The sequence below is a fragment of the Nocardia sp. NPDC003482 genome (assembly GCF_053588115.1).
This window is the reverse complement of sequence record NZ_JBSFPI010000020.1, coordinates 1-56,311: the sequence shown is the minus strand read 5'-3', so window position 1 is coordinate 56,311 and position 56,311 is coordinate 1. Positions and strand designations below refer to the sequence as shown.

Below are 56,311 nucleotides of genomic sequence, written 5' to 3'. Positions count from 1 at the left end.
GGCGCGCTCCGGTCCCGGCTGCGGGCGAGCAGCATCGACCGCAACGTCCGAACCGTGCGCGACTACGTCGACCGCGTCATCGCTGCCCGCACCGCCAACCCCGACACCGAGGCCCACGACCTGCTCAGCGTCATGCTCACCACCACCGACCCCGAGACCGGCCAGCCCCTGTCCGCCGACAACATCGCCAGCCAGGTCCTCACCTTCCTCATCGCCGGGCACGAAACCACCGCCGCCCTGCTCGAGGTCGCGCTGCACTACCTCGCCGCCGACCCCGACCTGCAAGACGAACTGCGCGACGAACACCGCGGCCGCGGCGGATTCGACTACGACGCCGTCACCGGCATGCGCCTGACCCGCGGCCTGCTCAACGAATGCTTGCGCCTGTGGCCGCCGCTGCCCGGATTCTTCCGCGTCGCCCGTTCCGACCAAATCCTCGGCGGCTACCGCGTTCCCGCCGGACGCGCCGTGCTCGTGCTCGCCCTCGCCGCCCACCGCGACCCCGACGTCTGGGGAGCCGACGCCGCCGAATTCGATCCCCACCGCTTCGACACCGACCGTCTCCGGCAACATCCCGACCGCTTCTTCCAGCCCTGGGGCACCGGCCCCCGCAGCTGCATCGGCCGCCAATTCGCGCTCCACGAGGCCAGCCTGCTGCTCGCCCGCATCCTCGACGCCTACACCCTCACCGGCGCCGGTGCCCCCCTCACGATGCAAGAGCGGGGCACCCTGCGGCCCGAACCCTACGACCTGAAAGTCCTAGCCAGGACATAACCCCCGAACGATGGAGGTGCTCCAATGACGTGGTTCCTCATCGAGGCACTCGCTGCCCAGCCCCACCCGATGACCATCGTCGCCAAGGACGGCGAGCCCCGCGACTGGACCTCGCTGCGGCGGCTCGACCGCGACGAAGGCGTCGACCTCGTAGACCTCCTCGAATGGGTTCGCCGCACCGGCTCCCGCATCCAGCAGCCCGCCCACGGCCGCGCCGGACAGCGCTACGTCGAAGCCATCCCCATCATCGGCCCCGAAGGCGACGTCTACGGCATCCACCTCTGGATCGGGCTCGCCCACGACACCCCCACCCCACCCCGCCCCGTAGCCGGAATCTGCTGGCACCTGGGCGAGCTCCAGATCCGGCAGGGGCTCGACTCCTGGATGATGTCCACCGACGACGCCGACGGGTTCAAAAGGGTGCGCTCCCCCGGCGAATTCTTCCGCAAAGTCGTGCGGTTCGACACCGTCGCCGAACTCATCGAACTCGCCACCAACCCCGACCCCGACGCCACCATCACCACCACCCTCACCGTCCTGCACGACCGCGGACACCTCATGCACTGGTACGGCGTCGGACGCGGCCGCCGCGACGACCGCCACGTCGGCATGCGCGGCATCAACTACGACATCACCGACACCGCCAGCCCCACCATCGGCCCCCTCGAACAGCTCGGACTCACCACAGACCCCGGCGAAAACGCCCCCGCCGCAGCACTACTCGCCTTCCCCACCACCCACCCCGCACCTGTCATCGTCCAATGGATCGGGAAAGTACCCGCCTGGATCGACTGGCAACGCGAAGGCGACATCGCCCTCATCCACCCCGACGACTGGGAACCACTCCGCCGCACCACCATCATGCTCGAACCCGGCCTCCCCGACAGCCAGACCACCACCCCCGCCCGCATCCGCGCCCACACCGACACCGGGTGGCAACCCGCCCTCGTCACCTCCCGCCGCTACCCCGGCGAAGTTGGACAACGCCTACACATCATCCAAATCACCAAAATCGACTAGCCGCCCGACGGTTCTCCTGACCTTCACGGCCAGCAGCCGTCCCCTTCGGGGAGTTCGCCGGTGGGACTGCGGCGGGTTGAAGAGAGGGTTCCGGTAGTAATCGCGCGAAAAACAACGGATATGACGTAATCCGCTGGTAGACGCTGGTTTTCGCGCTCCTGAACCTCGTCAGGATGGCTGCCGCTGGCGGAGGCGTTCGCGGTAGATCCGGTATGCCTTGCGGTCGGCGGCCGAGGTGCTCTGTCCGATGGTTTCGGCGGCGGCCAGCAGCGCCTGGTGGACGTGCAGCGCCGCCGTGATGTGCAGGCTGTAGCCCTGGCCGCGGCGCACTTCCCGGCCGTGCTGCAGGGCGTGGCGCTCGATGTCACCGAGGTCGGCGGCACCGCCGGTGAGGTGGTGGGCGATCTTGCCGGGCACCTCGATTCGGATCGGGCGCTGCTCGCCATCCTCGTCGGGCGCGGGTTGTTCGGGTCGGCCGGGTAGCAGGTCGGCCAGGGCGGTGCGGATCGCGACCCGGCTCACGTGGTGCCGGCGGGCCAGGGCGGCGATGCTCGCTCCGTCGCGGAATTCCTGGCGCACCTGCTCGGTGGCACCGATCGCGGCGACCTGCGGTCGACGCCCGGATTTGGCGCCTTGGGCCCAGGCGGCGGCCAGGCCCTCGCGGGTGAGTTCGTTCTGCAGGTCGCGCTGGAACTGCCCGACCGAGATCAGCACGTTGACCAGCATGGTGGTGGTCGCGTCGGTGGCGGCGAGGTCGGTGATGCCCGACAGCGCCCCGGACAGCACCCGTAGCTGCACGCCGTGCTGCTGGCACCAATCGCGCACGGCCAGGATGTCGGCGAGATCGCGGCACAGCCGATACAGCTCCGACACCGTCAGCCGGTCACCGTGGCGCGCATACCGCGCGAGCTGGTGGAAGCCGTCGCGGTCGAGCGCGGGGATCTTCGACGAGGTGGCCGGGTCGGCGAACAATCGCACGCCGGGTGCGCCGTCGACGAGCCCGGCCTCGGTGAGCAGGTGGGTCTGCCGGGCGGTGCTCTGCTCGTCGGTGGACACGCGCGTGTAGACGAGTTCGGCCATGGCCGCCGTGCCCCTTTCCGCCGACCGCTTCATTCCGTTCACGGTTTTTACCTGTCGTCAAACCCTGTCGTCAATCCGGAACGGATCGCATTGGATCGGGTGCGCTGTTTCCGCACGATCCGGGCGGTCTCCGAGCTGCCCGGGACAGATGTCGTCAAAGGGTCATTTGACGACAGTACGGACGGAGTCGCGAAGCCCCCAACCGGTAATCGAGTGGACCCGCAACTCAGACAAGAAGGGCGAAGAACGCGATGCCGAGACCGGCGGCGACGCCGCAGGCGCCGAAGCCGTAAAGAACGGCGTTGGACGTGTTGGCCCCTCCACGCCACGACAGGAATCCTGCGACCAGTCCGCAGATGGCGGCGAGCGCCACCAGCAGCGCGCACGCCATCCAGAACACGGCTGACCCCGCGGACATCGCGCCTGCCTGCCCGGCACCACTGACGGAGAGGTTTACATAACCGCTGTTCAAGGCTATATAGAGCAACATGGATGCCCAGTGTAGACTAGCTATCATGGTCGACAAGGTTCGGATGACACTTCAAACACTCGCAGTGCTACGCGTGCTACTCCTCCATCCAGCCACGGAGAACTTCGGATTGCAGATCGCTAAACGCTGCGACCTGCCGACGGGGAGCGTCTATCCGATCCTTGCTCGTCTGGAAGCCGCCGGCTGGATCACCAGCGAGTGGGAAAGCATTGATGAATCCGTCGAAGGACGCCGTAAGCGCCGCCAGTACCAGCTCACCCGGGACGGCAGCGCGCACGCCCGCGCTGCTCTCGTCGAGGCTCAGCAGGCACTGAATTCCGAGCGGACGACACCGGAGGGATATGCGGGGCCGACGAGTCCGGCGTGGGGGTATTGAATTGTGACGTCTTCTCACAGCCGGGCGACCGGCCCGGAGTATCTGCTGGTAACCGTGGCCGTTCTGGCTCTGCCCTGCCGTCACCGCGATCGCTACCGGCGCGAGTGGTACAGCACCCTCGATGAGCTACACGCTGAACAGCAGCCGGTCCTGCCGTTCGCGCTCACCAGCCTGCTCAATGGTGTGCGCATGCGTGGATGTGTCCGCCGCCGCGAGCAGCACATCTGCCTGAACATGTGGTGCCTGGACAACTGGCACTACACCTCGCAGTGCCCGCAGCAGCGCCGGGAGATGGTGCTCGCCCGCCGACCGTAGACCGTGCGAGCAATGGGAACCCGTCGACAGCCTGGACGAATGCCCGGCGGACCTGCGAGAGGTGGTCGGTCACCACGCCATTGCGTCAGAACAGGGTGTCTCGGACGCGTAGCGGCCGGTACCCGGTAGGCCCGAGCTGCGCCAGTTCGGCGTCGATATCGACCTCGATGGCGCCGAAGAAGTTGATGTTGGCGCTGTGCGCCGGAGAGATGTGGGCGAGCACCTCATCGTCGATGCGCTGCCCGGCACGGCGCATCTGCTCGACCGCGAGCCCGTAATACTCTGTGGTCCAGGCGATTACGGCGTTCGTGGCCAGGGTCAGGCACCAGGCTTGCTCGGTCTGCGCCTCGAGGTGCCGCGCTCGGATCATGCCTTCATGGGCGTAGAGCAGGTCGCGGCGCAGCGCGTGCAGGGATTCGCCCTTGTTGAGCTGGCGGGCGATGCGCCGCCGGTAGTCCGGGTCCGACAGGTAACGGGAGGCGTAGATGGTGCGGCGCATCGCCCCGTACTCCTTGAGCGCGGCGGCGAGGGTGTTCTGCCGCCCGGACGCCGACAGCTTGCCGACCAGCAGTGAAGCGGTGGCGTGCCCGAACTTCAGCGACCCGGCCAGCCGCAGCAGGTCGTCCCAATGGGCCGAGATGAGGTCCAGATTCAGTTTCCGCGTGAGCAGCGGGCCCGCGTGTGGGAACCGGGCCTCGGTGTCGGCGCGCGACCCCGGCCGGTACAGGGTGATCCGTCCCAGATCCCGGATCCGCGGTGAGAGCTGCAGTCCGAGCAGGTCGAACAGCCCGAAGTTCACGAGCGTGACTCCGTGGGTGTCGGTGGCGTGCTCGGTGATAGGCAGATCCGTTGCGTTGCCGAGGATTTCGTCGAGCACGTAGTGCGCTTCCCGTTTCGTGGCGACGATGACTTTGGTGCCGTAGGTGGCGTGCTGATCGGTGACGTGGGTGTAGGTCGACAGCCCTTCCTCCGCGAAATAGCGGCTCAGCGCCCGGGCGGTGGTGGACTTGCCGCGCGTGGGGAACCGCTGCCCGTCACTGGAGGACAGGGTGCCAGCGCCGAATACCGCGGTGAGCGGCAGCCGTTGGTGGTAGTCGATGAGCGCCAGGTTCGCCGCCCGCAGCGTCTCCTCCCGCACATACCACTCGCTGGTCCAGGCGAGGATGTCGTAGGAGATCCCGGAGGCCTCCGCCATCAGGGTCAAGCCCAGGTTGGTGGAGTAGGCCAGCAGCACGGCGATGAGGTTGCGTTTCAGCTCCGGTGTGCGGGTCTGCTTGCCGGTGGCGTGGGTGAAGCAGTCCAGGTAGCCGGTGCGTTTGTCCAGCTCGATCAGCAACGACACGATCGGCGCGAACGGCAGCATCTCCGTCAGCTCCGCTTTCAGCGCCGTCGCCTCGGCGGGCACGTCCTCCGCGGTCAGCGGGGAGATCACCAGCTCGCCCTCGTCATCGAGGCGGACCGGGCCCTCACCGTCACCGAGCACCGCCTCCAGCTCGCCGACCGCCGTGTGCAGCTCGTCGACCACCGCGGCCAGGGTCTCGCCCGGGTCCGCGGACTTGCCGACCAAGCGGCAGAACTCGGCGCGCTGGGGCGCCCACTGCTCCTCGGTGAGCAGGTAGGCGGCCGGGTCGGCGTAGCGGCGCGACCCCGGCACATACACGTCGCCGCTGCGCAGCCCGTCCCGCAGGCCGAGCAGCACACACAACTCCCAGTAATGGCGGAAACCGGTGGCGCTACCGGACTTTCGGGCCTCCTCGAGGTAGCCGCGCCACTTCGTCGGCACGAACCCGGTCGGTGCCTCCGGGGGCACTTTGCGGGTGCCGGTGGCGTTCAGCTCCCGCAGCATGTGCACCGCGATCAGCAGCTCCGTCGCGGCAGTGCCGCCGGCGAACCGCACCGTCGACAGCACCGCCGGGGTGAACTGCCGCAGATACGAATACGACGCATCCAAGGCAGCCAGGTGCCCGTGATCGCGCGGTAGCCGGGGCTTGGCCTGCGCGACCGCCGCCCGCAGCCGCTCCCACCCGATCCTCTCGCCGCGGACCAGGCCGCCGACCTCCTCATCGGCGATCTGCGGATCGTTGATGATCGCCAACAGTTCATCGAGCAGCGCCTGGCGGTGCTCTCCCGTTTTGCCGCGCTCGGCCAGCTCGTCACGCATCCGTTTCTCGGCGGCGCTGAACTTCGCCGAGACCGCCTGATCGAACAGCTGCACCACCTCGTCGAGCACATCAGTGGCCGACTGCGCCAACACCGTCAGCAGAATCGGATACCGGCGCTGCGGATCCCGCCGTTCCAGGGCCTGCGGCGTCAACCGGCGGCCCATCGTGGCCAGGAACCGGCGCCGCTCCGCGGGCAGCACCGACATATCCAGGCCGTCGGCACCCAGACGCCGCAGGAACCCCAGCTTCTCCACCTCGGCCTTCACCGCGCTCGCCGACGCCTCCACCGGGCCGGTCGACAACCACCGCAACCGCGACATCCCCAGCGACGCATCGACAGTCAGCAACGCATCCAGCTCGGCGCGCCGCTGCTCGGTGAACTCATGGGCCAGCCGATCGTAGGTTTCGCGCTGCGCCTGCTCACGGGCGTGGGCGACACGGCGCACGAGGGTGTCAGGGCTGGGCCGGATCACCCGCGCCGAAATCAGATACTCGCACGCCAGCCGGAACAGCAGCGTCGGCGAATCATGCTCCATCGCCCGCGCCAGCAAGAACTCGCCGAGCTCCTTGAACTCCAACGTCCCCGCCGGGCGCCAGCCCAGATACCGCGCCGCCAGCCGCACATGCTCGGTGCGGGTCTGCGCCCGGCGGCCGTACGAGCCGATATGCGTCGCATCCACCCGCAACTGCTCAGCCAGCCGCGCCACCGCCACCGGCGGCGCCGTCACCACCCGGTCCGGCACAAACCCCAGCCACGGCAACGCGCACAACGCGATCGCCAGCCCCAACCGGTCCGCCGGGCCCCGGCCACGGCCCGGATCCACGAACGCCAGATCCGCCGGAGTCAGCGTGAAATACCGGAACAACTCCTCCCGGCTGATCTCCGGGAACCCCCCGCAGATGCTCCAACTCCTCGTCCGCGAACACCCGCGTCGCCACGAACCCCAACCTCCAGCACGCCGACCAACCTCATCGGCAGCCAAGCCAAGCACCAACCACCCCAACACGCAGCACGAACACCAAAACCAGCGTCTACCAGCGGATTACGTCATATCCGTTGTTTTTCGCGCGATTACTACCGGAACCCCAAGAGCGTGGACCGCATTCCCATCGGCCGCCCGGCCCGGCCAGCCCGTTTCTGGGTACAAAAAACTCCGCGTTCTTCGGCGTGTCACTTCGCCAGCTACGCCGCGACCGCCAATAATCACCTTTGCTGTCCCCAGAAAATCCGCCTGGGACCGGCTGAAGTGAAGGAGACGCAGATGGCAGGCGCAAGTCGTGGTCGGAGAGCACACACGACAGGGGCCAAGCTGGGCCGACCGAGCTTAGGGCCGCGCAACGAGCACAAGATCCGAGTGCCCGAGGTGATCGACCTCCAGCAGCAGGCAATGCGTCGTGGCTTCAAGAACATGAACGACTACGTCTGTGCGCTGCTTCTCGAAGATGCAGAGCGTACCGACGTACCACTGCAAGAGGTGCTCGAACAAGCATCATGAGCGCCCGACCAGGGCCAACCGATGACCCTACGAGCTGAACTCCACCGAGCAGGAGGTGGGCCGAAGGCCCCGATGGGACCGCCCTAACAAGTACTGCGGAGACTCGCCGCCAACGAGTCCCCGCAGATGACCGCCAAAACTGAACGGATAGCGAAGAACCTCTCCAAAAGGAGAACCCCGGCATGCCGCGCCGGGGGTGGAGTTCTCCAAAATTTGCGGGTCTGCCAGAACCCGGTTTTTTGCTGTCCACCGACGCCCCAGGAAGGACTGTCATTGGACAGCTCCAACGATAGCGCACGCCCACACACGGGTCCATCAACTCCGGCCCGTGTCGCGAAGAATCGCCGCGACGACCGTTCGATCGCCGCCGTCCTCGATCGAGCCCTGTTCGTCGCACCCTACGTCCTCATCTCGGCCGACAACCGCTCCCCCGAACGCGTCGCTCACCTCGACGAAGCACGGCAGGCACTGGCACGTGGACAAGCCGCCTCGATCGGCGGCCGCCTTCGACCAGGAGTGCTCGGCGCCGACATCGACCCCGCAGAAGCAGACGCCATTCTCGGGGACGTCTGTGCGGAAATACAGGTGGCCTGGTGCGTCCAACGCGGGTTGCCGTACATGGTCCGGCGCTCTGGCCGCCCTGGCGGAATGCACGTGATCGCAGTCGCTCGCCGCCGCACCGATCTCGACGACTGGGCGAAACTGTGCACCCGCCTCACGCGGCAGCTCGGCGTCCGCATCGATGACCGAACCGGCAAGGTGCTTCGTCTGCTCAGTGCCCCCCACCGCTGCGGCCACACAGCACCTGTTCTCGGCGGCACGCTCACCCCGCGCGCAGCCCTGGAAGCCAGGCCGTTCACCGCTCACCGCCCGCGCCCCACCTCCACCCGCACCGCCAGCTGGGCGACGCCAGGAGAACGCGACCTGTCGCGATCCGGACAGGAATACGGCGCGGCCTGCGCCATGGCTCGAGCAGGCTACCGCGCCGAGCGGGCATGGCTGCACGACGTGTTCCTCGACGGAAAATCTGGCGAGCAGGGCGAGCTCTGGTGGCGCCGCTACATCTGGATGCCCGCAGTCACCACCGTGGCGGCCGAACAAGGCATCGACGAGGAGGCCGCGTGGAAACTCGCACAGCGTGCTGCTCCAATCGGAAGCCGCACTCTCGGCCGCGACGGCTGGCAAGGACTGTGGGATCGAGCTATCAAGGAAGCCGCCACCGATCGACCGCGGCGGTGGCGCATCCACAACACCGTCGACTCCACCGAGACCCTCACCCGCATCGGCGCATTCCGTCGCGGATTCGAACGGGCCGTAGCCTCGACGCCCCAACTCCAACGATGCCGTCCCCGTCGCCGCCATAGCATCGCGGCCATTCTGCACGCCCTCGCCCCGGTGCTGATCAAGAGAAATGGATCCATAAGCTGCCGAGAACTTTCAGAGAAGACTCACCTCGACACGAAAACGGTTCGGGCAGGACTGGCGGCTCTGCTCGAGGCTGAAATCGTGGTCCGCACGCACACCTACAGCGGCGGTGCCAACGACTGCGACGCATACGGCATCGGATCGGCGGCACAAGCGTTCATCGACGCGGCGTCGAAGGAAAACTCCCCCACTAGCTGTAGCACCCCCCCTCCCCTCGGCCGCTGCAACCCCCGCCTCCTCCGCCAACGCCACCACCTCGACCGCTCACGCTGGCGTCAACGCTGCTCCCTGCTCGCCCGTCTGCCCGCGTACTCGAAACTGGCCTTCAGTGACCACCCTGCTGCCCGGACTCTCCGCTCGCTGTGGGCCCAGCGGCAATGGTGGAAATCCCTGACGGATACCGAGAAAGCGTCTCACCGCGAGAAAAGGAGGAAAATACTGCGCAATCTCGACTTCGCGGATTTTTCCTCCTGGATGGTATGGCTGGCACACCGAGAACGCCTATGCGAAGCAGCGGATCGGATTACCGACGGGGCGGCATTGGCGGGAGATTATGCGCTGGTTGCGCACGCGCCCGTCACACTGCACCGAGGGATGAAGGATCAACACTGGCGCACCGGCGGTCGACGTCCAGCAGGGCCTGATCGGCAGGGCGAACTGTACGTTCTCAGAGAGACCCAGATTGACAGAGGACTTGCAAGCGCCGGTGTGTAAGGCCAGCCACTCCGGCGGGTCTCGACGCGCGTGTGGACAAATTAGGGGCTCCGCAGCGGTTTTCGCCGCGGTCTGGTCAGGGTGCGGTCATGCGGAGCAGGTGTTGGCGGGTGGTGAGGGTGTCGGCGAGGGCGCGGTGGCCGCCGCCGTTGGGCAGCCACCGGTGGGTGTGGGTGTGGTCGCTGCGGGGGACCATGACGTCGTCCCACAGTGCCCGGTCGGTGAGTCGGGTTCGGGTGATGCCGTGGCGGGCGCAGTCCTGGGCGATGACGGTGTGGTCGTAGTCGGCGTTGTAGGCCAGGATCCGGCGGCCTCGGGTGACTCGGAGCAGGCGGCGGTAGACCTGCGGCCAGGTCGGCACCCCGGCCGCGGTGACCTCGGTGTCGGTGAGTCCGTGGATCGCGGCCGCGCCCGCGGTGATCGGGGCCTGCGGGTTGACCAGGGTGTCGAGCAGAACCCGGCCGGTGGCGGCGTCGATGACCGCGATCTCGCAGATCGCCCCGTACAGGTCGGTGGTCTCGGTGTCGAGGATGACCGCCGCGCCGGGCTCGAGCCGTGATCGCGCGAACCGGATCGCCGCCCCGGCCACCGCGCCCAGCTGGATCGCGTCCCGGTGCGCGCGCAGCGCGGGCTGGGCGTCGATGGCGGCCGCGACATCGGTTTTGGTGGGGCCATCGTCGCGGCGTTCCCAGTCGATCTCCCACACGTCCGGGCCCGGCACCCACCACGCCCACATCTCGATCCCGTGGTCGGCGCCGAAGCCTTCCAGGAACGCCCGAATCAGCTGGGCGCGTGAGGCTTTGCGGCCGCCGACCAATTCGAGAAGCGGCGACGGGCGGCCTTTCGGGCAGGCCCGCACCTGTTCCCAGTCGATCCCCGGCCGGTCGAGCAGCGCCTCGACGTCGCCGGTGCGGTACAGCGGCACCGCCACCGTCCGGTAGCGGCCGACCTCCTTGTGGTGCACCCGCGCGGGGGTGATCCAGCCGTGCTCGGCGGCGATGTCGAAGTGCCGTCGCGCGCAGTCGAGGAGTTGCGCGGCCGCGTCGGCGGTGACGAGCCGATCGGCGCGCAGCCGCTCACGGAACTCCTCGTCGGCGGCGAGCGCCTCGACCTCGCGGCGTGGCCACCGCCCGAACCGGCCCGACTCGACCCCGCGGCCGCGGGCGGCGCGCACGAATTCGCCGCGCCCGCAGTCGAATCGGTGGGCGACGGTGTCGAGCGGCAGCGACGCCGCCAGCCACGCGGTGCGGGCGGCGACCACGGCCACAACCTCATCCGGGTCGAGGGCGTCGATCGCGGCGAGGTCGTAGAGGGGGTAGACCCGCCCGCCCGTGCGGAACTGGTCGACCGCGGTGAGCGCGCCGGAGCTGTCCAACTCGCGGATGTCGTCGGCGTCGACGTCCACACCGAGGCGTTCGGCCAGCCGGGCGGCGCAGCGCACCGCCCCCAACGGCCGCGGCGCGGGGTCCTCGGCGGCCGCCTCGGATCCGGTGGGAAGCGCGGGTGTGGTCATCGCGGAAGGGTCCTCTCAGGCAAGGGGGACAAGGCCGGAAACGGGTGTCGCTCCCCGTACGGTAAACCACACCACCGACAGAAAGAAAGCAGCATCTACCTGCCTATTTGATGTAAAGTATCCATATGGATACCTCTTCTGAGGAGTCGCCGGACGGTGTGGTCGACGCCGACCCGGACGACGTGGTGGAGCCGGTGGCGGTGCACATGTCGACGGGCAAGCTGACCGCGCGGCAGGCCCGCGTCGTGGCCGCGTGGCGTCAAGCGCTGCTGGTGCCGAACCGCAAGCGGTGGCGTACCCGCGATCATCGCCCGCCCGCGAGCAGTTCCGACTGCCTCGCCGCCGCGGTCGTCGACCTGCTCGACCACGCCGCACCCACTCCCCTCGACTTGGTGCGCGCGCACCAGCGGATTCGCGAGAGCCTCGCCGACGAACGCGGCCGCCGCGCGTTCCCGGCGGTGTCGACGGCGAGTGTGTACGTGCCCGGCGACTACGCCGACCGCATCGACGCCCTGCGCGACGCCGCCCACGACGCCCACCACCAGGCGCTCGCCCAGGCCCGCGACCAAGCCGCGGCCGAACTCCCCCACGCCGCCCCCCGCGCGCGCGGCCTGCGCTACGCCAGCCTCGCCGCGCAGCGCGGGGTGCCGCCGCGGGTGTACCGGCTCCCCGCCGCCACCGTGATCCGCCTCGCCATCGAACGCTGGACGCGCAAGGCACCCGACACGGTGGTCGGCTACGCCGTCACCCACGCCGAACGCTGGCACACCCAACTCCACCGCGCCCGCAAAGACATGGGCGTCGACCAGGGGAAACGATGAATCTATCGTCTCTATACATATGGATAGTGACGGAAATCATCAGAACATCCGCTCCCAAGCCGGTCCGAACCGGGGGCCTTTGTTCAGCTTTTGGAACGTCTTGGCCGACCAGGTGACAGGCGTGCACGGCGCTCGGCCAGTTCCTTCTCTCCCTTGGCCAGATCAGCGCGGTCGGTGTCGTCTCCGTGCTCGATAATGTCCGCTCGCAGGGTGTCGAGAATCCGCTCAGTACGGGTGACGCCTTGCCTGGTGGTGATTCGGCCCCACGCCTCCCACATCGGCCGCGGCACGCGCACCTGATGACCAGGCGTTTGGCCGTGACCTGATTCGCCACTCATGAGAACCTCTCACCAGTCGTGTCCCGCGTATTGCGTATGTGCAAGATTACCATTATCTTGTGTATACGAATTAAGTACGCCTGTGGGTTGGTCTGGGTCAGGAGCCCAAGCACACTACCGCTCAGCGGGGATACCTGACTTTGCGTAGCGCTGTGCCACACTAGGCCACAATCTCACTACATCACACTCACCTCTGATGTATCTGGAGGATTCTGTTGTCTTCACCTTCGTCTTACGAAACAGCCGAGGAACCTGCCGTCGACTCGGACGACTATGACTATTCCGGCGAGGAGGCGGACACCGATCAGTCGATCGACGTTCTCGGCTCGATCCGCTCCTTAAGGGAATGGGGGCGCGAGCACTTGGCGGGCCGCGTCATCACCTTCACCGGCGATAAGGGTGGCGTTGGCAAAACCCGGAACGCCATCGAAACGGCATACTGCCTCGACGCCGTCTACTGCGACACGGACTGGAACAAGGGCAATGGATCCCGGGCGCTGAACTGGCGAGACGAGGAGCGGCTCGCTTCTCCCATGCTGACGGGTCTTACCACCGGCCGGATGCCCCGCCCCCTGTCCGGTGCGCGGTACGGCCGCCCGGACTTCATTCCCTGTGGCGAAGACTTCGAGGCCGGGCAGCCACCGCAGCAGCACATCACGGACACGGTAGTCAAGTGGGCACAGGAGTCCGGTCGATGCCTCATCTTCGACACTCACCCCGGCACCGGCTCTGCCGCATATGGCGTCATCGCTGCCTCCCATCTTGTGGTGTGCGTCATGAAGTTCGAGAACGAGACTATCGAAGCCCTCGAAGGGTTTGCCGAGAAGATGCGTGGCCATGAGATTGCCGTGCTGCTCAACGAGGTCAGGATGCCTACCGACCGCCACATGAGGCTCCTTGAGCGAATTGTTCAGACATACGAGCTGCCAGTGCTCACCCCGATCCCCTACGAAAAATCGCTGAAGGAGCGAGCCGCGAAGACTGCGGCCACGAGCGCAAAGAAGTTGGCCAAATCGAAGGTCGATTGGATGACGGCGATGTTGTCCGTCGCGACGGAAGTGGGTGAACGCGTTGTCTGACGGGATGAACATTCTGAAGCAGAAGAAGGAGGCGAGCCGCCGCGGGGCACGCGAAGTGCCCGGCCCAGCGGCGGCGCCCATTCAGCGCACAGGTGCCCCTCCCCCACCCCCGAAGGTTGTCTCGGCTGCCGCACCTCGCCCTAACCGCGCCGACAGAAGTAGCGCGCCAGCGGGTTCCCCAGCGGCCGTCGCAGACGGCAAGACCGGCGAAGCGCCGGTCTATCGCTTCGCCCCCCGTCCCGCAAACCCCAGGTTGCCCGCTGAATACGACCCGGAGAAGGACGAGGAGCTCGCGGCCTTCGGGGTGACCCTGAAGGAATTCGGGGTGCTCCAACCGCTCACTGTGTGCCCTATCGATGTTTGGGTGAAGCATCATCCGAACGACCGTGAGAAGTTCGGGCCTGACGTGTGGTGGGTAATCGTCATCGGAAACCGGCGCTTTGCGATCGCGAAGGCGAAGGGCATCGAAACGCTCTCCTTCGTCCGAAACGACCGGGTGGGCGACGCGATCCAAGTAAAGAAAACCGGCCTGATTGAGAACCATCACCGCAAGGGCCTCAACCCCGTGCTGGAGGCGATGGAGATCCAGGACATCCTTGAAGAGGAGCCCGGGACCAGTTACCGCACCCTCGCGGACGAGCTCGGCTTTTCCCACGGTCTCGTTTGGCAGCGGTTGCAGCTACTGAAACTCATCGACGGGCTACAGTCCCTGGTGGCGAGCAAACAACTGAGCGCGGACAAGGCATGGCGACTCGCCAAGCTCTCAGAGGAGGAACAGCAAAAGCTCATTGAACTCGGTCCCCCCTACTCCCTCGCACGACTGCGCAGCCAGGACGCCGAGTCCGCGCCCGCCGATGGTATGACCACCCAGGCCGCAGTCAAGATTCCGAAGCAGAGCCCGCCAGCGAGGGTGGTCGAGGTGCTGGTCGAGAAGCTGCCCCCTGATCTGGTCGCCGAGGTGGCGCGGCTATTGACTGCGCGACTGGAGAACCCCTCGGCGCCCTGACTCGATCTCTAAACTGCCTCGCCGTATAGGACCTATACAGCGAGGCAGTTTCATTTCGGCGATGCTGGGCTGACCCGATCGCGGTCGCCAGACTGTATAGGCCCTATACAGTCCGGCGAACCTCTCGTAAGAGGCTTCTAGCTACCAGGCACCTGTATAGGCCCTATACAACCATTGCCCTCCTGAGTACCGCGCCCTTGATCTCGCAGCAGCATCCGACTTAGATCAAGCGCCGTATCGGTCAGTTCGTCGAGCCTTTCGAACAATTCGTCCAAGTCGTCGCAGAGCTCGCGGGCGCGGGCCCGTGCGGCGATGCCGCGGTCGTAGTAGGTCGGATCGAGATCGTCCATGGTTCGCCCGGGGAGGGGGGCGGTGAGGTGGTGCGCGGTGATCGCGGCGACGGCGTCGGCCGAGAGGGGGTCGAGTTCGCCGGGCAGGCTGGTGGGCATGCCGCGGTCGTCGAAGTCGGTAAGGACGGGCAGGTCGCCGTACTCGGGCAGCAGTGCGGGCGGCGGGTCGGCCGCGCCGGTGAGTGCCCGTTCGAGGTGGATGTGCCCGGTGGCAGGGGGCGCCACGGCCAGTAGTTGTGCCCAGCGTCGCAGGACGGCTACCGGGCAGGTGGTGGGGTCGCCCGTCGCGGGCAGCTCGGCGAGGGGTTGGTCGCCGATGATGACGGCGTGGTCGTGGAGGTGCAGGTCGCGCTGGCGCAGCCGGGCGATCTGCCGCCACGACATGCCCGTGCCCGCGAGTACCAGCAGGGCCGCGTCGCGGCGACCGGTCAGCCCCTCGGGCCAACCCGTGGTGGGCAGGTGGGGGAGCCGGGCGGCGAGGTGGGCACGATGGTGGGCGAGCCGTTCGGCGCGGCCCGGGTTCAGCGCGGCCCGGACCGCTTCGGCCTCGCCGGGCAGGGGCAGGCCCGCGAGCCGGTGGGCAGCGTTGATGGCGGTGACACGGGCCCGCTGGGTCGCGGGCCGGGCCTCGGGATCGGCGGCGAGGTAGGCCAGCACGGTCGCGGCGCGGGCGGGCAGGGCGGGCAGGTCGGCGGCCGCGCACCAGCGGGCGAACTGGCGGTACTCGCGCCGTCGTTCGCCGCCGAGCCCGTCGGGCAGGGCGATCACAGGCCGTGGGGGACGTCGCCGCTGCGCTGGGCCCGGCGCCGGTCGTAGAGCAGGGCCGTCTCGAGCCGCCGGTGCCGCGTCACGGCCATCACCTGCTCGGCGCTGGCACCGCGGTCGAACAGATCGGTGGCACGGCCGGCGCGCAGGCTGTGCCCGCGCAGTGGCCCGAACCCGGCCTTGCGAGCGCGGGCGGCGACGATCCGGGCGATCGAGCGGCCGTCGATCGGCTCGGGGGAGCGGGGGAGCCCGCCGTCGGACCGCGCCAGGGACCGGAACACCGGCAGCTCGGGGTGCGCCAGCCGCGGCCAGGTCCCGGCGCAGCGGTGGGTGTGGGGGTTGCGGTCGGCGTCGCGGCGCAGCAGCCGTTGCACGGCGATCGACGCGGCGTCGGTCACCGCGTCCTCGTCGATCTCGGCCGTGCCCGCCAGGCGCTGGCGGCCGCGCTCGGCGGCGGCCGCGGTGTCGTGGGCGTCGAGGACGGCCAGCCAGCGCAGCACCGCGCACCACGGGCAGTACAGGGCGTCGGGGCCGCCGCGGTCGACGTACTGGTCCTCGGTCGCGGTCGGGCTGGTCTTGCTGCCGCGCAGCCGGATCCGTAGCCGGTGGCCGCCGTCGTGGTGGGGGACCGGGCGCAGGTCCGCTCCGCGCAGCCCGGCCAGTTCGCCGCGCCGGTCGGCGGTGGCCCAGCCCAGCAGCAGCAGGGCGATGTCGCGCCGCGCCGCGACCTGGGCCCGCCAGGTGCGGGCCGACTCGTGGGCGAGGCGCACCATCGTCCGCAGCTGGTCCAGCTCCGCGGGCGGGGCGGCGTCGCGGATCTCCCCTGCGGCGGTGCGGCGGCGTCGGATGCCCGTCAGCACGCGGGTGACGCGGGTGTCTCGGGTCGGGTCGGGCAGGTCGGCGTCGCGGTGGGCGCGCCCGATCGCGGACCGGTACACCGCCAGTGTGGAGGTCGACAGCGGCCGGTGGGCGCGCCGGGCGGCGGCGGCGAGGTAGCGGGCCACGGTCTGCGAACTCGCGGGCAGCGGCGCGTAGCCGTGCTGCTCGCACCAGCCGACGAAGTCGCGCCAGCCCGCCCGGTAGGCGTGCGTGGTGCCCGCCCCGTCGGCGACGGCCAGGAACTCCGCCACCGCGTCGTCGTCGGCCCGCGCCGCCGTCCCCGCGGGGGCGGCCGGGACCACCCGGAGTCCGGCCGCCGCGGCCGGGGACGCCCCGCCCCCGGCATCATCACGTGACGATTCGGCCGGTCGGTCCGGATCCGGGGACGCCAGGACGTGCGGCGCGGAGGGCGAGGTCATCGCGGATTCACCGTTCCTCTCGGAGCGCGGGGAAAGGGGTGGGGGAGTCCGACCCGGTTTTCCGAGCTTAGAACGCCGCCCCGACAGCGGGCACCATCATGGCCCCTTGAGCTGGCCTGATTGTGCATCAATTATAGCGCCTCAGCTGGGAAAACAAGTCTTATGCGTCCGTTAATCCGCATTAACGGACGTATCCCCGAAGCAGTTCGACGCAGATGGGACCCAATATTGCGACTCGTCATTGAAATGTCAGTCTGCGAGTCGTCATCGGAACGTCAGCAGGTGACCTGCACATTCGTCATCCGATGTCAGTAGGTCTCGTCATCTCGATGTCAGCGACCCAAGCTGGGCTTCGTCGCTGGTGCTGGGTTGTTGCGCCGCCGCGCCAGAATTGTGCGAGGTGCTCGCATGTGCGGTCGGGGGTGGTACCGGCCGGGGGGCAGGGAGAAGCTCGGACGGCGCGCGTCAGTCCAGTTTCGGCATCTGGTGCCAGCGTCCCCACAACTGCCAGTCTCCGTCGCTTCTTCGTTCCCACCCATCGGGTTCGGGACCGTGCTCAGCGAACCGTTGTAGGCGGGACTCGGCCCACCGGGCGAAGCCGTCTCAAGATTGACCGGCCAGGCCAGGTCGGACGGCGATCTGCATCATCATGCCGTGGTCGAGCTGTCGCACAAGGATGCACCCGCTGACGTCGGGCTCATCCTCGCGGCCGAAGTCGGTTTCTTCAAAGGGGATACCAGCGGCGATCAACCGTTCCTCTGCGTTCATGCCTGCTCAGCCTACGGGTGATCGTGACCTAGCCTTGCTGACTTCGCCGTTCGGAAATCGACCGTTTTCCGAACGCTGGTCGTCGCCGCCGGTGAGCGCGGTGTTCGGGCAGGAGGAGGTGTTCGGAAACTCGTTCGTTTACGGGTACGCTCGCGAGTGGTTGCCGAACACGTTTGCCGAACGCGCGGGAGAATCGGGATGGCGCTGGTGGGGCTGGTGCGGGTGAGCACGAGCAGGCAGGAGACCCAGCGTCAGCACGACGATCTCGATCCGATCTGCGTGCGGGTGTTCGAGGAGAGGATCAGCGGCTCGTTGACCGTCGCCGACCGGCCCGGGTTGCGGGCCGCGCTGGTTTATATGCGGCCCGAGGACATGTTGACCGTGCAGGAGGTCGACCGGCTGGGCCGCAACCTGCTCGAGGGCTTGATCGTGCTCAATGATCTGTTCCAGCAAGGGATTTCGGTGAAGATCCTGCACGGCATCGCCGCCGGGGAGCACACCGAGCGCAGTTTCCTGCTGGACCTGGCGCTCGCGCTGGCCGAGGACCGGCGCCGCGACATCGTGCGCAAGACCCGCGACGGCCTCGCCGCCGCGGCGCGCCGGGGCCGCAAGGGCGGCCGTCCTCGGGTGGTCGATGCCGACAAGCGGCGCGCGATCCTGGCCCGCCGCGCCGAAGGCCAGTCGCTGCGCGAGATCGCCCGCGGCGTCGGCGTCAGCCTCGCGGTGGTGCACGGCGAAGTGCGGGCCGCCGCGACGCGGGATCCGGACTGACACAACGCATTCCCGGTTATCCCACGCGGGCTCGAGGTTTGGTTCGCGGGGGTGAGGGGGTGGCGGGTTGGCCGTGCTGTCGGGGTCCGGCCGCGTCGTCGAGGGTGGGGTCGAGCAGCAGCGCGTAGCGCAGTTCGGCGTCGAGGCCGGGGCGCAGGCGGGGCCAGTGGCGGCGGGCGGTGGCGTTCGCGACCCAGGTGAGTTTCCAGGCGTGGCGGGCGGGCAGGCGGAGTTCGCACTGGTCGGCGGTGGCGCGCACGGTGTGCCCGTGAGCGCCGATGCCGTGGTTGAGCAGGCCCGTGCGGTGGGGGTGGGTGAGCCACACGAAGGTCCGGGCCGCCAGCAGCAGCGGGCGCGCGGGTGGGGGGACGGCGAACATGCGGTGCTGGCCGGAGCGGACGAAGGTGGCGTCCTCGGTGAGGGAGTCGCCGCGCAGGGCCAGCAGTTCGCGCTGCGGGGCGCCGGTGGCCAGGGTGAGGGCCAGGCCCGCGGCGTGGGTGGGGCTGGTGGTGCGGGTGCGGATGCGGTGGATCAGCGCGCTGGTGATCGGCACGGTGGTCAGGCCGGGGCCGACGGCGAAGGGCAGGTTGGGCAGGTCGAGGCGCCAGCCGTGCAGGCCGAACGCGGCTTGCGCGCCGCGCAGCCGGGTCACGGTGTAGTTCGGGCCGGGGCTGTCTGCCACGAGCGAGACCAGCAGCTCGCGCAGCCATCGGCGGTCGGTCCAGCGGGGGAATTCCTCGCGTTCGGCGAGGCGGTCGTAGTCGGCGTACTCGCCGACGCGGGCGGCCTGGGTCCGCAGGGGCAGGCGGCCGGTGTGCGGGCGGTCGTCGCCGAAGCGGGCCCGCGCGCTCCACGCGGTCAGGACCGGGTGTTCCCAGCACGAATCGGCGCTGGCGTGGGCGTGGGCCACCAGCGCCCGGCACACCTGGCGTTGGGTCCAGGCGTAGACGGTGTCGAGGCGGGCGAACTGGTCCGCCGACAGGGTGCGGGCGGCGTCGGCGCGAAACCGGTCGAATTCCGCGTAGGGCACCGGCGGCAGGTCCGGTTCGTCGGCGACGACCCGCGGCTCGTCGAGCGCGGCCCGAGCGTGCAGCTGGGCAAGCAGCGCGGACGGATCGCGGACGATGCGGTGGGGCAGCCCGGTCAGATCGAGGTCGCGGGAGGGGTCGCCATGGCGGGTGTGCCAGACCAGCACCAGGTGTACGCCGGTGAGCCAGTGCAGTTGCAGCAGCTTCCGGTGTTGGCGGTCGATGAGCCGGTGCGCGCGCAGCACGACCAGGTGGGTGATCGGCTCGGCCGTCGTCCAGGCGGACACCGCGTTCCAGACCGCGTCCGGGCCGCTGATCCGCTCGGCCGCCAGCCGCCCCGGCGGCCGCCCGAGCGCGGCCATGACATCCGCGCCCAGCCCCCGCGCCGCCTGCACCCCGGGGGTCGGGTGGACGACGACGATTCCGGCGTCGGGGTCGTGGGCGGCGAGCAGGGCGTGGGTGACCGCGGCGTTGTCGTCGGGGTCGAGCAGCACGGTGACCGGGCAGTCGCGGTCGACGACGACCAGGTTCATCCGGTGCGGCCGGTGAGCTTGGCGAACACCGCACCCAGCACGTCGTGATCGACCCGGTCGCGTTCGAGGCGGGCCAGGGCGCGCACGGCGTGGGCGGTGATCTTGGCCCAGTTGCGGAAGTTGCCGTGCCCGGCGTGCGCGTCGGCGAACGACAGCACCTCCGGATCGACCTCGGTCCACACCGGATGGAAGGCCGGGATCACCCGCAGCACCTGCTCGGGGGTCATGCGCCGGAACTCCTGCCACACATACACTCTCGAGCTGAGCATGGGTTCGCGGGAGAGCACCCGGTAGCAGTCGCCGCCGCCGACGAACACGATCGCGATGTCGGTGCGCCGGTCGTCCCACAGGTGTCGCCAGTACTCGAAGCATTCCCGGCTCATCCACTGCGCCTCGTCGCACACCAGCATCCGGAACCGTTCGGCCAGAACATCTTTCAGCAACTGGTCGAACTCGATCGGCCGCGTCGGTGGCGTTCCGCCGACCCCGAGCGCCTCGAACAGGGTGTGGCGGATATCGCGCGGGGTGGGCCGGGCCCGGAACTGCACCCGGCACACTGTGCCCGGAGCCAGTTCACGCAGAGAAGCGTTGACGCTCAACGTCTTTCCCACTCCCGCGTCTCCGTGGCAGCACATCAGAGCGCGTGCGTCGATGGTGTCGGCGAGGTTGTCGCGGGTCAGCATCAGCGCTTCGGTCGCGACGATGTGCGCGCCCGGCAGTCCCAGGAAGTGATCGGCTTGGGCGTCGTCGACGTCGGGGCCGGGATGGCGCGGGGTCGAGGTCACGGGTCTCGCTTTCGGTCCGGCCCGGCGGGGGTGTCGAGGTCGATCGGCAGCACCCAGCCCGGCGGCGGCGGGACCCAGCGGGATCAGGTCCACCCGCGCGTACCGGGCCAGATCCTCCGCGCGGTCGGCGGCCAGCTCCGCCGCGGCCTCGGCCGCGGTCACCGCGTCCAGGCGCCGCGCCGGGACCGGGGTGGTGACCGGCGCGTAGCGGGCGCGGCGGCAGCGTTCGGCGGCGGCCAGGTCCGCGCGCAGGCGCCGCGCCCGCTGGTCGCGGGTGGCGCGGATCGCGCGCCGGGTCTCGGCGCTGGCCTGGTCGGCGAGTTCGGCGCGGCCCAGGTGCGCGCCGGTGGCCGCGTCGAACACCTCGATCTCGCCGACGTGGTGGGGCATGTACCGGATCCGCACCGCGGTGCCCACCCGCCCGACCATCCAGTCGGCGACGTAGTGGCGGCCGCGGCCGAACCCGACGCCCTTGGTGGTGATCTTGCGGGTGCGGCGGTTGTCCTCGAGGGTGAACATCCACAGCCGGGTCTCGTCGACCTCGTGCACCGGGGTCGGGTCGGCCTGCCACGATTCCAGCGGGGTCAGCCCGTCCAGCTCGTCGATATGGTGTTCGCTGTTCCACCAGCGAATCCACGCCAGCACCTCGGCGACGAACGCCTCGAACTCCAGGGCCGGTTGGTCGGGATCGACGGGGGCGCCGGTGATCTGGGTGGGGCGGTGGGTGTAGCGGGGCAGCTGCGCGAACAGCATCCGCTCGGCTGCCCCGTTGACCATCTCCACCGTGCCCTTCAAAAACGGGGTGTAGCCGGGCAGGTCGACCACCCGCACCGCGAACGCGCCCAACGCGTCACCCACCGCGGCCGAGAGGAAGTCCTTGCCCTGATCCACCCGCACCACTTCGGGCAATCCCCCGGCGGGCCCGTAGGGCGGCCGCCGCAGCACCGCGGCGCGCAGCGCGGCCAGCACGCTGGCCCGGTTCGGGGTTCGCGGGGTGATCGCGGCGCCGAGGATCACGTCGTGGCGGGCGTCGAGGAACCAGGTCACCCACGGTTTGACCAGCATCCCGTCCACCGCCACCTGCACCGGCGCTTCGACGTGATCGGCCTCCCACGCCGCGTTGCGGTAGGCCGGCGGTCGTTTCAGGTAGACGTCGAACTTGCGGCGCTCTCGCTCCCCGGCCTGAAATCCGGCGAGATCCCCCGGGCCCACGTCCTGCCGGATCGCTCGATGCACCGTCGCCAGGGCTCGGCGCGGGCGGACCTCCGGCGCGGGCGCGGTCGACCAGCTCCCGGTGCAGCGCCGAGGCATTGCCGCGCCAATACGCAAGGCGCACACGTAAATCCGAGTCGATACGGAACCTCGGGCGTTCCCGCCGCCCGGCCCCGGGAGCGGGGTGGTCGCGCACCCACCGCCACACCGTCCGTTCCGTAACCCCCACCGCCGCCGCGGTGAGCCGGACCTGCTCGCTGGTCAGCTCACCAGCGGTGTGCAACACCGACAGCCGGGCCGCCGCCGCGCCCCGCAACGCCCGCGCGCTCTCCTCGACCATGGCCCGGCCCTTCGAATCCCTTGACCCGCACCCCGTCACCGGTGGATGCCACGTCGGTGATCGTCAACGCCGCCGACACCAGCTCGGCTGCATTCGATCACGAACCCGCCATGCCCGCACGCCGTTCACTGACATTTGTCGTGACGAGACGCACGTTCTCCGCCGCCCCGCGCGGTCTGGCGGCCTCCGCGTTCGGCCTCGCGCTGTAGGGGGTCGAGTCATCTTCGCGGAAGCTAGGGCGGGTGTGCCGGTGGGTGGGAGGATGGTGGGGTGGATCCAGTGACGGCAGTGGTGGTGTCGGCGATCGCGGCTGGCGCGGTGGCGGGGGCGGGCGATACCGCGGCGCAGGCGGTCAAGGACGCCTACGCGGGGTTGAAGGCCCTGATCGCGCGCAGGTACGGCGGCGTGGATGTGTCGGGGGTGGAACGCAAACCGGAGTCGCGGTCGAAGCAGGACTCGCTCGCCGAGGACCTCGCCGACGCCGGCGCGGCGGGTGATCCGGAGTTGGGGTCGGCGGCGGTCGCGGTGCTGGAAGCGGTCCAGCAGCACGCCCCGCAGGCGGTGATCGGGGTGGATGTGGCCGGGCTGGTGTCGGCGGCGTTGACGATCACCGACGTGGCATCCACCGGTGACGGGGTGCGGGTGCGCGATTCCCGGATCGAGGGGGCCACCGAGATTCGCGGCATCCGGGCGGGTTCGCCGTTGCCGGGCCCTTCGACGGCGCGGGACTGACCCCCGGATCCCCCGCGCCGAACGTCCCGGCCATTCACAGGGGCGGGACGAGTTTCGTGTCCTCCGGGAGCCGGTTCTACGGACCGGTGCACGTCGGTGCCGCCTTGTCGGAGACTTCGTCGCGGTCGTTGCGGGATCTGGTGCAGGTGTTCGGGCTCAACGATCTGCCCACGATCGGGGAGTTGGATCCGTATTTGCTGGGGGCGACGAGTTCGGCGTTCGGTCGCTCCGGGGAGTACGGACGCCGCGACAGCTATGTGCCCCGCACCGCGGGCCGCGTGGATGAGCGCCTGGCCCAGGCGTTGACCGGGGACCGGCTGGTGGTCATGGTGGGCCCGTCCAAGGCGGGCAAGACCCGCACCCTGTTCGAAGCGGTCCGCTCCTACGACCGGCAGGCGCGGCTGGTCTGGCCGACCCCTGACGGGGTCGGCGAACTCGCCGCTCATCCCCGCATCACCGGGTGCGACGACACGCTGGTGGTGTGGCTCGATGATCTACACCTCTACCTCACCCGAGCCGACCCGCTGACTCCAGCGACGCTGGCCCGGCTGCGCGCCCGGCGGGGACCGACGGTGGTGGTGGCGACGCTGCGGTCGGAGATGCGCGCGCAGCTGCGCGGGGCGGGTGAGCTGCGGCAGGAGACCCGGCTGCTGCTCGAGCAGGCGCTCACCATCGATCTGGCTCCCACCAGCGAGGACCCCGACGAACGCACCGCGGCCGCCCGCGCGTACCCGGGACAGGCCGGTACGAGCGGTGAGCACGGGCTGGGGGAGGTGTTGGCGGGGGCGCCGGAACTGCTGGCTCGCTACGACGACGCCCGCGCCGCCGACCCGCCGTTGCACGCGGTGATCGCGGTCGCGGTGGACTGGGCCCGGATCGGGCGCACCGAACCGATCCCCGAGCCCACCCTCATCGACCTCACCCTGCAACACCTGCGCACAACCCACCCCCACCTCGACACCACCTCCACGAACATCCGCCACGCCACCCTCATCGCGCGCACACCCCCCGCAGGCGCGGGACGCGCCGCGGCGCTGCGCACCACCTACCTCGACGACGACACCCGCGGCTACACCGCCTTCGACTACCTCATCGCCGCCGACGCCGGCCAAGACCACCGCCAACGCCGACCCATCCCGGACACCTACTGGCACAACGCAACCCAGGACTGCGACCCACAAACCCTGACAGCAGTCGGCCTGGCCGCCTACCAGCAGGACGATCACCCAATCGCAGCCACCCTGTGGCGCAAGGCCGCCGACGCCGGGGACAGCCGGGCGATGCTCTCTCTCGGTTTTTTGCTTAAAGAGGATGGGGCTCGGGCTCAGGCGGAGACCTGGTACCGCAAGGCCGCCGACGCCGGGAACAGCCGGGCGATGCTCTCTCTCGGATTTTTGCTCAAAGCGGATGGGGCTCGGGCTCAGGCCGAGACCTGGTACCGCAAGGCCGCCGACGCCGGGAACAGCCAGGCGATGCTCTCCCTCGGTATTTTGCTCAACGAGGATGGGGATCGGGCTCAGGCCGAGACCTGGTACCGCAAGGCCGCCGACGTCGGGAACAGGCACGCGATGTCCAGCCTCGGTTTTTTGCTCAAAGAGGAGGGGGATCGGGTTCAGGCCGAGATCTGGTGGCGCAAGGCCGCCGACGCCGGGGACACCTTTGCGCTGCTCAGCCTCGCTGTTCTGCTCTACGAGGAGGGGGATCGGGTTCAGGCCAAGACCTGGTACCGCAAGTTCGCCGACGCCGGGGACATCAGCTTAATAGACAGCCTCGCTATTCTGTACGCCAAGGGGCCGGAGCGGCGGTGAGCGCGGAGAACACCGCGCCCAGCGCATGTGATCGGCGCGGCCGCGCTCTAGGCGTTCCAGGGCGCGTACGGCGTGGGCGGTGATCGCGGCACGGCTTTCGACTCCCTTGATCCCGACATCGGCGGGACACCAACTTTCGACCTCCCTGAATTCGATCACGAACCCCTGCCCGCAGGCCGTCCACTGACATTTTCCGTGACGAGACGCCACTGACATTTTCATGACGAGCCGCAGAATGCGAGGCCGCACGAGGATGTCAGTGGTCTGAGCAGGGGAAAGCCGAACGCGCCCAAACCGAACGCAACCGAACGCCCCGCGCACCGCGCGACGATTCGCCTCCGTCTCGACCCGTGCCGCGGCCCGGGACAGGCCAACCGGTTGATGCAGCTGGCGCAGTCGGCCGTCAAACCCGCGATGTTCCGGTCCCGAGCCCGGGATAATCCAGGGATGGCCGTCCTCGCCGTGGTCGGGACGTTGCTGGGTGCCCTGGTCGGCGCGCTAGCCACGTTCGGAACGCAACTCGTTTCCCTCAAGACTGCCGAACGCCGCGACCTACGGGCCAGGGCTAATGAACGACGAGCCCAGGTCAGAGCGGGCATTGAGGCGTTCCTCGAGTCATATCAGGAGATGGAACGCATCATGAACAGCGGCGACCTAGCGCGATCAGACGAAGTGAGTCACCGAATGTGGTTGCGGCACAACAAGCTCGCGCTGATCGCTCCCGAACCGCTCGTGGATCCTTTGGAACAGTTGGCCTCTCAGTTGAACCGGGCTTACTGGGACGGATGGCCCGAGAACATGCACGCTTGGGACTACCTGCACGATTCACTGCTCTGCTTCAGGAACGCCGCTCGCGATCTCGTCTATGAGCGCATCGACTGACATCGAGGTGGGAATTTGCCGCTGGCATTCCCGTGGGAATTCGCAGTAGCTGATCAGGGGTTTCACCCTCTCGGTGTCAGCGGTTTCGCCATCAAAATGTCAGTGCGTGTCGAGGGTGAGGGGCAGGGTTGAGCGGCGGCGGATTCCGCTGTTCGGGCCGCCTCCACCTCGCCGTGGACGACGGCAAGGCTGACCCCGACGCCGCGGGCGATCTCGCGCAGCGACTGGCCTTCGGCGTGATGGGCCAGGATCGCACGTCGCTTGTGGTCGTCGACCACGCGGGGGCGCCCGCCCTTCCGCCCACGGCGCGCGGCGGCGTCGAGGCCGTCGCGGGTCTTGCGGGCGATGTCGCGGCGGCGGTCCTCGGCCAGCGCGAGCGCCAGGTCCAGCAGAAAGCTGCGTTCGGTGTGTTCCCCGGCGGCGATGCCGTGCAGGATCTTCACCGAGATCCCTTGCTGGAACAGGTCATTGAGCACGATCAGGCCCTCGAGCAGGTTACGGCCGAGCCGGTCGGCCACCTGCACCGTGAGCATGTCGTCGGGGCGCTTGTAGTCCAGCGCGGCCCGCAGACCCGGCCGGTCGGCGACTTTCAGCGAGCCGCTGATCTTCTCCTCGAACACGCGCACGCAGATCGGGTCGAGGTCGTCGTGCTGGCGCTGGGTCTCCTGTTTGCTCGTGCTGACCCGCACGAGCCCGACGAGCGCCATTGTCTCCCTCCGAGCGTTCGGTAAACGTGTTCGACAACCTGGGGGAAGGGTACCGGTAAACGAACGGGTTTCCGAACACGTCGTCCTGCGCGAACGTCGGCGTTGACCGGGGTGGTGTGGGTGTTCGCTATTCGCTCGTTTTCCGAACACGGTCGCCTCCGACAGGCGGTGCGAACCTCGACGGCCATTTCGTCTGCTCGTTGTGGTCCACATTGCTCAGGTCCGGCTTGTACAGGATCGCGTCCTCCAGGTTCGCGTCGCGCAGGTCCGCGCCGCGCAGGTCCGCGCCGCGCAGGTTCGCGCCGCCCAGGTCCGCGCCGTGCAGGTGCGCGCCGCGCAGGTTCGCGCCGCGCAGGTTCGCGCCGATCAGGTTCGCGCCGCCCAGGTGCGCGTTGCCCAGGGTCGCGCCGCTCAGGCTCGCCAAGCTCAGGTTCGCGCCGCTCAGGTTCGCGGAGCTCAGGTTCGCGCCGTGCAGGTCCGCGCCGCGCAGTTGCGCGCCGTGCAGGTTCGCGCCGATCAGGTCCGCGCCGCCCAGTTGCGCGTCGCGCAGGTTCGCGCCGCTCAGGTTCGCGCCGATCAGGTCCGCGTCGCGCAGGTTCGCGGCGCGCAGGTCCGCGTAATTCAAATCCGCCTCGCCCAAACGGAACCCGGTGAGGTTGAGGGAACCGAGAGCGCATGCGGGGAGTGACACCTGGTCCAAGCTGATGGCGGTGGAGGCCCAGGATTTCGGGTCGTCGGTCGGTCGGCGGTGGCGTTGGCTGAGGATGGTGACGATGGTCTGTCGGATCTCGCGTTCGGACAGGTCGGGCTTGTCGGGATCGTTGGCGACGGGGAACGGGACGCGCAGGTACCACTGGAGCAGGTTGATGCACACCTGGCGCTCGTCGTCTTCGCCGAAGGCGTGCCAGTCGTCGGCGAGAGCGGTGAGCGCGTAGACCCCGGCTTGGCGGATCGCGGCGGAGTCGTCGGCCATCTGCGCCGACACCGCGGCGTAGCGATCGCGCAGCGCGGCCTCCCGTACACGGTGCGTGTCGTCCTGGTGTCGTTCCCGCTCTCGGTTCATCTCGTCCTGGTGGTGTTTCTCGTCGAGTTCGCGGGTGCGTTGTCCGTTGAGGTAGGCCAACGCCCCCGCGCTCAACGCCCCGGCCCCCGCGAGCAGCGTGGCCAGCGGTTGGGAGAAGCTGGTGGGCATCCCCGACAGGACGGCCGCGCCGAACCCGGCGCCAGCCGAACAGGCCACGACGAGCCCCCAGCGCCACAACCACGGCCTGCCGCGTGCAGGTTTCCCCTCCGACATGAATCGAGAAGGTACAGAACCGGACGGCGCCATGCGGGGTGGTCGGAGACGGTTATGCGGAACGGCGGCGCGCGACGGGTGCGGGTGCGGGTGCGGGTGCGTCGGCGAGTTGCAGTGCGTAGAGGAGGTCGGGGGTCGGTGGTGGGTGGTCGGGGGTGGTGGTGAGGGTGGCGATCCAGGTGTCGGCGAAGCGGTGCAGGGCGGGGAGCCGGATCCCGCAGACCTGGGCGGAGGTGCGCAGGATGTGGCCTTTGGGGCCGGTGGCTCCGATGAACAGTCCTCGGCGGCCTGGATGGTTGAGCCGGATCTGGGTGTGCGCGGCGCGCAGCAGGGGCCGGGCGATCGGGGGCACCGCGTAGATGCGGCCGCGGCGGCCGGTGCTCAGGTGCGTGCTGGTCGGGGGAAGGTGGTCGAGGTAGATCATCGACAGTTCGCTGGGGGTGGCGCCGGTGCACAGGGCGGTGGCCAGCGCAGCCGCGCGGGGCGCGCTGGGGAGGTGGGCGCGGATCCGGCCGACCAGCGCGGTGGTCAACGGGATGGTGGTCAGCCCGGGGCCCACGGAGAAGGCCAGGTTCGGCCGTTCGAGTCGCCAGCCGTGGAGTTGGAGGGCAGCCTGGGCTCCCCGGATGCGGGTGATGGTGCATCGGGGGCCGGGGCTGTCGGCGGCGAGGGCGGCGAGTTGGGTCTGCAACGAGTAGCTGTGGTCGTCATCGGCGGGCTCGATGCCGCCGAACACGGCGACGTCGATGTCGTTGCCGCGGCCGCGCCGGGCCCGGACGGGGTGCGCGCGCCGCGACCACACCTCGCTGTAGCGGTGGGGGTGATCGGCCGGGGACAGCCATTCCCTGTCGGCGAGGAATTCGCAGGTCTGGTTGAGCGCGGCGGTGTAGACCGCGTCGACGCGGTCGAAGGCGGCCGGGTCCAGGGTGCGCGCCGACGGCGACATTCGCTACTCGCTGGGGCTGTTCGGTGCAGTAGCGCGCGACAGTCGGGCCAGCCGGAGGAACTCAGCGTCGGAGCCGTCGAAGGATCGGAACTGGTCGACGGATACCTCGGGGGAGGATCAGAGTTCCCAGCCAAGTCTCGGTCTCGCGGGCGAAGTTCGACCGGGGACGACACCGAGATCCTCGTGGCCCGGCCGTAGGGGTCGAAGGAGTACGTCCACGCGGTGGTCGGGGCCGAGCTGGTCCTCACCGACCAGCTCGCCCACCTCGCGCCACAGCCGCGGCAGCATCGACTCCGCCTCGGCGATCACCGCGGCCACCGAGCGATCCGGACCGCCGGAGATCACCGTCAGCCACGGTTCGACCACCGCGGCGGTACCCGTGCCCGCGACAATGAACCTCCCGCCCGGAGGTGCCCAGCACTTGGTGTAGTGCGTCCCGACGAGCTGGGCCGTGTGGCCTTCCCGGCGCTTGGATTATTCAGGTGTCGTGTCGAGCACGGCGATGCCAGGATGACGGGGGTGCACAAAATCGATGACAGGCCGGTGCAGATCGAGGTCCCACCAGCACATTTGTTCGCCCTACGGGACTGGCTCGCGGCCGAGGATCCGCTGCGCGGCAGAGTCATCCCCCTAACTGCGGCACCGAAACAGGGCCAGATGGGCGGGGCGGTCGAAATATTGACCGTCGCGCTGGGTTCCAGCGGCGCTGCCACGGTGCTGGCCCGTTCACTGTGCACCTGGCTGATCCATCGTCGGGCCGATGTCACGATCACGATCACCGCCTCCGGCGGGCAGCGAGTCCACGTCGACGTCAAACGGGCCAGTGATCCCGAATCGGTGATCCGCGAGGTGGGAGCCCTGATCGACGATGACCCGGAGTAGCTGATGGCCGAGCTGTGGTTCCCGGACCGCCAGCGGTCCAGGGCGGTGCTCATCGGCGCCACCACGTTTCAATCCCTGCCGGACTTGCCCGCTGTAGCGCACAATCTCGATGCTCTGCACCAGGTGCTCACCGACGCCCGATACGGCGTGATCGAACGCTGCACGGTCCTGGCCGACCGCGATGTTGCCGACGTCAAGGTAGGTGCCGCCCTCGCGGAAGCAGCCCAGGAAGCGGCCGATCTGCTGCTGATCTACTACGCCGGACACGGCGTGCTGGACGAGGACGGCCGGCTCCACCTCGCTCGGCCTGACACCAGCCTGGACCACATCGGCTGGACCAGCGTGTCCCTCGATCTGCTCAAACGGGATCTGGTCAGGGCCAGGGCACGAGCGCGGGTTCTGGTCCTGGACTGCTGCTTCTCTGGTCGCGCGATCACCGCGATGGCCGATCCGCGCAGTCTGGTCTCTGGCCAACTCACCCTGTCCGGCACTTACACCCTGACCTCCACCACGGCGACCGCACCCAGCCATGCCCCGCCGGGCAACCGGTACACCTCCTTCACCCATCATCCGACCGGCTGACCGCCGCATTACAGCAACACACATCGCAGCGAACTCGCACAGGCTGATCCGGACAACCGTCCACGACTACCGTCGCGCACCGACTCCTCTACCGGTGTCCTCGTGGCACTGCCCGGTGTTCACGGCACCGAGCTCAAGTGAGCCCTGTGCGACAAGGTCTTTGCGGCAGGCGCGAACGGCCGTCCACGAACCAGCCCAGCAGCGCCCCACGATCCACCCCAAAGGGCCATCTCCCGCTACTGACACCGAAGTGGGAAATTCTTACTGACATTTTCGTGGGAACTCGCAGGATATCTGTGCCTCGCCACCGGGTGGTGGTCAGCCCCGGGGCCCACGGAGAAGGCCAGGTTCGGCAGTTCGAGTCGCCAGCCGTGGAGTTGGAGGGCGGCCTGGGCTCCCCGGATGCGGGTGATGGTGCACCGGGGGCCGGGGCTGTCGGCGTCCAGCTCCCGCAGGTGCCGGGCGGCTCGGCCAGCGGGAGAAATTCGTCAGCCTAAAGAGGTTGTGGCGAGAATTCCGTGCAGATTGGCCCCCTGACTTCGATGGGGCTGAGGGGGAGGGTGATCGACTCCAAGCGGGTGATCGATTCGAGGTACTCGCCAAGTTGAATATTGTAGCTCGCGATGTCGTTGCGATCCAGATCCGACGCCATGGCAAACAGGGCTTGCGCAGCGTTCGACAAGTACTCTTCCGCGATTTTCATCTGCCTCATTTCCGTGTCCGCGAGCTTCGTATCCTTCTCATTCAGGTCGAACCACTTTCCGGCTGCCGATTCTTCCTCCTCCGCTTTGAGGCGCATATCTCGTGCACTTCTAGGGGGCGGCAGTTCTGCGCATTCTGAACTGACAGTATTGAAGTATTCGCCCAGGTCGTGGATGTGCCGTGCCTGTTCGATCTGCTTGTGATGCGTGATGGACTCTTTCGATTCTGCGAAGTTTGTCGCGTGCCTATCAGGAATATTGCGAACGCGAGATAAGCGGCCCACCGCGATATGCTGTCAGTCCACTTTCGCCCAGCCTCTCGGGACTGCATCTCGGCGAGGCGGTTGCTGATCTCGGCGATATCTTTGGTGATCTTTTCCAGGCTGTCTGCCCCCACCTTCGTGGGGGCAGCCGTATCCTTTGTGTTCGGGGCGGCACTTTGTGATTCTGTAACAGTACCTTCTGTGCTCACTTCGAATCGAGCCACCGAATCCCCTAAAGTATCGATCTTAAGCCTCAGCAATGGACCGAGTTCACGGTACAGCGGCCGTAGAACCGGTCTACGCAGATTTCGATGATCGGCTTGATCATCCCACCGTCATTCGCGATGAGTTTGACCTCAGGGTGCTGGTCAGGTGCGAGTTCAGGCTGAAGACCCAAGGTGTCGGTAGATCGCGAGTCTTGATCACCTGCAACCCGGTCCAGCGCGGCCGGGCGCCCGCCCGACTCGGCCGCGGGATGGGCGGATTCGAGTCCTTCGAGGGTGCCTTCGCTGATGACGTCGGCGGTCATTTCGTTCACGGCGGCGGGCGTCGCCGTGCAACGGGACCGGTCGACAGCCAGGCGACCCGGTCTATTTCGTGTACTGGCCCCACTTTTCCAGCGTGAGGGTCCCGTCGCCGCGAGCATTGACGCGCAGCCCGAACGCGTAGGTGAAGTCCGGCTGTTTGAGAGTGGCGTTCGCGCCGAGGCTCATGTACGACAACGCGGGCCCGATGCCGTTGTTCCAGCTGCCACACCAGTCGATGGTCACAACGAAGCCCTTGACTGCTCCCGGGGAGCAGGTGAGCGATTGCTGCCAGGCGTGCTTACCGTCGTAGGCGATCTCGCCGCTGACCGTGAGCGAGGCGACGGCGCAGAGGGGCTTGCCCGGGCTGAGATTGCCCACCTTCCCCCAGAACGGATCTCCATTCCAGCATGTGCTCGCTGTAAACCACTTGTACTGCATCGGAGCCGCCTCGGCTTGCGGGGCGACGGAGCACATCGTCAAAGCAGCCCCAGCAATCGCGGCGGAGGCAAGTAATTTCTTCACAGCTGTATTCTCCTGGTCTAGTAATTCAGCCGGTGGTAGCGCGAGGTACACTCGTTGGTCGGATTCATACGGAATGGGGGATGATGGCCGTAGCGGTCAGCGTCGCCTCCGCTTGGCTCGGGACGCATTCAGTTTGCGACGCCGCGCACCGTCCCGGAACAGGTGAGATGTCCCGTGGGACGTTGTGGGACGCCTGTGGGACGAGGCATCGCGGGAGGCAACCGCGGCGGTGCAGATCAACCGGCCCGGCGGCGGTACCTGATTTCCTGCCGTCCCGGAACGACTTACTGCTACGGAACACCGACCACGACGGACAGGGCCCGCGATATTTGAGCGAATCCCACCCGCGCTGGTGACGACAACGCCCACGACGTAGACCATTTTTCCGGCGAGTGCCAACGATCTCGCGGCTCGGACACATTCATTCCTCGGTCCGGAAGCCACTACCCCCCGAATACTGACCCGCTCGTCGGAAATACCGCAGTCCTACTCAATCGGCGACGACGGTTTTCGGTTCACCGAACAAAGCGAGAGATGTCCGCGACGGCGAATCGAAGGTCCTATAGCCACGGACTGCATGCCGGGCCTACGCATACCCGAATCCAGGCGCCGTTTCCGGCCGGAAGAGTGAGTTCGCGGTCGAACGCGTCCGCTGATTTGCCCTGCACGGTGTGTCCGAGGTCGATTATCTGCGTGCAGCTGTTCGGTTTGATCGACAGGCACAGTTGAGCAACGGCGGGTTCGGAAGGCGGCCGATTGACTACCGTGCCCTGCACGTGTAAATCCTTATCCGACAGTCCTGGGATGTTTTTCGATTTCCAGCACAGCACTCCCGATGTGACGGCCTGGCTTTCGGCGTAGTAGACACGGCATTGTTGGTCGGTAGAGGAGGCGGGAGGTGTTGTGGTCGAGTTCGTCGATGGCTGCCCTGCGCGCACGGAACGAACGAGCACCAGCGCGATGATCGGCACGAGGATGGATGCCGTGCCCGCGACGGTGAGAATCCGGACCCGGGATATCCGTGTCGGGCGCGGAGGTTCCAGCGGAGGTTGATCGGGTTTCGATAGCCGTTGTTCGATTCGGGGTTGAGGCCGGCGGGCCGAGTCGGCGGCGTCCCACAAACGCAGCAGCGGCGCCGGGTTCACGCGGAAGGCTTTCCCGAGGTCGTGTACGGCTTCGCGCGGCGGAAACTGCTTGCCGTTGATATATCGTTCGAGAGCGGACTTGCCGTAGGGGATCCGGCCTGCCAAGGTCGCGAAACTCTGTCCCGACGCGTTCTTCAGCCGTTGCAGTTCGGCAGTCAATTCCTGCCCGGCCGCAGACATCCGCGGGTCAGTCGACCTACTCGATTCCGGTTCGCCGACCTGTTTCGACCCACCCATGCCAACGGCCCCCCTGAAAGCCTCATCGTTGGTGTGGCGGAACATGACTGCTGCGCCACCAGGACGGACTGTAGTTCAATCGCGGGGCGTCGGGGTGACCTTTCGGTCACGGACGCAGTCCGCGCATCGGCACCGCCCTCCCCACTCGGCGAGGACCTATACCGCCGCTCCAATCGGGGTGAGCATTTCGCCGAGGCTGCGAGTTGCAGCGCGCAGAGGAGGTCGGGGGTCGGTGGTGGGGAGGGCGGGGTGGTGGTGAGGGTGGCGACCAGGTGTCGGCGAAGCGGTGCAGGGCGGGGAGCCGGATCCCGCAGACCTGGGCGGCGCAGGATGTGGCCTTTGGGGCCGGTGGCGCCGATGAACGCCCGCATGCTTGCCTCGACCACAACGACGGCCTTCCGAACCTGTTGGCGCGCAGCGCAAACCGTTGCGAACCCGTTGACGCTCGCCGGAATTCGATCACGAACCCGGCCCCGACACGCGGAAGTTCACGGACAACTTTCGTGGCGAAAAGCTACTGACATTTCGTTGGCGAGGCGCACCCTTCGTCATGCTCAGCGAGACAGGCTGCCGAGGTTGTTCATCGCCGCGGTGTGCCCGGCCTCGGCGGCTTTGCGGTACCAGGACTCGGCCTCGACCCGCTCGCGGAAATCCCGCCCCGGAGCTTGTTGAGGGCAGGGGGCGGGATTCCGCGTAGGTCGCCTCCAGAGACGACGTGGCTTCACCGTACCGTGCGTGCCTGTTCTGGCCAGAGCAGGCGCGCGGGTTGGCGGTCCGCCCTCCTGCTCCAGTTCAACCAACACGCTTACCCATGGATTACCGCTCTCGCCACCGGACGGGCGCGCCCGTCGGTGGCGGATCCCGGGGAATAGCGCGAGGTGGCGTTATGCTTGTCGGTGAGCAGGCCGCGCACGCTCACCGTTTCAGGTTGCTCCGCCCACGCTGGTGGCGACGTCGACGACAAGGTCCTTCCAGGGGCCCGCGCTGAACCTCCCCTTCCCGTTCGGCACGATTCGTCACGGCAGGGCTGGCGTGGGCACCCTTGCCGGAAACGGACTTTCGATGCCGAAGGATGGAAGCTCCCGACGTAAACGCCGCGCCCGGCGCCTGGCGAGCGAACAAAACCTGCGCTACACAGACGCGCTGCGCCGCAGCAGCCGCGGTGCGCGCGGACCGGCACAGCCCGAGAGCGGTGAGGTAGGAGCCGGGAGCGAGATGACCGCCCTGGATGCCCTGCACGCCACGGTCGAGCGGGTGAAAGAGATCGACCCTGCGGACACGGCCGCCGCGCTGGCGACGGTCCACGCCGCGTTGGCTCTCACCGCCACCGCGAACACGCTCATCCACGACGCGCTGATGGAACTCGGCCAGGTGTACGCGCCTGGCCGGGACTTCCTCGACGGCGCGCGACGGGAGTACCTCGCTCGTGCCGTGGACACCCTCGCCTCCGCGCTCGGTACCTCCACGCTGGCACCGGAACATCGCCGAGTGCGGGTGCTGACCTCCCCGGATATCGCGCCGCGGGAATATCACCCGTTCCAGCCCGACGGCGTGCGCCACGAGGCGCCGAGTTATCCATTGGAGGTGAAATGACTCCAAAGTAGTCGTGTCGCAGCACGATTGCTGTAGCTGAGGGCAGCCTGAACCAGGAGGTGCTGGGGAGGGTGGGAAGCAGCCCTGACAAAGTCGGGACGTGCCAGCACTGCCGAATGGTGCGGGCCCGGTGAGCGTGGAACAGAGGTGGACGAGAGGAACCGGTGTCATAACGTCCCTCAAGGTTGGAGCCAGCTCAAATTCGGTGGATATGGGCTGGATTGCAGTGCGCATCCGATCCCTCATTACGGGTCGGAGAACTTCCCCGAGGGTTGCATTGCCCGACGGGGAGGTCACGGTGAATTTCTGCGGTGTAGCCGTGACGAGACTGCTGGGACAAAGCCGGCCGCCTCCTGTTCCGAATGGATATCGGTGAACGTGGGAACCATCCCGTCTCGCCCAGCGAGGCCCGCCGCCAGCGGGTTGCGGTGGGCAGGCTCATCGTCGGCTGATGGGGCGCGGATGGGGCGGAGGGGTCGTAGTACTCCGAGCCGGGGAAAGCCCGGTACATGGGGAAGGACCCCAGTGAATGTCAACAGTGAGGAGCTGTAATGGACGGAGTCACCGGTGAATTCGGGTGAATCGTGGCCGGACTTCGATGAAGCCGGTCTGCGGGTACGTCGGATGCAGGGCAAGCTGTACTTGTGGACGGTCCGTGACGCGGACCGAGTGTTCGATGATTTGCACAATCTAGTGTGTGATCCGGCGTTCCTCGTGCACGCCTGGGAACGGGTCCACGGCAACAAAGGGGGCCGGACAGCAGGAGTCGACGGGGTCGCACCCCGTTCGATCCCGAAAGAGTCCACCGCGCTGTTGTCGACGCTGCGAACCAAGTTGCGGGCCAGGACGTTTCGCCCGGAACCAGTCCGCGAGAGAGCGATTCCGAAACCAGGTAATCCATCGAAGAAGCGCCGGTTGGGGATACCGACGACAGCGGATCGTGTGGTGCAGGCCGCGCTGAAGTTGGTGCTAGAGCCGATCTTCGAGGCCGGGTTCCAGCCCTATTCGTACGGGTTCCGGCCGAGGAGACGTGCTCATGACGCGATCGCCGAGATTCACAACTTCGGGGTCCAGGGTTATCACTGGGTGCTGGAGGCGGACATCGAGGCGTGTTTCGATCGGATCGACCATGCCGCCCTGATGGGGCGGGTTAGAAAACGGGTCACCGATAAACGCGTCCTGGCCCTGATAAAAGCTTTCTTGAAGGCCGGTATTTTGACCGAGGAAGGCGCGAATCGGGAGACTTACACGGGAACTCCGCAGGGCGGGATTTTGTCGCCGCTACTGGCGAACATCGCTCTCTCGGTGCTGGACGACCACTATCAACAGAAGTGGGACGACGCAGGAGGAGGCGGAACCTATGCCGCTGCCAACTCGCGGAGATATCGTCTGCGCCGGGACGGAGGGGCGACCTATCGGCTCGTCCGTTATGCGGACGATTTCGTGGTCATGGTTCACGGCAAGCAACATCACGCCGAGCAAGCCAGGGCTGAGGTCGCCGAGGTGCTCGCGCCGATGGGCCTGGTCCTGTCGGAGGCGAAAACCAGTGTGACACACATAGATAGCGGGTTCGACTTCCTTGGCCACCGTATCCAGCGGCGGTCGAAGCCTGGCACTAACCACGCGAAGAAGGTGGTCTACACCTACCCGTCGAAGAAATCGCTGCACTCGATCGTCGGGAAGATCAGATCCCTCACGAGCAGATCGACGACAGGAATGTCTCTCGAAGATCTGCTCAAACGCTTGAACAGAGTTGTCCGAGGCTGGTGCACGTACTTCAAGTACGGGTGCTCGAAACGCACATTCAGCTACCTCAGCCACTACATGTGGTTCGAGGTGGCGCACTGGATGAGGATGAAGCACCACAGGATCGGTTGGCGGAGACTACGACGTCGCTACTTCGACAAGCGGTTCCCGTCTTACCAGCCATCCGAGAACGGGACCGTGCTCTATGACCCCGCAACAATGGTCATCGAGCGCTATCGATGGCGGGGTCACGCGATCCCGACACCATGGAGCGTCCGTGCGGAACAACTCGAAACACTCGCACAAGCATGACACTCATGGAGAGCCGGATGCGGCGAGAACCGCACGTCCGGTTCGGCGGGCGGCCACGGGAAACGGACCCGCGGGCAACCCGGGCACCGCGCCCGTGGCCGACCCAACTACGACGGGGTGGTGTACGACGCGGACGAGGCGGAGCAGGAACGCCAGCGGCTGCTGTTCCGCACCCAGGCCGTCACCGCCGCGAACAGGGCGGTGTGGGTTGCGGTCGAGACCCTGCTCGGCCGAGTTCTGGGGCGTGTCCGAGAATCCCAGCACCGCAAGGCGTGCCGGGTCGCGGCCTTGGTGATGCAGGAGATCCTGCACCCCGACTCGGGCCGGGATCGCCGCGAGGTCGACCGGCGGATCCTGGCCATCGAGATCGGCCGCCGCAGCACCGCGGAACTGGCCGCCGACGCCCAGCTGATGCATCGGCTACACGGGTCGGTCACCGCGACCGCGCACCGCAGCGGCTGGTCGCTGATGTCGGCGGTCTCCGAGGCACTGCGACACACCGATCCGGACTGGACTGCGGCGCGGTGGGGGCACAAATCCGACATCGCGTTGATAGCCGCGACGAGACAATTTGCGATCCGGCATGTCCCCCGCGAGGGCCAGCAGGTGCTCGAGGTCCGGGCCCGCCGTCAACGGCAGGTCGGCAACAGCCAGTAGCACAGTGCTCTCAGACACCGGCCCAGGCGCTGTTGACGAGGCGCAGGAGGCGTAGGGGGAATACGACGAAAGTGGCCTCGACTCTTCGGGGCCACTTTCGTCAACCGCTCTGAATCATCCCCGCATACATGGGGATGGTCTCCTCATGATCCCGATGACGGGCCATCCCAGCACAAGCGGGGAGCAGATATCCAGATCACCCTGAGGGGCTCATCTCCGCGAGGTGCGGAGCGCGATCAGAATAATGCGACCGCCTACAGCAGTCCAGCCCTACGAACGGACGAAGGCCCCGGCCAGCGCTGGCGAGGAAAGCGTGACCTCGATCGCCGGGATGTCACACCCGGCGCGCGGACACCACCCGGCCTCGGCGCGGGCCGCCGCCGAGCTCGTCCAACTCCACTAGCTCGCGGTACGGCGCGGAAACGTTGCAGTACGCCCTCCGCACACCCAGTTCCGCGTCACCACGGAATCGGGCACGGGGCTGCGCGCCCGGTCCTTCGAACTTCGTCGATCCGCACGGTGATCGAGGCCGTCGACTGGCAGCTACCGAGCGCATTGGGCCCCGACGACCGCGCCGACACGCGGCGGTTTGCTGATGTGGCCCTGCGTGCCCGAGGCCGAGGTTCGATTCGGATTGGTGCCACGCCGGTGGGACATAGAGTGGCGGCATGTGGGACTGCGAGGCGTACGGGCGCGAATTGACCGCAAGAGGTGTGCTCTGCTTCGTAGCCGACCGTGGTCAGCGTGTGTGCGGCAGTCAGGCCGAGTGCCGCAAGGCCATGGCGGCCGCGCGCAGCCGACTCTTCACACGTACCAATGAGCGTGCGGTCGACGGCGACCAGGTCGCGAGCTATCTGGCCGAGACCTTCGCCCGCCCGGATCAGTTGCTCGGCGGTGGCGGCGAGGTCGACCTGGACGACGGAGACACCGCGTAGGACTGCTGCGTGCCAGCGCCGACATGCAGGGGCCGCAGCGTATGCACACTCTCACGCTGAAAACGGCGGCGCGCCAACGGATTCTGGTGGAGCCGTGTCGCATCTGTCGGCACCACGCGCTGGTCATGCAACTGTCGCCATCGTCGTTGTGACCACCGGGCGCGAGCGCGGATGTGGAGATCGAATGTAGGGCCGCGGCTGTGAAATTCGCGGCGGTGCGTGTGAACCTTCTGTGCAGGACCACGTTCAACGTGGATCCGTTGCGACTGTTCGATCTTGACCCCGGAGTGGTTATGCTGGCGGGAGCATGTGCCCCGCAGACGCGGGGAGGGTTGCGCTCGATCCCCTTGTGGTGGTCGGGGCGACCGCCCGGCGGCGGCCATGCCTGGTCTTGGTCCTCCGGGCTCCCTACCGGCGATGCCGATCCCCCCTTTGCGAGAGGAGCCGACCGCTTATGTCCCGTCGCCTGCTGAACCCGAATTCCCGGTATCACGCTCAAGGTGCCCGCGACGCGGAGGCGCGCCGCGGGCATGCCGCGGCATCGAGGCGATGGCGCCGCCAACGCGCCGCCACCCGCTTCACCCCCGACGATCAAGCTCGTCTGCTCGAGCTGATTCGTCGCGGCCGCACGGTGGCCGAGGCGGCCAGCGAGATCGGGCTCAGCTTCCAGGCAGTGTTCAAGCGCACCCTGTGGGATCCCCGCTTCGGCGACCGGCTGGAAAAGGCGCTCGCCGAGACCTGCCCCGCGGGGCAGTGGTGCGGGACAGCCGCAGGGGCGCGGTTCCACCGCGGGCACTGCCGAGCCTGCCGCCACGCCAAACGGGCGCGCACCAACCCCTGACACCTGAACTACACTGCGCCGCAGCACGATTCGTGCCGCAATTCCCCGAGTGCGTCGCGTTGATCGGGTTCCGCGCGTCTGTGATGTACAGCGGGTTGCGGGCTTTCACGCCCTCGCCGGGGTCCGTGCGGTCGCGGCCTGGATGAGGGCCAGGCGTGCGCCGCCGGACATTCCGTCGGCCTTGATGCGTTTGATCAGGTGCGCGGTGAGGGTGGCCGGGATGGGGGCGTCGTGCAGGATGGCGTGCAGCAGCTGGCGCTGAGTGTAGGCCGGGGCCGGGGGCTGTTCCCGGTACCGGCGCTGGTGGCGGTCCCAGTGCCCGTGCGCGGCAACGAGAGTCGTCACCGCGAAGGGCCGGAACTCGTACTCCGGATGGCGCCACGCTGTGTCGGCGTCGCGCAGCCAGCGCGCGATGCTCGCGCGGACGGAGGCCAGGTCGGTGTCGATCCAGTCGCGAATCATCAGCCGCGACTTGGTGGCCGACACGGTCAGCGCGTGGAAGCGCCCCACGGGGTGGTGTGGGCGCAGCAGATCGTCCCGCTCGGCCTCGTCGAGATCGCCCGACAGCGCCCGCATCGGATCCACCACCTCGCCGCGGGTGTCGGTGATCCACCAGGCGATCCGCGAATCCGAGCCCGGCGCGCAGATCGTGCCGCCCTCGCGCCACAACACCGCTTGCAGGCCGACGGTCATATCGTCGGCGCATTCCAGGCAGATCGGGGACGCCGCGGGGTCGTCGATCTGGACGACGGTGACCGAGTTCGTGGCACCGGGAATCAGGCCAGGGCTCACCCCGTCGGGCATCGAACCGGTCAAGGCCACGCCGGTGCGCGCGCACACCATGCAGAACCCGTCCACGCCCGCGCCTTTGCGGTCGGCGACCTCCGAAGCCCAGAACGCGGCGGCGGTCGGGGACTCCCATACCGGCCGACCGCCGACCGTGACCCGCACCTGATGTTTCGGTGCCACCGCGGAGTCCACCACCGCCGCGTCGATGTCGGACTCGAAGAAGGCGGCGACCGCCGCCGCGACCGGATCGTTCGGCGCGAACGCGCGCCAGCGGCGGGCCATGGACAGCGACGCCGCGCGCAGAGCCTCCGCGCGCCCGCCTCCACCGAACAGGTATTGCACGTCGTCGCCGCCGAGGATCGGCGAGACACTGCTGGTGCGTTTGAGCGCGGGCGCGTCCGTCTGCTCGTGGTCGGTCGGGGTTTTCCCGAACGACGCCACGGTGCCGTCGAGGTTCAGGTCGAGGGAGAACGGAAACTGTCGCTTCCGGTAGAAGCGGGGAACCTCACCGCGAGTGGCCCGGCCGCGAGCGGCGAGGGCGGCCAACACTGTCATCGGTGGTTATTCCTGTTCTGTGCGTGGACGATTCGGGATGCTGGGCTTTCAGCCGCCGTTTGCCCGCTGTCAGTGCAGGTCCAGGCCGAGGTATTCCATGACCTCGGGGGGAAGGACTTCATCGAGATGGCGACCGGCCTCCACGACACCCCAGCCCTGCTGCAAGTCGTATTCGTCCTTGAGCGCCTGCCAGTCCGCGCCGAACGCCTCGCACAGGTCGTCGACCTGGATGCGGGGAATCGGGATATCGACACCTTCCCGGCTGAGGCTGCGCACGGCTTCGAGGCGATGCGATCCGGTGAGGCACTGCTCCCCTTCGGCGACCAGCGGTGCGCCCCGCCACCCGTTCTCGCGCATGTCCTCGGCCAGGGCCCGCACCTTGTCCGTATCGGTCGCGTCATGGACGGGCTGAAGGCCGGACATCGTGGTCTCGGTCAGCCGGTCGATGACAGCGATGTGCGGGGCAGCCGTGCGCATGGCCCCACTATAGACTCGGGTCGACCGGATGGGCCACTGAAATCGCCTCTGGCGCAACGAAAATCGTACCATTCGGGCCGACCATCCGCCGCCGCGCCCCGTCGCCGCCGGTGTCGCATCCCGTAGTCCCCGGGGGAGCGTCGCCCGCTCATCGAGGTCCCGGAATAGTCGTGGTCGAAGCGGTCGTGCTCGGCGTTGACCCGTCGGGTGTCGGTGGGCGATCGGCGCGCAGGTCGGTGCGCGTGCCCTGTCCGACCCGCACCCAGCCGTCGCAGGTCTCGGGCAGCCAGCCGTACCGCGGCCGAGGCCCCGTCTTCCCCGTCACCGCGTCGGGTTCGGGCAGCAAGTGCCACGCGCGGCGCTGCTCATCGCTGCGCAGGTACCCGCGCATGGTGCTGAAGCTCTTGCCGACGCGTTCGGCGAACTCCTCGAGGGACAGGTACTCGATCACCCCCGCAACTTTACAATTCTAATGTTGACCTACCAACGTCTACGTTTTAAAGTTGGTGTATCGCCAAGCCCCGCAAGGAGATTCGAGAATGCGGCTCACCTACACCGCCGAATGGAATGACATCGACGCCCACATTGCCGAACTCGCCATCGGCACGTACCTCGCCGAGGTGCGCCGGACCGCCACCGGCTACGGCTGGCACGTCAATGACACCGATACCGACACGACCGTGGCCGACGGCGACGAGGACGACGAGACCGACGCCCGCGACGCGGCAGAACGCGCCATCGCCACGCACCACGCCGACTGCTCCGTCGAATCCCCTGCGCACGGACTCGTTGCGATTCTGGATTGGGATCGTGAGCTGTTGTGCCAGGTCACCGAGCAGGAGATGAACGGCCCGTTTGCCGAGGATCACCCCATCTCGAAGTACCTTCTCGACTTCGCCCACGAGTGGAAGGCGCTCTACGCCGTCACCCCCCAGGGGATGTTGAGGCTCGGCGGGTACGGCTCGAAGGGGCGCGCGATACTCGAAGTCTCGTGGTCGAAGACGCTGAAGCCAGTCTTTTCGTGACGATCGAGGCCACACCCGCAGCAACTTCCACCTTGCGCGCCCGCGCGGTGTTGATCCCTAGCGTCTTCCCTGTCACGGCGTCGGGTTCGGACAGCAGGAGCCACTCGCGGCGCTTCTCGTCGGTGTGCGGGTACCCGCGCATCGTGCTGGAGCTCTTGCCGACGCGCTCGGCGAACTCCTCGAGGGACAGGTACTCGATCACCACGCACCCTTACAACGCTGGCGTTGACTTCCAAACGTCAGCGTTGTAAGGTTTGGTGTATTACCAAGTCCCGCAAGGAGATTCCCGATGACCCAACCCGGCCCGCCGAAGCACGAGAGGGGAAGCGTCATGCCGTTCCACCCCGGTGATCGAGTCGTCCACGTGGCCGACACCCACCCCGAGACGGTCGGTGTCGTCCTCGCGACATCGGCGTCCGTCGGCGGGCTGCACCGAACGCTCCGCGACGACTTCGACGGCACCCCGGACAGCCCGCTCACCCCGACCGAAGGGCTCGTCCCGGTCGACTGGGGGTCGTACGAGCACTGGGAGGAGCCCGACAACCTCCGCTCCGCGAACTAGCCCCGCACCGCCCGCCCGTCGGCTCGACCGGCGGGCGGACCACCACGAGATCGTGAAGGAATTCCGATGTCCACCATGAATGCCGACGGCACCTTCAGCGAGTCGCCTCGCTGCCTGGAGGGGCCGACCTGCTGTGGTCGCGTCCTCGAGTTCGAGGCCACGCTCGAGCAGCTCGAAGCGGTTCTCGGCGAAACCGACACCCTCGCCGACGCCGCCCCGAGCTGGGTGGTGCGGGTCTACTCCGCCGACGGCTCCCAGGCGGAGCGGGTGCTCATCAGCTTCTCCGGGACCGGCCCGCGACGGGAGCCGCGACAGCCCGTCGTCTGGTCGGTGATCTGCCCTCGCGACGCCCGATGGGCCGCCGAACGCGCCGCCCACGCCCTCGGCCGACCCGTGGCCGACGCCGACGCCGAGACGCGTCCTCCCGAGCCGAACCGCGCAGGACGGCAGGACGGGGACGGGGTCGCGACAGAGGCACAGTCGTTCGACGAGCGGGTGGACCATGTGGTCGCGCACGTCGATTTCGGCGCGGCCGCCGCGGCCAAACGCGGCCGCAACCCGGCCTACCCCTATGTGCCGGTCGTCAAATGGGACCTCGACGGGCAGCCGCGCACCACGCAGCTGAAGGGCTTGGCGTATAAGACCCGGGAGGAAGCGGTCGCCCGCGCCCAAAGACAGATCGACGCCGAACGCGCGGGCCTGGCCCGGAAACTGCGCGAAAGGGGGTATCGCGCCTTGCGCGAAAGCTACGGCCTACCCCGCGAACTCCCCGCCCCGTGACGCAGGGCGTGGTTTCGCGCCGATTCCCCGACCGCCCCGCGCTACAGTGAGACCCTGCTCCCCGCACGCGCGGGGATGCCTCGCCCCCCTCGGCCGAGGCACTCAGGCTGCCCGCGATCGCGGGCTCCCCGACCACCGGGGTTGGCCTCGAGATCGAGCCGGAGCGGCTCACCCAACCGCACGCTCCCCGCACGCGCGGGGACGACCCGTGGCATCAGTCGCCCTGCACCGCTTCCCGCCGTTGCGGGGTGCCGCCGCCGGGCCGTGCTCTCGGCGTCGTTCTCGTCCGAATCGCCTCGAATTGCTTGCGGCGCACCGGTTTCCCGGTGCGCCGCCCCCGACGGAAAGGAATCTCGCCGATGACCGGTCTCGCCCCCGGCGATGTCGTGCACGGCCGCACCGTGATCGACGGCACCGTCCGCACCCTCCACGAGCGCCTGCCCCTCGCCGCCGACACCCCCCGCTTCGTGCTCGACCACGCCGGTCCCCGGGTGGGCCAGGTCGTGCTGACGCCCGGCCGCGGCCGCTACGTCGTGCTCGACCGGGAGGTGACCTACATCAGCGCCGACGACCTCGACCGCGACACCCTCGCCCCCGACGGCGAACCCCAGCCGGGCTGGATCCTGCGCCTGACCGGCGTGCCGGTCACCCCCACGCCCGAGGAGATCGCCGACGACGAACGCGCCGCGGCCGAGGACGCCACCCACCACCGCCGCGCCGAATTGCGGCAGCGACTCCGCACCCTGGTCCACCAGGCCCCCGACCGGGAACCGGCCGCCGACGGCGACCCGGCCGCGCGCCGCGCCCTCGAACTGGCGCCGGTCCCCACCGGCGACCTCGGACCGGACGGGCTGCCCGCCGTGCACGCCGACATCCTCTACCTCGACCCCGACGCCAGCACGCTGTGGCTGTCCACCCCGGACGTCGACGGCGGCGCGCGACTGCTGTCGCGGATGCCCTCCACCCCCGACCGGCGCGCGCTGGTCGACGAATTGCGCCGCGAGTACGACCCCGAGCACTGGGCCCGCCAGGGGGTGACCGCCGACGCGGCGGCCGTGCTCATCGCCGCCGGATGGTCCGCCACCCGCCCGCTGGTCCCCGTAAGAATCTTCCGCCTCGCCGACGCCGACGACGCCCGCGCGCTGCTGACCCGCACCCCCACCGCATGGGACGCCGCCGGATGGCACGTGCCCTTCCCCCCGATCCCGGCGACCCGCTTCGCCCCCGCCGACGCCGCCCGCCTCGCCGACGCCGCCCTCACCTACCGCCACGCCCACGCCCTCACCCAATCCGGCCATCGCGATATCGACGCCCTGCTCGCTGCGACACCCCCACCCGTGCCCGACGCCGCCACCCGCATCCTCATCCAGCCGCGCCGCCCCGGCATCGACCGCGGCTGGCTGATCACCGACGACCCCGCCGCCGCCCGCGCCTGGCTCGACCAGCGCCCCGAGCACTGGGACGCGACCGTCGTCGCCGACCACGCCCGCATCGTGCACGCCGAGCCCGGCTGGGCGCTCACCGACACCGGCGAGATCACCCGCGCCCACTGGATCACCGCACCGAACCCGACCTCCACCCCCAGACGCGCCCGGCCGCGCAGCCTCACCCCCGCCGCCGTCCACGCCCTCACCCTGCTCACCCGCGCCCGCCGCGCGGACACCCTGCTCGCCGACCGCGCGGCCTGGCATCCGTTGCGCGACGCGCTCACCCACACCGCCACCACCATCGACGACCACACCGACCGCACCTCGAGCACCCACGCGACCACCCGCGTACTCATCCGCCACGACTACCAGCTCGCCGACGGCGCCACCCACACCCGCTGGCAAGTCCACGTCCTGCACGGCGGCCTCAGCCACGGCGAAGGCGACGTCGAGGAGTACTACACCCTCCACACCAACGACCATGCCGCCCGCCAAGCCTGGCACGACGCGACATAACCTGGCGGCCAATACAATTCGACAAACAGCAGGCGGGCCGCAGCCTTCCGGGCATGGGCACATTCCGGCACCGCAGCGGCCCGGCTCGTCCCTGTCAGACCGTCGCCGGCCGCGGGCGCAGAATGCCCTGCACCTGGTCGGGTGGCAGCTCGGCCAGCTCGGCCAACCGATCGACCGAGGTGCCGCCCGCGGCCCAGCGCTGAGTCACCGCGCGCTCGAGCAACCGGGGCTCGCGTCCCAGCAGGGGGATCAGCTGGTCGCCGTGGATACGCCACCAGGCCAGGCCGAGGTCGTTTCGGTGGGAGCGGAGCCGGTGCGAGATCCACTGGGCCATCCCCGCCGCCGCGGCGGGCGGGTTCTGTCCGATCAACCAGTTCCCCAGCAGCCGCACCGGCCGTGCAGCCGGGTCGCTGGCACTGCCCCGCAGCCCGCTGATCAGGCTCATCCCCACCGCGCGGCGCGGGCCCGACCGCCACTGGTCGAGGGCCTCCGCGACGGCGTCGTCGAGCAGGCCCAGCCCCGGGGGGCGGCCATAGGCCCACAGCGGGATCGATTCGGCCGGGCCGGTGAGCAGACCGATCCGCAGCGCGTGCCCGATCAGCCGGGCCACCTCACGCGGGCGATCAGTGCTGGTGTAGACGGGGCGGAAGCCGTCACCCTGGAGACCGGTCACCGCCGCGGCGATCACACCGTCGAAAGCCCGACGGTGCACGGGCGAGATCGAGGGTGAGGTGCCGGGGAACTCGCTGTAGGGCACGGTGAACTGCATAAAAGGGTCCTGTCGTCCGGGACGGAAAGGATAAGGGCCGAACCGGCCAGACGCGCCCAGCCACAGCGCGCGTTCGATCATCGGCCGCGTACCGAGTCCCCTCTCGGGACCGTCGCGGGCGGTGACCGCATCCCCGCTGGCGCGGGGACCACACCCACAGCGCGGGCGGGATAGCGCCACCGCACCACGGCGGCAGCGTCGAAGCCCTATCGTACGCGGCCGCCACCGGCATCAGATGCCGTTCACCGTTTCCCGATGCTGAGCCTGGCCGCGGGCGCGCAACAGTTCTCGTATTTCCTCCGCCACAAGGGTTTTCGAGCCCGACAGCTTGCGGACTTCGGGCGGTAGCACGACCTGTTCAGCACGCCAGCAGGCACCGCACCCATGCGCGTCGGGCCCTCCGCAGACTCCGGTACACGCTCATCGGCGACAAGCCCGACATGGCCGCGATGTCGGCGACGGAGTCGCCGGTCATCGCCAGGACCAGGATGTCGCGGTCACGCGGCGGGATCGCAGACAGGATCCGAATAGCGTTGAGGTGGGCGACTTTCCAGGACGCAAGGGCCTCGTCTACGGTCATGCCCGCACCCTAGACGCGTTCGCCTCCGTTTCCCCGCCCGCGGACGGGTTCGGGCGGGGCCGCCAGCACGAATTCCATTCCGGCACACCCCATTCGCCCGATGTTCGTGGGAGCGGCTGTCGCATCCACCGAACCTCGGGCAGACCCTCTCACATCGTGGTAGGGCCACACCGTGATCGATCACTGGCGGGTTCCCGCTGAGGTGAAGCGGATCGAGGATGCCGTGGGCCCCCTCTACCGGTGCTGGCGGCGACGAGGATCGAGCGCGGATGCGGCCCCCAGCGTGACGGCCCCCATCTCGAGTGGGGTCCGTAACTCGCTGAAGTCGGCGCGGCACGGCCTGGCTCCTGACGTGCGCGCAGGCCAGACCGCGCACTGAGCGCGGTGTCGTCAGGCATCGGAAGATCCGTTGCGGGGGCCGTGATGTCGATGGCACGTCCGTAGCCAGTACTCAGATCGGCGCGTCGTCTCCGGCGTCGCCGAACAGTGTGAGCTGTTCGGTTCTACTGAGCGCCAAGCGGTTCCGACGTCCACGACTGGAATCGGCCAGCAGTGCGCGGACCCGTGCTGGGTTGGATTTGCGTTGGCCGAGTCGGTCCGCGACCTCGACCGGCGGTACGCCTGCGCGGAGTTGGCGTTGCTCGGCGGTGGCGCGCAGCATCCCGGGTGAGACCTCCACACCGGCCTCGCGCCCGACCGAACGCACGATGTCGTCGACGGTCCGCGGGGCGATCCGCGTGTACGGCGGCGACAGCGTGGTGAACAGCGCGGTGGTGTCGGCGGTTCGGTCGCCGAGCAGGCTCGCGCGCTGGGCGAGCCAGGCCACCAGGGCGACTCTCGTACCCGGTTGCAGTTGCTGGGTGCGGATCTGGCCGGAGGGATCGGTCACCGAGACGCGGCCGGGGAACTCGTTCAGGTCCAGGTCGCTCACGTCCAGGTTCGTGAGCTCGGTTTCGCGTGGGCCGTTGTCGTCGAGCGCGAGCACGATCAGGGCGTAGGCGCGGGGACCGGCGGCCGCCGCCTCACGCAGTAGGCTGCGCAGCTCGCGGTCGTCGAGGGTTCGCGGGGCGATCGGCCCGACGTCGGCGTGGGCCAGCGCCGGAGGAGGCAGGCCCAGCCAGGTGTAGAAGGCTTCCAGTGCCCACCTGGTGACGTTGATCGTCGACCCGGCGGCGCCGCGCTCGACCGCCGCGGCGATGTAGTCGGTGACCGCGCGATCGCATCCTTGCGGGCTGGTGAGCGCGTCGGGGTAACCCTCCTGCCCGCTCACCCACCGCAGGTACTGGCGGACCCGCTCGAGGTAGGTCTGGCGCGTGCGGGCCTTGAGGTCCGTCCGCGCGCCCAGCGCGGACCCGAACCCCAACAGCACCGGCTGGTAGGCGAAGTCCGCTGGATCCGGCACCGACTCCGCCGCGTCCTCCGCGTCGCCCACGCCATCGCCACTACAGTGATCTGCGTCCACCAGCGCATGATCCCACCACCCACCGACACCACGGGAGCAGCGTCGAGAAGCCGTTAGTAGCAACGCATTTCGCGATGCTACTAATGGTCCCGTGATGCCTGAAAGGATCGTCCCAGGCGCGCAATAGCCCGGCGCCGTGGGCATCAACACCGGAGGTCCGGGCGGGCGATTGCCCTGGAGGCTACGGCTTGCGGGCGACTCCGGCGTAGAACTGCACTTTCTCGTCCATTCCCTCGAAGGGGCCGACCGGAGGGTGCCAGCGATGCGGTGTCGTCAGGCCGGGGTCGACCCAGTCGAGGCCGTCGAAGAATCGCGCGACGTCGGCGCGGGTGCGGATCTGGCCGGGCATCCCGGACTGGTGATAGATCCGTTCCACCGCGGCCATCTCCGGGCCGAAGTCCGGCGTCGCGTGGGTCATGATCAGATACGAGCCCGACGGGATCGCGGACAGCAGGCGCGCGACGACGCCGTAGGGGTCGTGCTGGTCTTCGACGAAGTGCATGACCGCGATCAGCGAGAGCGCGACCGGCTGGGACAGGTCGAGGGTGTCCAGCAGCTCGGGCGCGGTCAGGATGGCGTCGGGATCACGCACATCGGCCTGGATGTAGGCGGTCTTCCCCTCCTCCGAGCCGATCATCAGCGCCCGCGCGTGGGTGAGGACGAGCGGGTCGTTGTCGACGTAGACCACCCGGGCGCGCGGCTCGATCTCCTGGACGGCGGTGTGCAGATTCGGGTCGGTCGGGATGCCGGTGCCGATGTCGAGGAACTGGCGCACACCGTTGCGCGCGGCGAACCGCACCGCGCGGAACATGAAGTTGCGATTCTCCCGCGCGGTGCTCCGCACCGTCGGATGCACCCGTTCTGACTGCAATGCGGCCTCGCGGTCGGCCGCGAAATTGTCCTTGCCGCCGAGCCAGTAGTCGTAGACGCGGGCGGGGTGAGCGACGGTGGTGTCGAAACCGGGATCCGAGGGCACAGTCACGCACTCTAATCACGGCGCGACCGGGGCGGACGCTGAACCGGGGCTCGACCGCGCCGTGCGCTGCCGAGGGGGCCGACCGCGTTAGGGGAATGCGCCGTGCGTGGTCGAGGGCGCGCCGCATTCCCTACTTCTTCGCGGCTCCGGTGTTCGCGTTGGTCGCGGCCGCGGATTGGGCGCGCCGGTCGAATTCGGATCGGGCCGTGGCAGTTTCGGGGTTCTTCGCGGCTGCGCTCTGGATGGCGGCAGCTCGGCTCGGGGTCATCTTGCCGCCACCGGAACGGCTGGCCCGCGTACTGGATCTCGACATCGGGATCACCACCCTCTCTTTCTCGCCATCCATCGATGATCGCCGATTTCGTATCGAGTGCCATTGCCCCGAAACGACCGGGGGAGGGGCTCTGGTCTCGCAGGGCGGCGCGCTGCTGCGTCTACTCGGGCTCGGCGGGTTTGCGCAGGTGTGGGCGGGCCGTACCCATGCCGCGCCTCTGGTTGAGCACGTTGATCACGCCGCGGGTGTGGTAGAAGGTGCGGGCACCGCGGGCCTCGTGGTCGACTTCCCGGTCGAGGATGTCGCGGTACTGGGTCACGGTCTTGCCGTCGACGCCGAGCAGGCGGGCGATGGCGCCGAGGGTGCGGAAGTCGTCAGGGTCTTCGGGCATGGGCAGGGGAGCGGGGCGGTTGGCTTCTTCCCAGCGGGCGGCGAAGGCGTCGAGGTCGTCGGAGTCGTACTCCAGGGCGGGGGTGCCCTTGCCGGTGCGTGATCGGGGTTTCTTCGGGGGCGGGAAGTCGGGGCGGCCGGTCCAGTTGTTGCGGATCGAGCCGTAGCTGCGGCCGCGCTGTTCGGCCCACTCCTTCAACGTGATCAAAGTTCCCACGGCCTTATTGTCGTCGGCGGGAAACCGAACACGATGGTCGGCCGGTGTCTCGGTGGAGGTCATCGGTGCGTCTCTCGGTGGCGGGTGTCGAAGTGTCGTATCGGGTCGATCCGCTTGCTAGGCTGGGCAATGCCCTTCTTTTGCGAGTGGGGCGTTTTCGGGCGGCCTGACGTGTCCGAGCTGTGGTCTCAGACCAAGGCTTCGTCGGCCGCCCGAGCCATGTCCTGGCTAGGAACGTTCCAGGAACGCCACGAGCGCCGCAGCGGCGGCGATGCTGGGTTCGGGCTCCCCGGCGTGCGGCCAGTCCTCCACGTGCAAGCTCACATCGTCCCAGAGCTTGCGGGCCTCGGCGATCAACACCGCCCGGTCGATGCCGGTGCGGCCGTTCACCCATTCGGCCAGGTTCGGGCAGTAGTGCTCCCCGGCCCAGCTCTCGGCGATGATCCGGGCCTCGTACTCGGTGATCCTGGTGTCGAAGCTGTCGTCGGTGTAGATGCGCTGGGCGACCGCCTCGTAGACGCTGGGCACCGTCTCGGTGGTGTGCCAGACGCGCACTTGGGTGGTGAAGGTCAGCACGTCACACGGTATTTCCTCATCGCGGCGGTCGAGCCAGAACGCGGCCGTCTCGGTGGCGGATCCGCCGGTCAGGCTGTCGCGGGTGATGAGCTTGTTGCCGTACATGCCGGGGGTGCCGGTGTAGTCGATGCTCCCGTCGGGATCGAGGATGAAGCCGTAGTCGGGGTCGTCCCCGCAGGCGAAGAATTCGCCACTGTAGTCGGTGACCCACAGACGGGAGCGGTGTCCGCCGGGGTGCACGAGGATATCGCCGGTCCGGGGGCCGGTGGACCCGGCCGCGCGGGCCGCGACGCCCCAGCGAGCGCGGGCCTCGTCGGCGGCGGTCCAGCGGGCGCGGTCGAGTATCGTGATCGTCATCGGAGTAGCCCTTCCGGGAAAAGTGGTGGGAGTCAGGGTTTTTCAGGCGCGGTCGACGCGCACGACGAGGTAGTGGTCGGTGTCGAGGCGGTGGGGGCCGACCATCCGCCAGCCGTGCCGGGCCAGGACCTCGGCGGGGTCGAGCGGGTTGGCGGTCAGCGAGTACGTCGCGATCGGCTCGGTCTGCCGGTCGGCGGTGATCGTGATGTCGGCGCGTGGGGCGGGCCCGTGCTCCGGTTCGGCGGAATCGTCGGTGGCGATGCGGGCGGTGAACACGACGCCGCTGTTCGGCAGGGGGTGGGGCAGCGCGGCGACCCGTTCGGCGTAGGTCGGCAACCGGGTCGCCTGGTCGGCGGTGATGGCGGCGACGATCCGCGCGACGGCCGATTCCTGAGCCGCCTCGTCGGTGTCGAACGCGGTGTTCTCGCACAATGGGGCGGCTCCGTCGCGAAACACGGTCAGGCGCACGAGGTTCGGGGTCTCCTGCGGGCGCTGGACGACCGCGCGGTATCCAGCGGTCTGGAAGGTCCACTGCTCGAGTACCGCCAGCGCCCGCAGCTCGTCCGGGTCGAGCTCGGTGTCCCAGCCTCGCGTCGGCCGCCCGCCGAACAGGGTGTGCTCGCAGTTCCAGTGCCCGAGCGCGGCGCGCCGCCGCTCGGCGAAGAGGTCGGAGAAGCCCGACCAGGTCGAGCAGCCTGCCCTGACGATCTGCGCGTCGCAGCCGACCGCGGTGTCGAGTGCGATGACGTCGCCGACCCAGGCGCGGCCGTCGAGCGCGGTGGTGATCGCGTCGGCCTCGGCGTCGAAGCAGCCCAGGGCCTCGCTGGGAATCGTGATGATCCGCCACGCCTCGGTGTGGGCGAGCCCGACGCCAACGCCGACGATCCCGGAGGTGACGGCGCGGACCGCGACCCTGGTCTGAGGCGCGCGAGGGTCGCGCGGGACCGGTTCGCGGTCGGCGGTGGTCAGGTCGTTCATGGGGGAGTCCTTCCGAAAGTGGTTGCGGGAGTGGACGAGAGGGGAAGCCCAGGGAGGGGGCCCGGGGTGCGGGCCCCCTCCCTGGCGATCACGCCGCCGAGGCGTAGCGGTCGAGTTCTTCGCCGGTGATGGCCTCCACCAGCGCGGAGATCAGGATCTCGGCGGCGGGTGGGGTGACGGCGTTGCCGAGCTGGCGCACCTTCTGGCGTTTGTTGCCGAGCACGATGTAGTCCGCGCGGAACGCCATCGCGGTCTGGATCTCGAGCGGCTCCAACATGCGGAACCGCACGTCGTCGATGTCGCGCTCGGTGATCGTGTCGACCAGGGCGAAACGGTCGCGGGTGCTGACCGTGCCCATCGGGTCGGCGACCGGGCGGGCGGTGCCGGTGCCGTAGTAGGGCAGCAGCATCGCGTTCCACACCTCGGCCGACATCCCGGCGGGCGGGGTGACCAGGCCGTGGTGGTTGCCGCTGGCGGTGACGGTGGCCAGCGGCTCGGTGACCGCCCGCGCGTCGGAGCCGCCGCCGCGCAGCTCGGCGACGAAGGGCAGGAACGCCACCGCCGTCTCGTTGCGGGTGGTCTGGGTCCGCAGCGGCAGCGTGGCGAGTTGGGCTTCCTTGCCGTCGCGGCCCTCCATTGGGATCATCAGCGACGGCGGGACGACCAGACCGTGGTTGGAGCCGTCGGCGACGATGGTGGCCAGGGGCTCGTGCAGCCCGATCGTGCGTGGCCGGTCCGAGCGCAGCAACGCCAGGAACGGGGCCGGGATCGCGATGCCGTCGTTCTCGCGGGTGGTGCGGCTGCCCATGGGCTCGCTCACCTGGGTGGCCTCGGTGCGCCAGGTTCCTCCGGCGGGGACCATCATCGGCACCATCGAGGCGTAGCGGCGCAGCCCGACGCGGATGCGCTCCATGGTCTTGGGGGCCAGGGGCTTGTCGCGGTCACCGATGCGGGTGCCGGGCAGGGTCCAGTCGATCGCGGCGGCCGCCGGGAGCGCGGGCGGCTCCACCACCGCGTTGCGGCAGCGCACGCGCGGGCAGCGGTACACGTACTGGGTGCGGTAGCGGCCCATGTCGACACCGGGCTTCTTGAACACCTGCAAGGCGGGGATCCACTCGTCGCAGGACGGGCAGAACGCCAGGGGGCGCAGCCACTTGTTCCAGTCGGGTTCGCGGCCGAGCTTGAGGTCCCAGTAGGCGACGTAGAGCCGGTCCCGGCTCTGCGGGGCCGCTGGGGTGCGGACCGGCTGGGCGTGGCTGGAGTTCAGGGCGATGACCTTGACCCCGTAGCCCAAGGCGCGGATCTCGCCGATCCAGCGGGTCCACTGATCCCACTGGCGGACCTCGATCACGTTCTCCACGACCCCGGCGCGGACCCGGCCGCCGCGCTCGATCACCCCGCGCAGATACATCGGGACCTCCTCCATCAGCGCCCGGCTGCGGTCGGCTTCCTCGTCGCGCTGGAGGTCGAGCAGATCGCCCTGGAGGGTGTTGTCGTAGTCGCGCTTCTTGCCGCGCGCCGAGGACCACTGGGGGCATTCCGGCGAGGCCCAGAAGATATCGGCCACAGGCCATTTCACGATCTGTGCCTTGGCCTCCTCGGTGCTCAGGTCCCCGAGGAAGTGATCGGCGTGCGGATAGTTCGTGGCGTGGGTCTCGATGGCCGTCTGCCAATGATTCGCGGCTCGGGTGACGCGGACGCCGGGCACCTTCGATGCGCCCTGGGTGGAGCCGCCAGCGCCGCAGAACCAATCCATCAATTCGAGCATGGGAGATCCGTCCCTTCGGGATGTGCGAGTGGGGGTCGAAGGTGGCGGGGTGTCCGGTCCCGCCTCCTTCTATGTAATATATTACCCGATATGGTGGATCAAGGTCAAGGACTTTCTCGGCGCACCTTCGGTCGAACCCACTGTCCCCCAACCGTTTTCGGGGATCCGCAGTGGCTGGATGTGGGATGCCGGAAACCCGCCGATACTCTCGATACTTTAGATACAATGGAACGGTCGAAGGACGCTCGCTCCCGTGTTCGCCCCCGTCAACGAAGCCGGAAGGGCCCGACAACGTCGTCGGCCCGGCGGCGAGTTCCGGAGCGGGCACCGACGGCACGCAACCGCGACCCCGTGCGCCCGACCGGCCCCACGACGTCGGTCCGGGGTGGAAGACTTGCGGCAACGCGGCGTGGCCGACGCAATCGAACGAGGGAGGGGACGATGACCGACGCCGGATCCGACTCCGCCGCACCGGCGGCGAGCCTGGCAGACCTACGCGCCGAGGCGATCACACTGCTCACCCGGGTCTCGCGAATGACGCGCCCCCGCCCTGGCGGCAACGGCGCCTCACCGGACCGCGCGCCCGACCCGGTCGACTTCGCCGAATTCCTCACCCAGGTCTTGGCCGGAGTCGCTGCCAACCGAGGCAGCGTCTCCGCAGTGCTGGCCGGTCGGCCCGACGGCTGGGAGGCCGACCGGCTGCGCGACATGCTCTACAGCACCGTCGGCGAGGAGGACGAATCCACCCTCGTCGCGCACCGCACCGAGCCCGTGGTGATCCCGCTCGCGGTCGAGGACGTCCTGCTCGACGCGGGGGAGCCCGAACCCTACGAGCCCGACGACCGCGACCGCGAGATCGCCCAGCGCGCCCAGGCCGCTGGGCGAAGCCCCGAGGAATGGCTGGCCCGCTGGCCCGGCCGCGAACCGAGGTGGACACGATGGCGGCCGCTGCTGAAGCCCGAGGACCACTACTTCGAGCAGGTCAACGCGGTCGAGACCCGCCGCGACGACGCCTACACCGCCCTCGAGGCCCGCTACCCCGAGGGCACCGACGATGACGCCTACGCCGCCGAGGCCGAGCGACTCGACGCGCAGCGCGACGCCGAACTCACCGCGCTGCGCGAGCGATGGCGGCGGCGCTACCAGCGCTACGCCGCCGCGTTCGAAGCGGCCGCGCGGGCGAAGGCCGCCGAACTCGGGCTGCACGTGCCCCTCACCGTCATCGCCGAGACAGACCCCGAGCGCACCTGGGACGCCCGCCAGACCATCCCCGCCGGATGGCAGAATGCCGACCAGCTCGCCGCCCGCCTCTACGAGCACGCCCGCGACGTCACCCCCACCCAGCTGCTGACCACCGACGAGACCGACACCGAAAGCTGAGCCATGACCACCGCCCTCACCGCCGATCGACTGCGCACACTGCTCGAAACCGGCGCTGCCGCAGCCGATTCCCGTTTCCAGCGCGCCGCGATCCACCTCTTGGCCTTCACCGACCTGCTCGGCCGCGCAGGCGTTCAGGACGCCCACATCCAGACCGACACCGTCACGATCGACGGCCGGGAGGTCCCGGCGGCGTGGATCCGCGACTGGTCGGCCGTCGGCCGCCTCGAGAACCTCGGCTCGCTCACCAGCGGGCAGGAGCGCCTGGTCCGCCTGGCCGCCAGCATGGCGCACGGCACCCCCGTCGACCTGCGCGCCGCCCTCAGCGAGCTCGGCCACGCGCACGCGCGCTGTGTCCTCGAAGCCGTGGCCATCAGCCTCGACGCCGATCAGTACTACACGATCACCCCCACCCCCGCGCTGATCGCCCACCAGAACCTCCAAGACGAACTACTCGCCGACACACTGCGACTGAACGACAACGGAGAACCGCCCCGATGGCCCTGAACACCGACGCCGAAGCTTCACCCGCGCAACAGGTTTTGACCGGCCAGGTTCGCGACGCCCTCGCTCAGTTTCCCGAGGATCTTCCGCTGGTGGTCTGCGTCCCCCTCGACGCGGACACCTACGACACCTACGGCGTCACCGGGCTTCCCTATCACCAGCGGGTCGACTGGGG

General features: G+C 68.6%; 54 protein-coding genes and 3 pseudogenes (1 of these 57 cut by a window edge). 28 read left to right on the top strand and 29 right to left on the bottom strand.

Annotation, left to right across the window (positions count from 1 at the left end):
• Both ACWDSJ_RS27950 and ACWDSJ_RS27945 read left to right on the top strand, forming a co-directional pair.
• Positions 1–774 carry the 3' portion of a cytochrome P450 gene (locus tag ACWDSJ_RS27950; RefSeq protein WP_450035377.1) on the top strand. It extends 609 nt beyond the left edge of the window, so only the last 774 of its 1,383 coding nucleotides appear in the window; the start codon falls outside the window, past its left edge; the stop codon is at positions 772–774.
• A 24-nt stretch (positions 775–798) separates the two neighbouring features.
• On the top strand, positions 799–1,794 hold the full coding sequence (locus ACWDSJ_RS27945; protein WP_450035376.1) for a GAF domain-containing protein: 996 nt from the start codon (positions 799–801) through the stop codon (positions 1,792–1,794).
• Positions 1,795–1,962: 168 nt separating this feature from the next.
• On the opposite strand, the gene ACWDSJ_RS27940 is transcribed toward ACWDSJ_RS27945, so the two are convergent.
• Positions 1,963–2,907, bottom strand: a complete 945-nt coding sequence (locus ACWDSJ_RS27940) for a recombinase family protein (RefSeq protein ID WP_450035510.1) — start codon at positions 2,905–2,907, stop codon at positions 1,963–1,965.
• 193 nt (positions 2,908–3,100) lie between these two features.
• Positions 3,101–3,364: a hypothetical protein gene (locus ACWDSJ_RS27935; protein WP_450035375.1), complete on the bottom strand. Its 264-nt coding sequence runs from the start codon at positions 3,362–3,364 to the stop codon at positions 3,101–3,103.
• Positions 3,365–3,389: 25 nt separating this feature from the next.
• Between ACWDSJ_RS27935 and ACWDSJ_RS27930 the strand changes: the two genes are divergently transcribed.
• Positions 3,390–3,740, top strand: a complete 351-nt coding sequence (locus tag ACWDSJ_RS27930) for a PadR family transcriptional regulator (protein WP_450035374.1) — start codon at positions 3,390–3,392, stop codon at positions 3,738–3,740.
• Positions 3,741–3,743: 3 nt separating this feature from the next.
• Entirely contained in the window at positions 3,744–4,055 is a 312-nt protein-coding gene (locus ACWDSJ_RS27925) for a hypothetical protein (RefSeq protein ID WP_450035373.1), read from the top strand.
• Positions 4,056–4,140: 85 nt separating this feature from the next.
• Here the strand turns inward: ACWDSJ_RS27925 and ACWDSJ_RS27920 are convergent.
• Positions 4,141–7,156 (bottom strand): annotated as a pseudogene (locus ACWDSJ_RS27920) (Tn3 family transposase).
• A gap of 155 nt (positions 7,157–7,311) precedes the next feature.
• On the opposite strand from ACWDSJ_RS27920, the gene ACWDSJ_RS27915 reads away from it, so the two are divergent.
• Positions 7,312–7,713: a hypothetical protein gene (locus ACWDSJ_RS27915; protein WP_450035372.1), complete on the top strand. Its 402-nt coding sequence runs from the start codon at positions 7,312–7,314 to the stop codon at positions 7,711–7,713.
• A 273-nt stretch (positions 7,714–7,986) separates the two neighbouring features.
• On the top strand, positions 7,987–9,852 hold the full coding sequence (locus ACWDSJ_RS27910; RefSeq protein WP_450035370.1) for a hypothetical protein: 1,866 nt from the start codon (positions 7,987–7,989) through the stop codon (positions 9,850–9,852).
• 76 nt (positions 9,853–9,928) lie between these two features.
• Here the strand turns inward: ACWDSJ_RS27910 and ACWDSJ_RS27905 are convergent, their stop codons facing one another.
• The gene (locus ACWDSJ_RS27905) at positions 9,929–11,365 is read right to left on the bottom strand and encodes a 3'-5' exonuclease (protein ID WP_450035369.1); all 1,437 of its coding nucleotides are present in this window, start codon (positions 11,363–11,365) and stop codon (positions 9,929–9,931) included.
• Positions 11,366–11,490: 125 nt separating this feature from the next.
• Between ACWDSJ_RS27905 and ACWDSJ_RS27900 the strand changes: the two genes are divergently transcribed.
• From ACWDSJ_RS27900 to ACWDSJ_RS27890, 3 genes are all read left to right on the top strand, one after another.
• Complete coding sequence (locus tag ACWDSJ_RS27900; protein ID WP_450035367.1) at positions 11,491–12,186, top strand: hypothetical protein; 696 nt, start codon at positions 11,491–11,493, stop codon at positions 12,184–12,186.
• Positions 12,187–12,739: 553 nt separating this feature from the next.
• A complete protein-coding gene (locus ACWDSJ_RS27895) occupies positions 12,740–13,603 on the top strand; it encodes a nucleotide-binding protein (RefSeq protein WP_450035365.1) in 864 nt (287 codons plus the stop codon).
• 4 nt (positions 13,604–13,607) lie between these two features.
• Entirely contained in the window at positions 13,608–14,609 is a 1,002-nt protein-coding gene (locus ACWDSJ_RS27890; protein WP_450035364.1) for a ParB/RepB/Spo0J family partition protein, read from the top strand.
• 137 nt (positions 14,610–14,746) lie between these two features.
• On the opposite strand, the gene ACWDSJ_RS27885 is transcribed toward ACWDSJ_RS27890, so the two are convergent.
• From ACWDSJ_RS27885 to ACWDSJ_RS27875, 3 genes are all read right to left on the bottom strand, one after another.
• Positions 14,747–15,727, bottom strand: coding sequence for a hypothetical protein (locus ACWDSJ_RS27885; protein WP_450035363.1), 981 nt, complete (start codon positions 15,725–15,727; stop codon positions 14,747–14,749).
• The gene (locus tag ACWDSJ_RS27880; RefSeq protein WP_450035361.1) at positions 15,724–17,022 is read right to left on the bottom strand and encodes a hypothetical protein; all 1,299 of its coding nucleotides are present in this window, start codon (positions 17,020–17,022) and stop codon (positions 15,724–15,726) included. Before ACWDSJ_RS27880 ends, ACWDSJ_RS27885 begins: the two co-directional genes overlap by 4 nt.
• A 603-nt stretch (positions 17,023–17,625) precedes the next feature.
• Positions 17,626–17,790, bottom strand: coding sequence for a hypothetical protein (locus ACWDSJ_RS27875; protein ID WP_450035359.1), 165 nt, complete (start codon positions 17,788–17,790; stop codon positions 17,626–17,628).
• A gap of 198 nt (positions 17,791–17,988) precedes the next feature.
• Between ACWDSJ_RS27875 and ACWDSJ_RS27870 the strand changes: the two genes are divergently transcribed.
• Positions 17,989–18,561: a recombinase family protein gene (locus tag ACWDSJ_RS27870; protein WP_450035358.1), complete on the top strand. Its 573-nt coding sequence runs from the start codon at positions 17,989–17,991 to the stop codon at positions 18,559–18,561.
• A 16-nt stretch (positions 18,562–18,577) separates the two neighbouring features.
• Here ACWDSJ_RS27870 and ACWDSJ_RS27865 read toward each other — a convergent pair whose 3' ends face one another.
• The 3 genes and pseudogenes from ACWDSJ_RS27865 to ACWDSJ_RS27855 form a co-directional block, all read right to left on the bottom strand.
• Positions 18,578–20,122 carry a hypothetical protein gene (locus tag ACWDSJ_RS27865; protein ID WP_450035357.1) on the bottom strand — a complete coding sequence of 515 codons (1,545 nt, stop codon included), beginning with the start codon at positions 20,120–20,122 and terminating at the stop codon, positions 18,578–18,580.
• Positions 20,119–20,754 (bottom strand): annotated as a pseudogene (locus ACWDSJ_RS27860) (AAA family ATPase); the annotation flags it as partial. The gene ACWDSJ_RS27865 and the pseudogene ACWDSJ_RS27860, both read right to left, overlap by 4 nt.
• A gap of 149 nt (positions 20,755–20,903) precedes the next feature.
• Positions 20,904–22,459, bottom strand: a pseudogene (locus tag ACWDSJ_RS27855) (Mu transposase C-terminal domain-containing protein).
• A gap of 41 nt (positions 22,460–22,500) precedes the next feature.
• Between ACWDSJ_RS27855 and ACWDSJ_RS27850 the strand changes: the two are divergent.
• The 4 genes from ACWDSJ_RS27850 to ACWDSJ_RS27835 all read left to right on the top strand — a co-directional run bounded on the left by ACWDSJ_RS27850 (position 22,501) and on the right by ACWDSJ_RS27835 (position 25,881).
• The gene (locus tag ACWDSJ_RS27850; RefSeq protein WP_450035356.1) at positions 22,501–22,668 is read left to right on the top strand and encodes a hypothetical protein; all 168 of its coding nucleotides are present in this window, start codon (positions 22,501–22,503) and stop codon (positions 22,666–22,668) included.
• 61 nt (positions 22,669–22,729) lie between these two features.
• Entirely contained in the window at positions 22,730–23,191 is a 462-nt protein-coding gene (locus ACWDSJ_RS27845) for a hypothetical protein (protein WP_450035354.1), read from the top strand.
• Between the two features lie 56 nt (positions 23,192–23,247).
• On the top strand, positions 23,248–24,999 hold the full coding sequence (locus ACWDSJ_RS27840) for a tetratricopeptide repeat protein (RefSeq protein WP_450035353.1): 1,752 nt from the start codon (positions 23,248–23,250) through the stop codon (positions 24,997–24,999).
• Between the two features lie 447 nt (positions 25,000–25,446).
• Positions 25,447–25,881 (top strand): hypothetical protein, encoded by a 435-nt coding sequence (locus ACWDSJ_RS27835; protein ID WP_450035351.1) that lies wholly within the window; start codon positions 25,447–25,449, stop codon positions 25,879–25,881.
• A gap of 62 nt (positions 25,882–25,943) precedes the next feature.
• Here the strand turns inward: ACWDSJ_RS27835 and ACWDSJ_RS27830 are convergent, their stop codons facing one another.
• The 4 genes from ACWDSJ_RS27830 to ACWDSJ_RS27815 all read right to left on the bottom strand — a co-directional run bounded on the left by ACWDSJ_RS27830 (position 25,944) and on the right by ACWDSJ_RS27815 (position 29,197).
• On the bottom strand, positions 25,944–26,588 hold the full coding sequence (locus ACWDSJ_RS27830; protein ID WP_450035349.1) for a recombinase family protein: 645 nt from the start codon (positions 26,586–26,588) through the stop codon (positions 25,944–25,946).
• Positions 26,589–26,715: 127 nt separating this feature from the next.
• Complete coding sequence (locus ACWDSJ_RS27825; protein ID WP_450035348.1) at positions 26,716–27,885, bottom strand: pentapeptide repeat-containing protein; 1,170 nt, start codon at positions 27,883–27,885, stop codon at positions 26,716–26,718.
• Between the two features lie 52 nt (positions 27,886–27,937).
• Positions 27,938–28,831 carry a hypothetical protein gene (locus ACWDSJ_RS27820; RefSeq protein ID WP_450035347.1) on the bottom strand — a complete coding sequence of 298 codons (894 nt, stop codon included), beginning with the start codon at positions 28,829–28,831 and terminating at the stop codon, positions 27,938–27,940.
• A gap of 117 nt (positions 28,832–28,948) precedes the next feature.
• Complete coding sequence (locus ACWDSJ_RS27815) at positions 28,949–29,197, bottom strand: hypothetical protein (protein ID WP_450035346.1); 249 nt, start codon at positions 29,195–29,197, stop codon at positions 28,949–28,951.
• Positions 29,198–29,350: 153 nt separating this feature from the next.
• Between ACWDSJ_RS27815 and ACWDSJ_RS27810 the strand changes: the two genes are divergently transcribed.
• Both ACWDSJ_RS27810 and ACWDSJ_RS27805 read left to right on the top strand, forming a co-directional pair.
• Positions 29,351–29,713, top strand: a complete 363-nt coding sequence (locus ACWDSJ_RS27810; RefSeq protein WP_450035345.1) for an effector-associated constant component EACC1 — start codon at positions 29,351–29,353, stop codon at positions 29,711–29,713.
• 3 nt (positions 29,714–29,716) lie between these two features.
• Entirely contained in the window at positions 29,717–30,295 is a 579-nt protein-coding gene (locus ACWDSJ_RS27805) for a caspase family protein (protein WP_450035344.1), read from the top strand.
• A gap of 493 nt (positions 30,296–30,788) precedes the next feature.
• On the opposite strand, the gene ACWDSJ_RS27800 is transcribed toward ACWDSJ_RS27805, so the two are convergent.
• The 4 genes from ACWDSJ_RS27800 to ACWDSJ_RS27785 form a co-directional block, all read right to left on the bottom strand.
• Positions 30,789–31,280: a hypothetical protein gene (locus tag ACWDSJ_RS27800; protein ID WP_450035343.1), complete on the bottom strand. Its 492-nt coding sequence runs from the start codon at positions 31,278–31,280 to the stop codon at positions 30,789–30,791.
• A 232-nt stretch (positions 31,281–31,512) separates the two neighbouring features.
• Positions 31,513–31,788 carry a hypothetical protein gene (locus ACWDSJ_RS27795; protein WP_450035342.1) on the bottom strand — a complete coding sequence of 92 codons (276 nt, stop codon included), beginning with the start codon at positions 31,786–31,788 and terminating at the stop codon, positions 31,513–31,515.
• Between the two features lie 61 nt (positions 31,789–31,849).
• Positions 31,850–32,308 (bottom strand): hypothetical protein, encoded by a 459-nt coding sequence (locus tag ACWDSJ_RS27790; RefSeq protein ID WP_450035340.1) that lies wholly within the window; start codon positions 32,306–32,308, stop codon positions 31,850–31,852.
• Positions 32,309–32,868: 560 nt separating this feature from the next.
• The gene (locus ACWDSJ_RS27785; RefSeq protein ID WP_450035339.1) at positions 32,869–33,735 is read right to left on the bottom strand and encodes a helix-turn-helix domain-containing protein; all 867 of its coding nucleotides are present in this window, start codon (positions 33,733–33,735) and stop codon (positions 32,869–32,871) included.
• 1,170 nt (positions 33,736–34,905) lie between these two features.
• Here ACWDSJ_RS27785 and ACWDSJ_RS27780 point away from each other — a divergent pair.
• The 5 genes from ACWDSJ_RS27780 to ACWDSJ_RS27760 all read left to right on the top strand — a co-directional run bounded on the left by ACWDSJ_RS27780 (position 34,906) and on the right by ACWDSJ_RS27760 (position 39,774).
• A complete protein-coding gene (locus ACWDSJ_RS27780; protein ID WP_450035337.1) occupies positions 34,906–35,283 on the top strand; it encodes a hypothetical protein in 378 nt (125 codons plus the stop codon).
• A 567-nt stretch (positions 35,284–35,850) separates the two neighbouring features.
• On the top strand, positions 35,851–37,341 hold the full coding sequence (ltrA, locus tag ACWDSJ_RS27775; protein WP_450035336.1) for a group II intron reverse transcriptase/maturase: 1,491 nt from the start codon (positions 35,851–35,853) through the stop codon (positions 37,339–37,341).
• A 120-nt stretch (positions 37,342–37,461) separates the two neighbouring features.
• Positions 37,462–37,998, top strand: coding sequence for a hypothetical protein (locus ACWDSJ_RS27770; protein ID WP_450035335.1), 537 nt, complete (start codon positions 37,462–37,464; stop codon positions 37,996–37,998).
• A gap of 668 nt (positions 37,999–38,666) precedes the next feature.
• The gene (locus ACWDSJ_RS27765) at positions 38,667–38,933 is read left to right on the top strand and encodes a hypothetical protein (RefSeq protein WP_450035333.1); all 267 of its coding nucleotides are present in this window, start codon (positions 38,667–38,669) and stop codon (positions 38,931–38,933) included.
• 454 nt (positions 38,934–39,387) lie between these two features.
• Positions 39,388–39,774, top strand: coding sequence for a hypothetical protein (locus ACWDSJ_RS27760; RefSeq protein ID WP_450035331.1), 387 nt, complete (start codon positions 39,388–39,390; stop codon positions 39,772–39,774).
• A gap of 105 nt (positions 39,775–39,879) precedes the next feature.
• On the opposite strand, the gene ACWDSJ_RS27755 is transcribed toward ACWDSJ_RS27760, so the two are convergent.
• The 3 genes from ACWDSJ_RS27755 to ACWDSJ_RS27745 form a co-directional block, all read right to left on the bottom strand.
• Positions 39,880–41,118 carry a type I-C CRISPR-associated protein Cas8c/Csd1 gene (locus ACWDSJ_RS27755; RefSeq protein WP_450035330.1) on the bottom strand — a complete coding sequence of 413 codons (1,239 nt, stop codon included), beginning with the start codon at positions 41,116–41,118 and terminating at the stop codon, positions 39,880–39,882.
• Positions 41,119–41,187: 69 nt separating this feature from the next.
• Complete coding sequence (locus ACWDSJ_RS27750; RefSeq protein ID WP_450035329.1) at positions 41,188–41,595, bottom strand: hypothetical protein; 408 nt, start codon at positions 41,593–41,595, stop codon at positions 41,188–41,190.
• A gap of 148 nt (positions 41,596–41,743) precedes the next feature.
• On the bottom strand, positions 41,744–42,046 hold the full coding sequence (locus tag ACWDSJ_RS27745) for a hypothetical protein (protein WP_450035327.1): 303 nt from the start codon (positions 42,044–42,046) through the stop codon (positions 41,744–41,746).
• A gap of 88 nt (positions 42,047–42,134) precedes the next feature.
• Between ACWDSJ_RS27745 and ACWDSJ_RS27740 the strand changes: the two genes are divergently transcribed.
• The 4 genes from ACWDSJ_RS27740 (at position 42,135) to ACWDSJ_RS27725 (ending at position 45,905) form a co-directional block, all read left to right on the top strand.
• Positions 42,135–42,620 carry a hypothetical protein gene (locus tag ACWDSJ_RS27740; protein WP_450035326.1) on the top strand — a complete coding sequence of 162 codons (486 nt, stop codon included), beginning with the start codon at positions 42,135–42,137 and terminating at the stop codon, positions 42,618–42,620.
• 289 nt (positions 42,621–42,909) lie between these two features.
• A complete protein-coding gene (locus tag ACWDSJ_RS27735; RefSeq protein ID WP_450035324.1) occupies positions 42,910–43,182 on the top strand; it encodes a hypothetical protein in 273 nt (90 codons plus the stop codon).
• A 66-nt stretch (positions 43,183–43,248) separates the two neighbouring features.
• Positions 43,249–43,962 carry a hypothetical protein gene (locus tag ACWDSJ_RS27730; RefSeq protein ID WP_450035322.1) on the top strand — a complete coding sequence of 238 codons (714 nt, stop codon included), beginning with the start codon at positions 43,249–43,251 and terminating at the stop codon, positions 43,960–43,962.
• 359 nt (positions 43,963–44,321) lie between these two features.
• On the top strand, positions 44,322–45,905 hold the full coding sequence (locus ACWDSJ_RS27725; RefSeq protein ID WP_450035320.1) for a hypothetical protein: 1,584 nt from the start codon (positions 44,322–44,324) through the stop codon (positions 45,903–45,905).
• A gap of 94 nt (positions 45,906–45,999) precedes the next feature.
• On the opposite strand, the gene ACWDSJ_RS27720 is transcribed toward ACWDSJ_RS27725, so the two are convergent.
• The 8 genes from ACWDSJ_RS27720 to ACWDSJ_RS27685 all read right to left on the bottom strand — a co-directional run bounded on the left by ACWDSJ_RS27720 (position 46,000) and on the right by ACWDSJ_RS27685 (position 54,252).
• Entirely contained in the window at positions 46,000–46,674 is a 675-nt protein-coding gene (locus tag ACWDSJ_RS27720) for a hypothetical protein (protein WP_450035318.1), read from the bottom strand.
• 358 nt (positions 46,675–47,032) lie between these two features.
• Positions 47,033–47,254, bottom strand: a complete 222-nt coding sequence (locus ACWDSJ_RS27715; RefSeq protein ID WP_450035317.1) for a sigma factor-like helix-turn-helix DNA-binding protein — start codon at positions 47,252–47,254, stop codon at positions 47,033–47,035.
• Positions 47,255–47,705: 451 nt separating this feature from the next.
• Positions 47,706–48,716: a tyrosine-type recombinase/integrase gene (locus tag ACWDSJ_RS27710; RefSeq protein WP_450035315.1), complete on the bottom strand. Its 1,011-nt coding sequence runs from the start codon at positions 48,714–48,716 to the stop codon at positions 47,706–47,708.
• Positions 48,717–48,897: 181 nt separating this feature from the next.
• Complete coding sequence (locus ACWDSJ_RS27705; protein WP_450035314.1) at positions 48,898–49,692, bottom strand: SAM-dependent methyltransferase; 795 nt, start codon at positions 49,690–49,692, stop codon at positions 48,898–48,900.
• Positions 49,693–50,126: 434 nt separating this feature from the next.
• Positions 50,127–50,573, bottom strand: coding sequence for a hypothetical protein (locus ACWDSJ_RS27700; protein ID WP_450035312.1), 447 nt, complete (start codon positions 50,571–50,573; stop codon positions 50,127–50,129).
• A gap of 228 nt (positions 50,574–50,801) precedes the next feature.
• Complete coding sequence (locus ACWDSJ_RS27695; RefSeq protein WP_450035310.1) at positions 50,802–51,506, bottom strand: hypothetical protein; 705 nt, start codon at positions 51,504–51,506, stop codon at positions 50,802–50,804.
• A 42-nt stretch (positions 51,507–51,548) separates the two neighbouring features.
• Positions 51,549–52,484 carry a hypothetical protein gene (locus ACWDSJ_RS27690; RefSeq protein WP_450035309.1) on the bottom strand — a complete coding sequence of 312 codons (936 nt, stop codon included), beginning with the start codon at positions 52,482–52,484 and terminating at the stop codon, positions 51,549–51,551.
• Between the two features lie 88 nt (positions 52,485–52,572).
• The gene (locus ACWDSJ_RS27685; protein ID WP_450035307.1) at positions 52,573–54,252 is read right to left on the bottom strand and encodes a DNA cytosine methyltransferase; all 1,680 of its coding nucleotides are present in this window, start codon (positions 54,250–54,252) and stop codon (positions 52,573–52,575) included.
• A 441-nt stretch (positions 54,253–54,693) separates the two neighbouring features.
• On the opposite strand from ACWDSJ_RS27685, the gene ACWDSJ_RS27680 reads away from it, so the two are divergent.
• From ACWDSJ_RS27680 to ACWDSJ_RS27670, 3 genes are all read left to right on the top strand, one after another.
• The gene (locus ACWDSJ_RS27680; RefSeq protein ID WP_450035306.1) at positions 54,694–55,632 is read left to right on the top strand and encodes a hypothetical protein; all 939 of its coding nucleotides are present in this window, start codon (positions 54,694–54,696) and stop codon (positions 55,630–55,632) included.
• A gap of 3 nt (positions 55,633–55,635) precedes the next feature.
• The gene (locus ACWDSJ_RS27675; protein ID WP_450035304.1) at positions 55,636–56,139 is read left to right on the top strand and encodes a hypothetical protein; all 504 of its coding nucleotides are present in this window, start codon (positions 55,636–55,638) and stop codon (positions 56,137–56,139) included.
• The coding region (locus ACWDSJ_RS27670) for a hypothetical protein (protein WP_450035303.1) at positions 56,130–56,311 on the top strand (182 nt) is incomplete at its 3' end. The genes ACWDSJ_RS27675 and ACWDSJ_RS27670, both read left to right, overlap by 10 nt.

What these genes read in the sequence shown, in the direction of transcription:
- ACWDSJ_RS27740 (WP_450035326.1), top strand. Translation starts at nt 42,135, where the DNA reads ATGCGGCTCACCTACACCGCCGAATGGAATGACATCGACGCCCACATT.
- ACWDSJ_RS27945 (WP_450035376.1), top strand. Translation starts at nt 799, where the DNA reads ATGACGTGGTTCCTCATCGAGGCACTCGCTGCCCAGCCCCACCCGATG.
- ACWDSJ_RS27755 (WP_450035330.1), bottom strand. Translation starts at nt 41,118, where the DNA reads ATGACAGTGTTGGCCGCCCTCGCCGCTCGCGGCCGGGCCACTCGCGGT.
- ACWDSJ_RS27760 (WP_450035331.1), top strand. Translation starts at nt 39,388, where the DNA reads ATGTCCCGTCGCCTGCTGAACCCGAATTCCCGGTATCACGCTCAAGGT.
- ACWDSJ_RS27875 (WP_450035359.1), bottom strand. Translation starts at nt 17,790, where the DNA reads ATGAACGCAGAGGAACGGTTGATCGCCGCTGGTATCCCCTTTGAAGAA.
- ACWDSJ_RS27900 (WP_450035367.1), top strand. Translation starts at nt 11,491, where the DNA reads ATGGATACCTCTTCTGAGGAGTCGCCGGACGGTGTGGTCGACGCCGAC.
- ACWDSJ_RS27695 (WP_450035310.1), bottom strand. Translation starts at nt 51,506, where the DNA reads ATGACGATCACGATACTCGACCGCGCCCGCTGGACCGCCGCCGACGAG.
- ACWDSJ_RS27935 (WP_450035375.1), bottom strand. Translation starts at nt 3,364, where the DNA reads ATGTTGCTCTATATAGCCTTGAACAGCGGTTATGTAAACCTCTCCGTC.
- ACWDSJ_RS27805 (WP_450035344.1), top strand. Translation starts at nt 29,717, where the DNA reads ATGGCCGAGCTGTGGTTCCCGGACCGCCAGCGGTCCAGGGCGGTGCTC.
- ACWDSJ_RS27870 (WP_450035358.1), top strand. Translation starts at nt 17,989, where the DNA reads ATGGCGCTGGTGGGGCTGGTGCGGGTGAGCACGAGCAGGCAGGAGACC.
- ACWDSJ_RS27780 (WP_450035337.1), top strand. Translation starts at nt 34,906, where the DNA reads ATGACCGCCCTGGATGCCCTGCACGCCACGGTCGAGCGGGTGAAAGAG.
- ACWDSJ_RS27750 (WP_450035329.1), bottom strand. Translation starts at nt 41,595, where the DNA reads ATGCGCACGGCTGCCCCGCACATCGCTGTCATCGACCGGCTGACCGAG.
- ACWDSJ_RS27795 (WP_450035342.1), bottom strand. Translation starts at nt 31,788, where the DNA reads ATGACCGCCGACGTCATCAGCGAAGGCACCCTCGAAGGACTCGAATCC.
- ACWDSJ_RS27785 (WP_450035339.1), bottom strand. Translation starts at nt 33,735, where the DNA reads ATGTTCCGCCACACCAACGATGAGGCTTTCAGGGGGGCCGTTGGCATG.
- ACWDSJ_RS27675 (WP_450035304.1), top strand. Translation starts at nt 55,636, where the DNA reads ATGACCACCGCCCTCACCGCCGATCGACTGCGCACACTGCTCGAAACC.
- ACWDSJ_RS27690 (WP_450035309.1), bottom strand. Translation starts at nt 52,484, where the DNA reads ATGAACGACCTGACCACCGCCGACCGCGAACCGGTCCCGCGCGACCCT.
- ACWDSJ_RS27735 (WP_450035324.1), top strand. Translation starts at nt 42,910, where the DNA reads ATGACCCAACCCGGCCCGCCGAAGCACGAGAGGGGAAGCGTCATGCCG.
- ACWDSJ_RS27930 (WP_450035374.1), top strand. Translation starts at nt 3,390, where the DNA reads ATGGTCGACAAGGTTCGGATGACACTTCAAACACTCGCAGTGCTACGC.
- ACWDSJ_RS27890 (WP_450035364.1), top strand. Translation starts at nt 13,608, where the DNA reads ATGAACATTCTGAAGCAGAAGAAGGAGGCGAGCCGCCGCGGGGCACGC.
- ACWDSJ_RS27865 (WP_450035357.1), bottom strand. Translation starts at nt 20,122, where the DNA reads ATGAACCTGGTCGTCGTCGACCGCGACTGCCCGGTCACCGTGCTGCTC.
- ACWDSJ_RS27720 (WP_450035318.1), bottom strand. Translation starts at nt 46,674, where the DNA reads ATGCAGTTCACCGTGCCCTACAGCGAGTTCCCCGGCACCTCACCCTCG.
- ACWDSJ_RS27835 (WP_450035351.1), top strand. Translation starts at nt 25,447, where the DNA reads ATGGCCGTCCTCGCCGTGGTCGGGACGTTGCTGGGTGCCCTGGTCGGC.
- ACWDSJ_RS27765 (WP_450035333.1), top strand. Translation starts at nt 38,667, where the DNA reads ATGTGGGACTGCGAGGCGTACGGGCGCGAATTGACCGCAAGAGGTGTG.
- ACWDSJ_RS27725 (WP_450035320.1), top strand. Translation starts at nt 44,322, where the DNA reads ATGACCGGTCTCGCCCCCGGCGATGTCGTGCACGGCCGCACCGTGATC.
- ACWDSJ_RS27685 (WP_450035307.1), bottom strand. Translation starts at nt 54,252, where the DNA reads ATGCTCGAATTGATGGATTGGTTCTGCGGCGCTGGCGGCTCCACCCAG.
- ACWDSJ_RS27940 (WP_450035510.1), bottom strand. Translation starts at nt 2,907, where the DNA reads ATGAAGCGGTCGGCGGAAAGGGGCACGGCGGCCATGGCCGAACTCGTC.
- ACWDSJ_RS27730 (WP_450035322.1), top strand. Translation starts at nt 43,249, where the DNA reads ATGTCCACCATGAATGCCGACGGCACCTTCAGCGAGTCGCCTCGCTGC.
- ACWDSJ_RS27880 (WP_450035361.1), bottom strand. Translation starts at nt 17,022, where the DNA reads ATGACCTCGCCCTCCGCGCCGCACGTCCTGGCGTCCCCGGATCCGGAC.
- ACWDSJ_RS27680 (WP_450035306.1), top strand. Translation starts at nt 54,694, where the DNA reads ATGACCGACGCCGGATCCGACTCCGCCGCACCGGCGGCGAGCCTGGCA.
- ACWDSJ_RS27715 (WP_450035317.1), bottom strand. Translation starts at nt 47,254, where the DNA reads ATGACCGTAGACGAGGCCCTTGCGTCCTGGAAAGTCGCCCACCTCAAC.
- ACWDSJ_RS27905 (WP_450035369.1), bottom strand. Translation starts at nt 11,365, where the DNA reads ATGACCACACCCGCGCTTCCCACCGGATCCGAGGCGGCCGCCGAGGAC.
- ACWDSJ_RS27820 (WP_450035347.1), bottom strand. Translation starts at nt 28,831, where the DNA reads ATGTCGCCGTCGGCGCGCACCCTGGACCCGGCCGCCTTCGACCGCGTC.
- ACWDSJ_RS27830 (WP_450035349.1), bottom strand. Translation starts at nt 26,588, where the DNA reads ATGGCGCTCGTCGGGCTCGTGCGGGTCAGCACGAGCAAACAGGAGACC.
- ACWDSJ_RS27825 (WP_450035348.1), bottom strand. Translation starts at nt 27,885, where the DNA reads ATGTCGGAGGGGAAACCTGCACGCGGCAGGCCGTGGTTGTGGCGCTGG.